This is a genomic window from Streptomyces sp. NP-1717 (genome assembly GCF_022695985.1).
Classification (GTDB): Bacteria; Actinomycetota; Actinomycetes; order Streptomycetales; family Streptomycetaceae; genus Streptomyces.
Genome location: NZ_JAAPBF010000021.1, coordinates 1 through 57,671, shown reverse-complemented (window position 1 = coordinate 57,671; position 57,671 = coordinate 1). Strand labels below are relative to the sequence as shown.

47 protein-coding genes (1 of these 47 running past the window's edge) are annotated in these 57,671 nt (G+C 69.5%); 23 read left to right on the top strand and 24 right to left on the bottom strand.

The genetic code is table 11. The annotated features are described in order from the left end of the window. The 8 genes from GXP76_RS07290 to GXP76_RS07255 all read right to left on the bottom strand — a co-directional run. Positions 1 to 15, bottom strand: the 5' portion of a protein-coding gene (locus GXP76_RS07290) for an ABC transporter substrate-binding protein (protein WP_242570599.1). Its footprint begins 1,617 nt before the window's first position; only the first 15 of its 1,632 coding nucleotides appear in the window; the start codon lies at positions 13 to 15; its stop codon lies off the left edge, out of view. A 147-nt stretch (positions 16 to 162) separates the two neighbouring features. Beyond that, on the bottom strand, positions 163 to 1,311 hold the full coding sequence (locus tag GXP76_RS07285; protein ID WP_242570598.1) for an ABC transporter ATP-binding protein: 1,149 nt from the start codon (positions 1,309 to 1,311) through the stop codon (positions 163 to 165). Further along, complete coding sequence (locus GXP76_RS07280; RefSeq protein ID WP_242570597.1) at positions 1,304 to 2,362, bottom strand: ABC transporter ATP-binding protein; 1,059 nt, start codon at positions 2,360 to 2,362, stop codon at positions 1,304 to 1,306. The genes GXP76_RS07285 and GXP76_RS07280 overlap by 8 nt, the downstream gene beginning before the upstream one ends. Before the next feature lie 11 nt (positions 2,363 to 2,373). Next, positions 2,374 to 3,291: an ABC transporter permease gene (locus tag GXP76_RS07275; protein WP_242570606.1), complete on the bottom strand. Its 918-nt coding sequence runs from the start codon at positions 3,289 to 3,291 to the stop codon at positions 2,374 to 2,376. 31 nt (positions 3,292 to 3,322) lie between these two features. Beyond that, on the bottom strand, positions 3,323 to 4,252 hold the full coding sequence (locus GXP76_RS07270; RefSeq protein ID WP_147874023.1) for an ABC transporter permease: 930 nt from the start codon (positions 4,250 to 4,252) through the stop codon (positions 3,323 to 3,325). A gap of 123 nt (positions 4,253 to 4,375) precedes the next feature. Then, positions 4,376 to 6,007, bottom strand: a complete 1,632-nt coding sequence (locus GXP76_RS07265) for an ABC transporter substrate-binding protein (protein WP_242570596.1) — start codon at positions 6,005 to 6,007, stop codon at positions 4,376 to 4,378. Between the two features lie 409 nt (positions 6,008 to 6,416). Beyond that, positions 6,417 to 8,303: a translational GTPase TypA gene (gene typA, locus GXP76_RS07260; protein WP_242570595.1), complete on the bottom strand. Its 1,887-nt coding sequence runs from the start codon at positions 8,301 to 8,303 to the stop codon at positions 6,417 to 6,419. Positions 8,304 to 8,632: 329 nt separating this feature from the next. Next, a complete protein-coding gene (locus GXP76_RS07255) occupies positions 8,633 to 11,386 on the bottom strand; it encodes an ABC transporter substrate-binding protein (protein ID WP_242570594.1) in 2,754 nt (917 codons plus the stop codon). Between the two features lie 321 nt (positions 11,387 to 11,707). On the opposite strand from GXP76_RS07255, the gene GXP76_RS07250 reads away from it, so the two are divergent. From GXP76_RS07250 to GXP76_RS07235, 4 genes are all read left to right on the top strand, one after another. Further along, on the top strand, positions 11,708 to 11,947 hold the full coding sequence (locus GXP76_RS07250) for a hypothetical protein (RefSeq protein WP_242570593.1): 240 nt from the start codon (positions 11,708 to 11,710) through the stop codon (positions 11,945 to 11,947). Positions 11,948 to 12,089: 142 nt separating this feature from the next. Then, on the top strand, positions 12,090 to 12,911 hold the full coding sequence (locus GXP76_RS07245; RefSeq protein WP_242570592.1) for a hypothetical protein: 822 nt from the start codon (positions 12,090 to 12,092) through the stop codon (positions 12,909 to 12,911). Positions 12,912 to 12,932: 21 nt separating this feature from the next. After that, positions 12,933 to 14,855 carry a fumarate reductase/succinate dehydrogenase flavoprotein subunit gene (locus tag GXP76_RS07240; RefSeq protein ID WP_242570591.1) on the top strand — a complete coding sequence of 641 codons (1,923 nt, stop codon included), beginning with the start codon at positions 12,933 to 12,935 and terminating at the stop codon, positions 14,853 to 14,855. Next, entirely contained in the window at positions 14,852 to 15,736 is an 885-nt protein-coding gene (locus tag GXP76_RS07235) for a succinate dehydrogenase/fumarate reductase iron-sulfur subunit (RefSeq protein WP_308354101.1), read from the top strand. Before GXP76_RS07240 ends, GXP76_RS07235 begins: the two co-directional genes overlap by 4 nt. Before the next feature lie 53 nt (positions 15,737 to 15,789). Here GXP76_RS07235 and GXP76_RS07230 read toward each other — a convergent pair whose 3' ends face one another. After that, positions 15,790 to 16,722, bottom strand: a complete 933-nt coding sequence (locus tag GXP76_RS07230; protein ID WP_242570590.1) for a TetR/AcrR family transcriptional regulator C-terminal domain-containing protein — start codon at positions 16,720 to 16,722, stop codon at positions 15,790 to 15,792. A gap of 116 nt (positions 16,723 to 16,838) precedes the next feature. Between GXP76_RS07230 and GXP76_RS07225 the strand changes: the two genes are divergently transcribed. Together GXP76_RS07225 and GXP76_RS07220 are read left to right on the top strand one after the other, a co-directional pair. Continuing rightward, a complete protein-coding gene (locus GXP76_RS07225; RefSeq protein WP_242570589.1) occupies positions 16,839 to 18,491 on the top strand; it encodes an MFS transporter in 1,653 nt (550 codons plus the stop codon). A 177-nt stretch (positions 18,492 to 18,668) separates the two neighbouring features. After that, on the top strand, positions 18,669 to 19,739 hold the full coding sequence (locus GXP76_RS07220; RefSeq protein ID WP_242570588.1) for a LacI family DNA-binding transcriptional regulator: 1,071 nt from the start codon (positions 18,669 to 18,671) through the stop codon (positions 19,737 to 19,739). 143 nt (positions 19,740 to 19,882) lie between these two features. Here GXP76_RS07220 and GXP76_RS07215 read toward each other — a convergent pair whose 3' ends face one another. After that, positions 19,883 to 20,857 (bottom strand): acetylxylan esterase, encoded by a 975-nt coding sequence (locus GXP76_RS07215; RefSeq protein ID WP_242570587.1) that lies wholly within the window; start codon positions 20,855 to 20,857, stop codon positions 19,883 to 19,885. 230 nt (positions 20,858 to 21,087) lie between these two features. Between GXP76_RS07215 and GXP76_RS07210 the strand changes: the two genes are divergently transcribed. From GXP76_RS07210 to GXP76_RS07185, 6 genes are all read left to right on the top strand, one after another. After that, positions 21,088 to 22,329: a sugar ABC transporter substrate-binding protein gene (locus tag GXP76_RS07210; protein ID WP_242570586.1), complete on the top strand. Its 1,242-nt coding sequence runs from the start codon at positions 21,088 to 21,090 to the stop codon at positions 22,327 to 22,329. Positions 22,330 to 22,334: 5 nt separating this feature from the next. Continuing rightward, on the top strand, positions 22,335 to 23,315 hold the full coding sequence (locus GXP76_RS07205; RefSeq protein WP_242570585.1) for a carbohydrate ABC transporter permease: 981 nt from the start codon (positions 22,335 to 22,337) through the stop codon (positions 23,313 to 23,315). After that, positions 23,312 to 24,250: a carbohydrate ABC transporter permease gene (locus GXP76_RS07200; RefSeq protein WP_242570584.1), complete on the top strand. Its 939-nt coding sequence runs from the start codon at positions 23,312 to 23,314 to the stop codon at positions 24,248 to 24,250. The genes GXP76_RS07205 and GXP76_RS07200 overlap by 4 nt, the downstream gene beginning before the upstream one ends. A gap of 90 nt (positions 24,251 to 24,340) precedes the next feature. Continuing rightward, positions 24,341 to 26,188 carry a glycoside hydrolase gene (locus tag GXP76_RS07195; protein ID WP_242570583.1) on the top strand — a complete coding sequence of 616 codons (1,848 nt, stop codon included), beginning with the start codon at positions 24,341 to 24,343 and terminating at the stop codon, positions 26,186 to 26,188. A 174-nt stretch (positions 26,189 to 26,362) separates the two neighbouring features. Continuing rightward, positions 26,363 to 27,856, top strand: coding sequence for a glucoamylase family protein (locus tag GXP76_RS07190; protein WP_242570582.1), 1,494 nt, complete (start codon positions 26,363 to 26,365; stop codon positions 27,854 to 27,856). Between the two features lie 224 nt (positions 27,857 to 28,080). Continuing rightward, entirely contained in the window at positions 28,081 to 29,880 is a 1,800-nt protein-coding gene (locus GXP76_RS07185; RefSeq protein ID WP_242570604.1) for a TPM domain-containing protein, read from the top strand. 193 nt (positions 29,881 to 30,073) lie between these two features. Here the strand turns inward: GXP76_RS07185 and GXP76_RS07180 are convergent, their stop codons facing one another. The 8 genes from GXP76_RS07180 to ychF all read right to left on the bottom strand — a co-directional run bounded on the left by GXP76_RS07180 (position 30,074) and on the right by ychF (position 37,270). After that, positions 30,074 to 32,632, bottom strand: a complete 2,559-nt coding sequence (locus GXP76_RS07180) for a SpoIIE family protein phosphatase (protein ID WP_242570581.1) — start codon at positions 32,630 to 32,632, stop codon at positions 30,074 to 30,076. Positions 32,633 to 32,778: 146 nt separating this feature from the next. After that, positions 32,779 to 33,204 (bottom strand): ATP-binding protein, encoded by a 426-nt coding sequence (locus GXP76_RS07175; RefSeq protein WP_242570580.1) that lies wholly within the window; start codon positions 33,202 to 33,204, stop codon positions 32,779 to 32,781. An 89-nt stretch (positions 33,205 to 33,293) separates the two neighbouring features. Beyond that, the gene (locus GXP76_RS07170; RefSeq protein WP_242570579.1) at positions 33,294 to 33,713 is read right to left on the bottom strand and encodes an NUDIX domain-containing protein; all 420 of its coding nucleotides are present in this window, start codon (positions 33,711 to 33,713) and stop codon (positions 33,294 to 33,296) included. A 66-nt stretch (positions 33,714 to 33,779) separates the two neighbouring features. Further along, positions 33,780 to 33,959 (bottom strand): SPOR domain-containing protein, encoded by a 180-nt coding sequence (locus tag GXP76_RS07165; RefSeq protein WP_242570578.1) that lies wholly within the window; start codon positions 33,957 to 33,959, stop codon positions 33,780 to 33,782. A gap of 267 nt (positions 33,960 to 34,226) precedes the next feature. Beyond that, positions 34,227 to 34,979: a GntR family transcriptional regulator gene (locus GXP76_RS07160; protein WP_242570577.1), complete on the bottom strand. Its 753-nt coding sequence runs from the start codon at positions 34,977 to 34,979 to the stop codon at positions 34,227 to 34,229. A gap of 169 nt (positions 34,980 to 35,148) precedes the next feature. Then, positions 35,149 to 35,631, bottom strand: a complete 483-nt coding sequence (locus tag GXP76_RS07155) for a cupin domain-containing protein (RefSeq protein ID WP_242570576.1) — start codon at positions 35,629 to 35,631, stop codon at positions 35,149 to 35,151. Positions 35,632 to 35,712: 81 nt separating this feature from the next. Further along, positions 35,713 to 36,048, bottom strand: a complete 336-nt coding sequence (locus GXP76_RS07150) for a hypothetical protein (protein ID WP_242570575.1) — start codon at positions 36,046 to 36,048, stop codon at positions 35,713 to 35,715. 133 nt (positions 36,049 to 36,181) lie between these two features. Beyond that, positions 36,182 to 37,270 carry a redox-regulated ATPase YchF gene (ychF, locus tag GXP76_RS07145; RefSeq protein WP_242570574.1) on the bottom strand — a complete coding sequence of 363 codons (1,089 nt, stop codon included), beginning with the start codon at positions 37,268 to 37,270 and terminating at the stop codon, positions 36,182 to 36,184. A 345-nt stretch (positions 37,271 to 37,615) separates the two neighbouring features. Here ychF and GXP76_RS07140 point away from each other — a divergent pair, with 345 nt between their 5' ends. Next, the gene (locus tag GXP76_RS07140; RefSeq protein ID WP_374360061.1) at positions 37,616 to 38,158 is read left to right on the top strand and encodes a DUF6542 domain-containing protein; all 543 of its coding nucleotides are present in this window, start codon (positions 37,616 to 37,618) and stop codon (positions 38,156 to 38,158) included. 58 nt (positions 38,159 to 38,216) lie between these two features. Here the strand turns inward: GXP76_RS07140 and ppgK are convergent, their stop codons facing one another. Further along, complete coding sequence (gene ppgK / locus GXP76_RS07135) at positions 38,217 to 38,954, bottom strand: polyphosphate--glucose phosphotransferase (RefSeq protein WP_242570572.1); 738 nt, start codon at positions 38,952 to 38,954, stop codon at positions 38,217 to 38,219. A gap of 34 nt (positions 38,955 to 38,988) precedes the next feature. After that, the gene (locus tag GXP76_RS07130) at positions 38,989 to 40,017 is read right to left on the bottom strand and encodes a 4-hydroxy-3-methylbut-2-enyl diphosphate reductase (RefSeq protein ID WP_242570571.1); all 1,029 of its coding nucleotides are present in this window, start codon (positions 40,015 to 40,017) and stop codon (positions 38,989 to 38,991) included. Between the two features lie 85 nt (positions 40,018 to 40,102). On the opposite strand from GXP76_RS07130, the gene GXP76_RS07125 reads away from it, so the two are divergent. From GXP76_RS07125 to GXP76_RS07110, 4 genes are all read left to right on the top strand, one after another. After that, positions 40,103 to 41,599 carry an APC family permease gene (locus GXP76_RS07125; protein ID WP_242570570.1) on the top strand — a complete coding sequence of 499 codons (1,497 nt, stop codon included), beginning with the start codon at positions 40,103 to 40,105 and terminating at the stop codon, positions 41,597 to 41,599. A 135-nt stretch (positions 41,600 to 41,734) separates the two neighbouring features. Beyond that, positions 41,735 to 42,943, top strand: a complete 1,209-nt coding sequence (xseA, locus tag GXP76_RS07120; protein ID WP_242570569.1) for an exodeoxyribonuclease VII large subunit — start codon at positions 41,735 to 41,737, stop codon at positions 42,941 to 42,943. 69 nt (positions 42,944 to 43,012) lie between these two features. Next, positions 43,013 to 43,270, top strand: a complete 258-nt coding sequence (locus tag GXP76_RS07115) for an exodeoxyribonuclease VII small subunit (RefSeq protein ID WP_242570568.1) — start codon at positions 43,013 to 43,015, stop codon at positions 43,268 to 43,270. A 477-nt stretch (positions 43,271 to 43,747) separates the two neighbouring features. Continuing rightward, positions 43,748 to 44,338 (top strand): malonic semialdehyde reductase, encoded by a 591-nt coding sequence (locus GXP76_RS07110; protein ID WP_242570567.1) that lies wholly within the window; start codon positions 43,748 to 43,750, stop codon positions 44,336 to 44,338. Positions 44,339 to 44,419: 81 nt separating this feature from the next. On the opposite strand, the gene GXP76_RS07105 is transcribed toward GXP76_RS07110, so the two are convergent. After that, entirely contained in the window at positions 44,420 to 45,022 is a 603-nt protein-coding gene (locus GXP76_RS07105; RefSeq protein WP_308354100.1) for a DUF4245 domain-containing protein, read from the bottom strand. Between the two features lie 122 nt (positions 45,023 to 45,144). Here GXP76_RS07105 and glpX point away from each other — a divergent pair, with 122 nt between their 5' ends. Continuing rightward, on the top strand, positions 45,145 to 46,176 hold the full coding sequence (gene glpX / locus GXP76_RS07100; protein ID WP_242570566.1) for a class II fructose-bisphosphatase: 1,032 nt from the start codon (positions 45,145 to 45,147) through the stop codon (positions 46,174 to 46,176). Positions 46,177 to 46,337: 161 nt separating this feature from the next. On the opposite strand, the gene GXP76_RS07095 is transcribed toward glpX, so the two are convergent. Both GXP76_RS07095 and GXP76_RS07090 read right to left on the bottom strand, forming a co-directional pair. Beyond that, positions 46,338 to 46,712: a WhiB family transcriptional regulator gene (locus GXP76_RS07095; protein ID WP_147874052.1), complete on the bottom strand. Its 375-nt coding sequence runs from the start codon at positions 46,710 to 46,712 to the stop codon at positions 46,338 to 46,340. A 284-nt stretch (positions 46,713 to 46,996) separates the two neighbouring features. Next, positions 46,997 to 47,662: a DUF1707 domain-containing protein gene (locus GXP76_RS07090; RefSeq protein ID WP_242570565.1), complete on the bottom strand. Its 666-nt coding sequence runs from the start codon at positions 47,660 to 47,662 to the stop codon at positions 46,997 to 46,999. A gap of 206 nt (positions 47,663 to 47,868) precedes the next feature. On the opposite strand from GXP76_RS07090, the gene GXP76_RS07085 reads away from it, so the two are divergent. Then, positions 47,869 to 49,551: a fumarate hydratase gene (locus tag GXP76_RS07085; RefSeq protein WP_277993078.1), complete on the top strand. Its 1,683-nt coding sequence runs from the start codon at positions 47,869 to 47,871 to the stop codon at positions 49,549 to 49,551. Positions 49,552 to 49,597: 46 nt separating this feature from the next. Here the strand turns inward: GXP76_RS07085 and GXP76_RS07080 are convergent, their stop codons facing one another. Beyond that, positions 49,598 to 51,148: a ricin-type beta-trefoil lectin domain protein gene (locus GXP76_RS07080; protein WP_242570563.1), complete on the bottom strand. Its 1,551-nt coding sequence runs from the start codon at positions 51,146 to 51,148 to the stop codon at positions 49,598 to 49,600. Between the two features lie 105 nt (positions 51,149 to 51,253). On the opposite strand from GXP76_RS07080, the gene GXP76_RS07075 reads away from it, so the two are divergent. The 4 genes from GXP76_RS07075 (at position 51,254) to GXP76_RS07060 (ending at position 57,473) form a co-directional block, all read left to right on the top strand. Further along, a complete protein-coding gene (locus GXP76_RS07075) occupies positions 51,254 to 52,639 on the top strand; it encodes an aspartate ammonia-lyase (RefSeq protein ID WP_242570562.1) in 1,386 nt (461 codons plus the stop codon). Positions 52,640 to 52,733: 94 nt separating this feature from the next. Next, the gene (locus GXP76_RS07070) at positions 52,734 to 53,408 is read left to right on the top strand and encodes a DUF402 domain-containing protein (protein ID WP_242570561.1); all 675 of its coding nucleotides are present in this window, start codon (positions 52,734 to 52,736) and stop codon (positions 53,406 to 53,408) included. A 477-nt stretch (positions 53,409 to 53,885) separates the two neighbouring features. Then, positions 53,886 to 55,841: a SpoIIE family protein phosphatase gene (locus GXP76_RS07065; RefSeq protein ID WP_242570560.1), complete on the top strand. Its 1,956-nt coding sequence runs from the start codon at positions 53,886 to 53,888 to the stop codon at positions 55,839 to 55,841. A gap of 168 nt (positions 55,842 to 56,009) precedes the next feature. Next, entirely contained in the window at positions 56,010 to 57,473 is a 1,464-nt protein-coding gene (locus GXP76_RS07060; RefSeq protein ID WP_242570559.1) for a catalase, read from the top strand. The last annotated feature ends 198 nt before the right edge of the window (positions 57,474 to 57,671 follow it).

Below are 57,671 nucleotides of genomic sequence, written 5' to 3'. Positions count from 1 at the left end.
TGTGGCTCGGCGCATGGAGTTCCTCCTGAGTCCCGAATATCACTTAGGCCCAAATATCACTCCCTTTCAGATCCCGCGCATTTATTGGGCGCCCGTGCGTGGACATGACGGAGGCCCGGACCGCGTACGGTCCGGGCCTCTCGTCGTTCGTTCGACGGCGTCTCACACGGCGTGGACGACGTCCTTCTCCTCGGCGAAGTGACAGGCCGATTCGTGCGCCGCCGGAGTGGTCGAGGCGACGAAACGCTCGGGGATCGCCAGCAGCGGGACCTCCGTGGCGCACTTCTCCTCGGCCTTCCAGCACCGGGTACGGAACCGGCAGCCGGACGGCGGGTTCGCCGGGGACGGCACGTCGCCACTGAGGATGATCCGCTCGCGGCCGCTACGGGCCTCCGGGTCGGGGACCGGGACCGCCGACAGCAGCGCCTGGGTGTAGGGGTGCGTCGGGTGGTCGTATATCTGGGTGTCCGTTCCGATCTCGGCCATCTTGCCGAGGTACATGACCCCGACCCGGTCCGAGATGTGCCGGACGATCGACAGGTCGTGCGCGATGAAGATGTAGGAGAGGTTGAACTCGTCCTGGAGCTTCTCCATCAGGTTGATGACCTGCGCCTGCACGGACACGTCGAGCGCGGAGACCGGCTCGTCGCAGATGATGACCTCGGGGTTGAGCGCGAGACCGCGTGCGATGCCGATGCGCTGGCGCTGGCCGCCGGAGAACTGGTGCGGGTACCTGTTGATGTACTCCGGGTTCAGTCCCACGACGTCGAGCAGGTCCTGGACCTTGCGCCGCCGTTCGCCCTTCGGCGCCACCTCGGGGTGGATGTCGAAGGGCTCGCCGATGATGTCACCGACGGTCATGCGCGGGTTCAGCGAGGTGTACGGGTCCTGGAAGACCATCTGGATGTTGCGGCGGACCGCCTTGAGCGCGCGCCCCGACAGCCGGGTGATGTCCTGGCCCTTGAAGAAGACCTCGCCGGCCGTCGCCGTCTCCAGCGTCATCAGCAGCCGGGCGACCGTGGACTTGCCACAGCCCGACTCGCCGACGATGCCCAGCGTCTCGCCCTGGTAGAGGTCGAACGAGATGCCGTCGACGGCCTTGACCGCGCCGATCTGCTTCTTGAACAGGATGCCCTGGGTCAGCGGGAAGTGCTTGACCAGGTTGCGCACCTGGAGGATCGGCTCCCCGCGCTCGGCCGGCGCCTCGATGGCGGCGACGGACTCCTCGACCGTGGCGGCGTCGGCCGTCTCGACCTCGGTGACGTTCGGGGTCGCGTCCATGGAGTCGTCATTACGGGTCGACTCAGCCATGGATCGTCTCCTTCCAGAAGTGGCACGCGCTGCCGCGGCCCGGCAGCTCGCCGCCGTCCCGCTCGGTGACGGGAAGCAGCGGCGGGATGTCCGTACGGCAGATGTCCTGCGCCGACGGGCAGCGCGGGTTGAAGGCACAACCGGACGGAATCCGCGTGAGGTTGGGCGGCAGGCCCTTGATCGCGTAGAGCTCCTGGCCCTTCTGGTCCAGGCGCGGGATCGAGTCCAGCAGACCGCGGGTGTACGGGTGCGCGGGGCGCTTGTACAGCTCGTGCACGGGGGCCGTCTCCACGATCCGGCCCGCGTACATGACCGCGATCTTGTCCGCGACGTCGGCGACCACGCCGAGGTCGTGGGTGATCAGGATCAGACCCATGTTGTACTCGCGCTGCAACTCCGCCAGCAGGTCCATGACCTGTGCCTGGACCGTCACGTCGAGCGCGGTGGTCGGCTCGTCCGCGATGATCAGGTCGGGCTCCAGGGCGAGCGCCATCGCGATCATGATGCGCTGGCGCATACCGCCGGAGAACTGGTGCGGGTAGTCGTTGACCCGCTCCTTCGACGCCGGGATGCGGACGCGGTCCATCAGCTCGACGGACTTCGCCTTGGCCTCCTTCTTGGAGAGGCCCTGGTGCACGCGGAACATCTCGCCGAGCTGGTAGCCGACGGAGAGCACCGGGTTGAGCGAGGACAGCGCGTCCTGGAAGATCATCGCGATCTTCCGGCCACGGATGAGCCGCCGCTCCTCGTCGTTCATCTTGAGCATGTCTTCGCCGCGGAAGAGGATCTCGCCGCGGGGAATCCTCCCCGGCGGCATGTCCAGGATGCCCATGATCGCCTGCGCGGTCACGGACTTTCCGGAGCCGGACTCGCCGAGCACGGCGAGGGTCTCACCGGCGCTGACGCTGTAGTTGACTCCGTTGACCGCCTTGGCCACACCGTCACGGGTGTGGAACTCCACGTGCAGGTCACGGACTTCGAGCAGCGGAGTGCCACTCGTATCCGAACCGCGGGGAGAAGGAACGTCCGCCGTCTTGTCGATGATGGTCATGTACGCCTCCCTCAGCGCAGTTTCGGGTCGAGGGCGTTGCGTACCGCATCGCCGAGCATGATGAACGCCAGGACGGTGATCGACACCATGACCGACGGGATGATCAGGACGAACGCGGCGTTGCGCAGCTGCTCCTGGCCCGACGAGATGTCCACGCCCCACGAGACGGTGGGCTCGGCGAGACCGATACCCAGGAACGACAGCGTGGCCTCGGCCGAGATGTAACCGCCGAGGGCGATGGTCGCCACGACGATCACCGGGGCGATCGCGTTGGGCATGATGTGCCGGAGCAGGATGCGGGTGGTCGAGGCGCCGAGCGCCTTGGCCGCCATCACGTAGTCGGCCTGCTTGATCGTGAGCACCGAGCCGCGGGCGACACGGGCTATCTGGGTCCAGCCGAGGAAGGCCAGCGCCAGGATCACGACCCAGACGTGACGGTCCTCGAACGAGGTCAGGACGACCATCGCGCCCAGGATGAAGGGGACACCGAAGAAGATGTCGGTGACCCGCGACAGCAGGGAGTCGATCCAGCCACCGAAGTAGCCGGCGAGCATGCCGACCACGGTGCCGAGCACCGTGACCAGCAGGGTGACGACCAGCGCGACGGTGATCGAGGCGCGGGCGCCGTAGACGATGCGCGCGTAGATCGACCGGCCCTGGATGTCGTAGCCGAACCAGTCCTCCGCGAAGAAGTTCCCCCACTTGGGCTTCTGCAGATAGTGGTTGGCGAGGTCGGCGTAGCGCGGGTCGGCGCTGGTGAACATCCCCGGGAAGACCGCCATGGTCAGCAGGAAGACGATCAGCAGGCCGGAGACGACGAACAGCGGGTTGCGCCGCAGGTCGTGCCAGGCGTCCGACCAGAGGCTGCGGGGCTTGCCCACCTTGCCGTCGGCGGGTTCTGTCGCCGGGGCGTCGATCGGCTCGCCCATGCCGGGCTCGGTGACGGTGTCCTTGAGTGCCTCAGGCATAACGGATCCTCGGGTCCAGGACCGCGTAGAGCAGGTCGACGAGCAGACTGGCGACGAGATAGACGACCACGATGAGGGTCACGATGCCCACGACCGTGGCGCCCTCGCGGTGCTTCAGCGCGTCGAAGACGTTCCAGCCGACACCCTTGACGTTGAAGATGCCTTCGGTGACGACCGCGCCGCCCAGCAGGGCGCCGAGGTCGGTGCCGAGGAACGTCACCACCGGGATCATCGAGTTGCGCATCAGGTGCACGCCGATGATGCGGCGGCGGGGCAGGCCCTTGGCCACGGCGGTACGCATGTAGTCGGCGCGCAGGTTCTCGGCGACCGAGGTACGGGTGAGCCGGGCCACGTAGGCCAGCGACAGCGAACCGAGCACGACAGCGGGCAGGAACAACTCGTCCCAGTTCGCTTCCGCGCTCACGTTCGGGTCCACCCAGCCGAGCTGGAAGGCGAAGAAGTACTGGCCGAGGAAGCCGAGCACGAAGGAAGGTACGGAGATCAGCAGGAGCGTCAGGATGAGCAGCCCCCGGTCACGGAGCTGGTCGGCCTTGAGACCGGCGAAGACGCCCATGGAGATACCGACGAGCACGGTGAAGGTGAAGGCGAACAGGGTCAGTCTGACCGTGATCGGGAACGCCTCCGAGATGATGTCGGCGACGGGTCTGCCGCTGGCGATCTGGGTGCCGAAGTCACCCTGGAACAGGCCGATGAGGTAGTTCCAGTACTGGTGCCAGAGCGGCAGATCGAGACCGAGATTCTTCTTCATGGCCGCGATCTGGGCGGGATCGACCGTCTGCTCTCCGGCGAGCGCGCGCACGGGGTCACCGGGCAGGGCGTACATCATGGAGAAGACCAGCAAGGTTGACCCGAGGAAGACCGGGATCATCTGGAGCAGTCGCCGCGCGACATAACGCCCCATGTTTGCCTCCGAATGGATAACGACAGCCCCGGGGGCCGCTCCCGATTTCTCGGAGAGCGGCCCCGGGGACTCACCGCCTGTTGGCGGCTGATGGCCGAGTGGGGGGGTTGGCCCTCGGGCTGGTTACTTGGCGACCGTGACTTCGGTGATGTTGTAGTCACCGTGGAAGTCGACCGTCACGTTGTCCACAGCCTTGGAGAAGCCACCGTTGGTCTTGTACTCCCACAGCGGGATCGCCGGCATCTTCGTCAGAAGCTGCTTCTCGGCCTCCTGGTAAGCCGCGATCGACTCCTCCAGGGTGGCGGCGTTGTCGCCCTTCTTGAACGCGGCGTCGACCTCCTTGTCGGAGAACCGGCCGTTGTTCGCCTCGGCGGTGGTGCCGTACAGCTCCCGCATGAAGTTGACGTTCAGCGGGTAGTCGGCCACCCAGCCACCGCGGTACATCGACTTGACCTGGTCGTTGTCACGCGCTTCCAGGTCGGTCTGGAAGTCGGGCTTGGCGTCCGGGACGCAGTCCACACCGGTGGAGTTGCGGATGGACTCGCAGACCGCGGTCACCCACTCCTTGTGGCCACCGTCGGCGTTGTACTGGATCCAGATCTTGTTGCCCGGAACGCCGCCGCCCTCGGTCACCAGGGACTTGGCCTTGGCCGCGTCGAACGAGAAGACGTCCGTGCCCAGGTCCTGGTTGCCGACCACGCCGGGGGGCGTGAAGCTGGTGGCGGGCTTGCGGGTGCCGTTGAGGACGGTCTTGGTGATCGTCTCGCGGTCGATACCCATGGACAGACCCTGGAGGACCTTCGGGTCGATGTCCTTGAACGTCTTCGAGTAGAACGTCGGCACGAGGCTCTGGATGGCCGCGTACGGCTGGTCGATCGCGCGGTCGCCGAGGTCCTGCTTGTACTTCGGCAGGTCCTTCGGGCCGACCTGGCGGATCATGTCCAGGTTGCCGGAGAGGAGGTCCTGGTACGCGGCCTCGACGGTCGCGTAGTTCTTGAAGAGGACACCCTTGTTCTTGGCCTTGTTCGGACCCTGGTAGTCAGGGTTGGCCTTGACCTGGATGAGCTTCTTGTGGTCCCACTTCTCGAAGATGTAGGGACCGTTGCCGACCGGGGCCTGGCCGAACGCCTTGGTGTCCTTGTAGAACACCTCCGGCAGCGGCGCGAAGGTCGCGTAGCCGAGCTTGTACTCGAAGTACGGCACCGGGTTGGTGAGCTCGATGGTGAAGGTGGTCTCGTCGACGACCTTCAGACCCTTCATCTCCTCGGACTTCGGGTCGCCCTTCTCCGGGTGGACGTCGGCGTAGCCGTCGATGTCCTCGAACCAGAAGGCGTTCTGCTGGTTGTTCTTGATGTTGGCGTACCAGTTCCACGCCTTGACGTACGACTCAGCGGTGACGGGGGTGCCGTCGTGGAACTTCCAGCCCTGCTTGAGCTTGACCGTCCAGGTCTTGGAGTCGGTCGTCTTCACCGACTCGGCGTTCGTGTAGACGATCTTGCCCTGCGCGTCGAAGTCCAGCAGCTGGGTGAAGACCGACTGGATTACGTAGCTGCCGAGCGACTCGTTGGTGTCGGCCGGGATCAGCGGCTTCTGCGGCTCGCCGACGTCGATGGAGACATAGCCCGCGGGCTTGCCCTTCTCCTTCGATGCCGCTTCGCCGTTGCCGTCGTCGTCTCCGCCGCCACCACAGGCCGTCGCCGCCAGGGCCACGACTATCGCGCCGACTACCCACTTGGCGCTCTTGGCACCGCGCATGGGTTCCTCCTCATGAGTCCGTTAGTCACAAACAAGAGGGGCTTGTCTACGCGCGCTGACACCCCTGGCAGCGGGCTCGACAGATACCCCGAGTGCGCTCGTGAGTCGGCGCTCCCCATCGCGCATGACCCATTGACCCGAGCTCAATGGAGCCAACTATTAAGTACCGCTCGGCTGTAAACCACACTTAGCGCGTCTCGGTTTGACAACATCGAAGCACCCCGACAGCCCGAAATCCGGACAAACTGAGCACAGACAGACACCCCCGAAACGGACCGTTAACCCATGTTCCGGAGAGCGGATGCCGATATCCGGACACTCGACCAGGAAAAACGGTTTGACGAACGGCCCGGCCCGCCGCATCTTTCACGGTGGGCCGGGCCGTCGGACGACTCCCGCCGTCGGCGGGTCAGCGCTTGGCGCGCGAGGCCGCGCGGCCACGCTCCTTCTGGTCCAGGACGACCTTACGGATACGGACCGTCTCCGGGGTCACCTCGATGCACTCGTCGTCGCGGCAGAACTCCAGCGACTGCTCCAGCGACAGCCTGCGCGGCGGCACCACGTTCTCCGTCGTGTCGGCGGAGGCCGCGCGCATGTTGGTGAGCTTCTTCTCCTTGGTGATGTTCACGTCCATGTCGTCGGCACGCGAGTTCTCACCGATGATCATGCCCTCGTACACCTCGGTACCCGGCTCGGTGAAGATGACACCGCGCTCCTGGAGGTTGACCATCGCGAACGGCGTCACCGAACCGGACCGGTCGGCGACGAGCGAGCCGTTGTTACGGGTCCGCAGCTCGCCGAACCACGGCTCGTGGCCCTCGAAGATCGAGTGCGCGATACCGGTGCCGCGGGTCTGGGTGAGGAACTCCGTACGGAAGCCGATGAGCCCGCGGGACGGCACGATCCACTCCATCCGGATCCAGCCGGACCCGTGGTTGGTCATGGTCTCCATACGGCCCTTGCGGGTCGCCATCAGCTGGGTGATCGCGCCCAGGTGCTCCTCGGGGCAGTCGATCGTCATGCGCTCGATCGGCTCGTGCACCTTGCCGTCGACGTCCTTGGTGACGACCTCGGGCTTGCCGACGGTCAGCTCGAAGCCCTCGCGGCGCATCTGCTCGACCAGGATGGCCAGCGCCAGCTCGCCGCGGCCCTGCACCTCCCAGGCGTCGGGGCGCTCGGTGTCCAGGACGCGCAGCGAGACGTTACCGATCAGCTCACGGTCCAGGCGGTCCTTCACCTGACGGGCGGTGACCTTGTGGCCCTTGCCGCCCTTGCCGACGAGCGGCGAGGTGTTCGTACCGATGGTCATCGAGATGGCCGGCTCGTCCACCGTGATCAGCGGCAGCGCGATCGGGTTCTCCAGATCGGCCAGCGTCTCGCCGATCATGATGTCCGGAATACCGGCGATGGCGCAGATGTCACCGGGGCCCGCCTTCTCGGCCGGCTTGCGGGTCAGCGCCTCGGTCATCAGCAGCTCGGTGATGCGGACGTTGGACATCGTGCCGTCACGCTTGATCCACGTGACGGTCTGGCCCTTCTTCAGCTCGCCCTGCTCGACGCGGCACAGCGCGATACGGCCGAGGAAGTTGTCGGCGTCCAGGTTGGTGACATGGGCCTGGAGCGGCGCGTCCTCGTCGTACACCGGCGCCGGGACGGAGCCCAGGATCGTGCTGAAGAACGGCTCCAGGTTGGTGCTGTCCGCCGGGACCGTGCCGTCCTCCGGCTTGGTCAGCGAGGCGACGCCGTCACGCGCGCAGGCGTAGACGATCGGGAACTCGATCTGGTCCTCGTCCGCGTCCAGGTCGAGGAAGAGGTCGTACGTCTCGTCGACGACCTCGGCGATACGGGCGTCGGGCCGGTCCGTCTTGTTGATGCACAGGATCACCGGCAGCTTGGCCTGCAGGGCCTTGCGCAGCACGAAACGGGTCTGCGGCAGCGGGCCCTCGGAGGCGTCGACGAGCAGGACGACCGCGTCCACCATCGACAGGCCCCGCTCGACCTCACCGCCGAAGTCGGCGTGGCCGGGGGTGTCGATGATGTTGATGGTGACCACGTTCGGGATGTCACCCGTACCGCCCTCCTTGGGGTGGTACTTCACCGCCGTGTTCTTGGCGAGGATCGTGATGCCCTTCTCACGCTCCAGGTCGTTCGAGTCCATCATCCGGTCGTCGAGCTGCTCGGCGGCGTGCGCGGCGAAAGCGCCGGCCTGCTTCAGCATGGCGTCGACCAGAGTGGTCTTGCCATGGTCGACGTGGGCGACGATGGCGACGTTACGGATGTCGTGGCGCGTGGGCATGCTGGCTGGCGCTTCTCTCGATCGTGGGATGCGGCGTTTCTTCCTCGTACGCCTGCCGGGCGGACACGCCACGGCCGTACCCATCGTACGGGGCTGGCGCGTCCGGGGCTTCCGGGGCCGATCCGACGAGAGGCGCAGCGCCCGCGAGCGCGGGCGGAGAGTGCTGGTGGGGAGGTCGGCGGCAGGTACTGCGGGGTGTGGATCGCCCGGGTCAGGGGGTACACACGATCTTGCCCGCCGGGAAGCCCGGCGGGCAAGTGAATCATTGGACTCTCGGGGTCTGACCTGCTGTTTCTCTCCGTTTCTTCTTCTGCGCCACCCCTGTCCTTCTACTCCTCGTCGCTTTCGGACCCGGCCGACTCGGACTGCTCCGCTTCGGGCTCCCCCGACTCCGAGTCCGTCGCCTCGGGCTCCGCCGATTCGGAGTGCGTCGCCTCGGAGTGGGTCGCCTCGGGCTCCGCCGACTCGGACCGCTCCGCTTCGGGCTCCCCCGACTCCGAGTCCGTCGCCTCGGACTCGGCCGATTCGGAGTGCGTCGCCTCGGGCTCGGCCGACTCGGAGTGCGTCGCCTCGGACTCGGCCGATTCGGGCATCACCGTCTTCTCCGGGCCGCTCTTGCCGGTGTTCTTGAAGCCGATGTCCTCGTAGCGCGGGGAGGCGAAGGCGAAGGCACCGGCGTTGGCCACGGACGGCTTGGCCGCCACGAGCTGCGGGCGCTGGTAGAGGGGGATGGACCCGGCCGCCGCCCAGATGCGGGCGTCGGCCTGCCTGAGGAGATCACCGGCCTCCTTCTCGTCCAGCTCGGAGGCGGCCTGGTCGAAGAGCTGGTTGATGTGGTCCGTACCGACGCGGGTGTAGTTCTGCTCCACCAGCAGTGTGCCGTCGGAGGCGGGGACGGGCTTGGCGTAGATCGGCCGGCCGTCGGTCGCCGGGTAGGCGGTCGCGGGCCACGAGTACAGGGCGAGGTCGTAGTCGCCGGACGCGATGTGGTCCTTGAAGTAGTTGGCGTCTGCGACCTTGGTGATCTCCGTACGGATGCCGATGCGGTCGAGCATGCGCGCGATCTTCTCACCGACGGTACGCAGCTGCTCGGAGCCGGAGCCGGAGGGCAGGACGAAGCGGAGGGTGAGGGGCTTGCCGTCCTTGGCGAGCGAGCCGGGCAGGGCGGATGCCGAGGACGTCGCGGAGGCGGATGCCGAGGTGGAGGCGGATCCCGAGGACGACGGGGATGCGGACGCCGAGGTGGAGGACGGGGAGGGGGCCTCCGTACCGCTCGGGGCGTACGCGCCGGCCATGCCGCCGCCACCCGGCTGCCTGTCCTGGGCTTTGACGCCCGAACCGTCCACCGACTCGGTCCGCCAGGTCAGGACCGCGCGCTGGAAGGCGGTGCCGAAGGTCGGCGCAATGACGCGCGTACCGGTCCCGGAGGCGGGGGCGTCGTGTCCGGGCTTGTCGTCACCGACGATGTACGCGCCGTCGTCGGAGGCACTGTCGGAATCGCTCCCGGACGCGCTCTCCGAAGCACTGCCGGAGGCGCTGCCGGAGGGACTGTCCGAGGAGCTGTCGGACTCCGGACCGGAACCGGATTGCGGCGCGCCGGATTCCGTGTCCGTGTTCGTCGCTTCCTCGTCCTCGTTCTTGTCCTTCTTCTTGTCGGCGTCGGCCTCACTCCCGGCCTTCGTCCCGTCCTCCTTCTTCAGCGCGCCGCCGGGCGTCCAGCCCGCGTCGGCGAGCAGCCCCTGCGCCTCCTGCGTGTCCTGCTCCCCGAGCGCGTCGCTGCTGTCGGCGTACGCGTGCTGTCCGGCCAGTGCCAGATGGCTGCCGGGCGGGTTCGCCGGCAGGCCGAGCGGCTTCAGCACGGCCTCGGCCAGCTTCTGCCGGTCGAGCGCGCGGGCCACGGCGCGCCGCACCCGCTCGTCGGCGAGCGGTCCGGTCTCCCCGTTGAGTGCGAGCTGGGTGAAGGCGGGTTCCAGGGACTTCCGTACGACATAGGCCCGCAGGCCCTTCTGCTCCTTCGTGTACTTGGCGATCGCCTCGTTCGCCTTCTTGCGCGAGGCCTGCGCGGCCTCGGCCGCCTTCTCTGCCGCCTTCTCGTCGTCGGAGTCGTTCGCGGCGGACTGCGACGGCGACGGCTGCGCCGACTGCGGCCCGGTGCCGGACTGCGGTCCCGCTCCGCCGCCCTTCTCGCCCTTGGCGGCCTGTTTGATCCGCTGTGCCACGGGGCTGTCGATCTCGGCGAGGTCGAGGGTGCCGTCGGCGAGGGCGGCGGCGCGTTTGTCACGCGGCACGGCGCTCAGGACGATCGAGTCGAGCTTCGGCCGCGCGCCCCACCAGCGGGGATTGCGGACCAGCGTCACCTCGCGGTCCTCCCGGTCCAGTTCCTTGAGCTGGAAGGGCCCCGCCGTGGACTTGAGCTTGGTGCGCGCGCCGTCGTTGAACGTGTTCGGCGCGCCCATCACGTCCTTCGGATAGAGAGGACTGAACAGGCCCCTCCAGTCGGCGTACGGCTTGTTGAACGTGACCCTGACCTCAAGGTCGTTCGCGCCGCGCTCGATCTTCTGGATCCGCTCGTACCCGGCGTTGCGCGCGGTCCAGTACGCGGAGTCCTTGCCGCTCAGGGCGCGCCACTGGGCCACGAAGTCCGGGGCGCCGAGCTCGCGTCCGTCGCTCCACACCGCCTGCTGGTTGAGCTTGTAGAGCACGACCTGCTTGGGCTCGCGCTCGATGATCTTCGCCGACTCCAGATAGTCCGGGTTGCGCTGCGGACGGCCGGTCTTGTCGAGGGTGAAGAGGGAGGGCAGTACGGCTCCGGCGACGCGCGACGTCGTGGCGTCGGCGTCCGCCTGGAAGGCGTTGAGGGTCGTGGGCACCGTGTCGACCGCCCAGCGCAGCGTGCCCCCGTCGGCGATCCGGTCGCGCGCCGCCGGCGCCACGTCCTGGGCGGCGGCCGGGACTTCGCTCCGCTCGTCGTCCGAGCTGCACGAGGCGAGCAGGGGCAGGGCGAGCACACCGGTGGTGAGCAGTGCGACGGAGCGGATGGTCCGGGAGCATGTCCTCCCGCGTGGGACACCGACCTGGGACATCGCTTCTCCCTCTTCGTCCTGTTTGTGGAATTTAGAGATGATCACACCTATTGCCCACCCACTGAAGAGGACCGATTGCCCGCGATCCGGGCGACACGGCGGCCCGAGGCGCGAAACCCACCCGTACGGCGCAACGGGAAGCAGGACACAGAGCCGCCGAAAGGGCGAAAATGGAGGGGCGCGACATCAACGACGCGGAGCGCACGGCTGAGGTATGCGCCGGGAATCCCTGCACGTCCCTTCACAAGCGGGGATGTGACAAGCGACACTCGCAGGCGCGTTACCGATGGCATCGCTCCCCTGCGGAAGTGAGGGCAAGTCATGTCCCAGCCGGAAGATCTGACAGCAGTCCACCGTCGTATCGATGAACTCGTCCAACGCGTCGCGGACCTGGAGCGGATGGTCGGCCGGCTGAACGAAGCCGTACCGGCCGCGCCTTCGAGGCCCACGCCCAAGGATCGTCCGGAAGTGGTCACGATCCCCGACGCGCCCTACAACGCGGCGCTTTGGACGGACTCGGACGACGAGGGTCTGGGGCTGCGGAACCGGCGCGCGCCCTAGCCGGGCGCCCTGCCCCGACCGCGCCCGGCCACCGGCGCGCACCGCACGGAATCACCTGTCATCGCTCCGCACCGTCCGCACCATCCGCCCCGGCCCTTCGACCCCCCACCCGATCCCACTCCATCTCCATACGGAGTTTTCGTTGGCTACAGGCACGGAAGAACCCCAACTGAATACGGGCGTGCACGACAAGTCGCGCGCCGCCATCGCCGCCCGCCACCTGCGGACCGACCGCTGGTGGCTGGCGCCCGCCGCCACGGCGGCCGGACTGCTCGCCTTCGTCGTCTACTCGACCTGGCGGGCGTTCGGCAACGCCCACTACTACGCGGCGCCTTACGTCTCACCGTTCTACTCGCCCTGCCTCGCGCAGAATTGCGAGCCCATGAAGGCCGGTCCCAACTGGGAGATCTTCGGCAGCTGGTGGGGCCTGTCCCCCGCGCTGATCATCCTGGTCTTCCCGCTGGGCTTCCGTATGACCTGCTACTACTACCGCAAGGCGTACTACCGGAGTTTCTGGGCCTCGCCGCCCGCCTGCGCCGTGGCGGAACCGCACAAGAAGTACTCCGGCGAGACCCGCTTCCCGCTGCTCCTGCAGAACCTCCACCGGTACTTCTTCTACGCGGCCGTCCTGGTGGCGGTCATCCTCACGTGGGACACGGTGCTCGCCTTCCGCAACTCGGACTACGAGTGGGGCCACATGGGCCTCGGCACGATCATCATGGTCGTCAACATCGTGCTGATCTGGCTGTACACCCTCTCCTGCCACTCCTGCCGCCATGTCATCGGCGGCAAGCTGAAGCACTTCTCCAAGCATCCGGTGCGCTACCGGCTGTGGGGCTGGGTAGGCACGCTGAATCACCGTCACATGCAGCTTGCCTGGGCCTCTTTGATCAGCGTCGCCCTCGCCGACTTCTACGTGTATCTGCTCGCGAGCGGGGTCTTCGACGATCCGCGCCTCTTTTAGTGCTAGGGAGAGCCTTCAGCAATGACGCAACTCGAACGCGAGCAGTGGGACGTCGTGGTGGTGGGCGCGGGCGGAGCGGGTCTGCGGGCCGCCATCGAGGCGCGAGAGCGTGGCGCCCGTACCGCTGTCATCTGCAAGTCACTGTTCGGCAAGGCCCATACGGTGATGGCCGAGGGCGGTATCGCGGCCTCCATGGGCAATGTGAACTCCGGGGACAACTGGCAGGTCCACTTCCGCGACACCATGCGCGGCGGGAAGTTCCTCAACCAGTGGCGGATGGCGGAGCTGCACGCACAGGAAGCGCCGGACCGGGTCTGGGAGTTGGAGACCTGGGGAGCGCTGTTCGACCGCACGGCGGACGGGAAGATCTCCCAGCGCAACTTCGGCGGGCACGAGTATCCCCGTCTCGCGCACGTCGGCGACCGGACCGGCCTGGAGCTGATCCGTACGCTCCAGCAGAAGATCGTCGCCCTCCAGCAGGAGGACTTCCGTGAATTCGGTGACTACGAAGCCCGGTTGAAGGTCTTCCAGGAGTGCACCGTCACCTCCGTACTGAAGGAGGGCGACCGGGTCTCGGGCACGTTCTGCTACGAGCGCGAGTCCGGCCGCTTCTTCGTACTGGAGGCGCCCGCCGTCGTCCTCGCGACCGGCGGTATCGGCAAGTCCTTCAAGGTGACGTCGAACTCCTGGGAGTACACGGGCGACGGGCACGCGCTGGCGCTGCTCGCCGGTGCCCCGCTGCTGAACATGGAGTTCGTGCAGTTCCACCCGACGGGCATGGTCTGGCCGCCCTCGGTGAAGGGGATCCTCGTCACCGAGTCGGTGCGCGGCGACGGCGGAGTGCTGCGCAACTCCGACGGCAAGCGGTTCATGTTCGACTACATCCCGGACGTCTTCAAGGAGAAGTACGCGGAGTCCGAGGCGGAGGGCGACCGCTGGTACGAGGACCCGGACAACAACCGGCGCCCGCCCGAGCTGCTGCCCCGTGACGAGGTGGCCCGTGCCATCAACTCCGAGGTGAAGGCGGGCCGGGGCTCGCCGCACGGCGGTGTGTTCCTGGACGTGTCGACCCGTATGACGCCCGACGTCATCCAGCGCCGGCTGCCGTCGATGTACCACCAGTTCAAGGAGCTGGCGGACGTCGACATCACGGCGGAGGCCATGGAGGTCGGCCCCACCTGTCACTACGTGATGGGCGGCATCGCCGTCGACTCCGACAGCGCCGCCACCGTGGGTGTCCCCGGTCTCTACGCGGCCGGCGAGGTCGCCGGCGGTATGCACGGCTCCAACCGGCTGGGCGGCAACTCGCTCTCCGACCTGCTGGTCTTCGGCCGGCGGGCGGGACTGCACGCGGCCGAGTACGCGGCGGCGCTCACGACCCGGCCGGTCCTCGACGAGGACCAGATCGACGCGGCGGCCACCGAGGCGCTGCGGCCGTTCGGCGCCGAGGCACCGGAGGGCGGCGCGCCGGAGAACCCGTACAGCGTCCATCAGGAGCTCCAGCAGACGATGAACGACCTCGTCGGCATCATCCGGCGAGAGGGCGAGATGGCGCAGGCGCTGGAGAAGCTGGGCACGCTGCGCGCGCGTGCGGTCCGGGCCGGGGTGGAGGGCCACCGGCAGTTCAACCCCGGCTGGCACCTCGCGATCGACCTGCGGAACATGCTGCTGGTCAGCGAGTGCATCGCCCTGTCGGCGCTGGAGCGCACGGAGAGCCGTGGCGGCCACACCCGCGAGGACTGGCCCGGTATGGCTCTCGACTGGCGCCGGGTCAATCTGCACTGCCAACTCAGCGATTCGGCGCGCGATCCGTCGGTGGATCCCGCGCTCGGCCGGATCAGCCTCTCCCGGAAGACGACCGAGCCCATCCGTCCCGACCTGCTCGCCCTCTTCGAGAAGGAAGAGCTGGTCAAGTACCTCGCCGAAGAGGAGCTTCACGAGTGAGTGCCAGCACGACTCCGACTCCGAGCACATCCGACTCGTCCGCCAAGGTCCCGTCACCGAGCCCGTCGCCCGCCGCCTCACCGGCTCCGTCGGCCGGGGCGACCGCGTCGACCTCCTACGAGGCGAAGTTCAGGGTCTGGCGGGGCGACGCGGAGGGCGGCGATCTGAAGGACTTCGCCGTCGAGGTGAACGAGGGCGAGGTCGTCCTCGACATCATCCACCGCCTCCAGGCAACGCAGGCGTCGGACCTGGCGGTGCGCTGGAACTGCAAGGCGGGCAAGTGCGGTTCGTGCAGCGCGGAGATCAACGGCCGTCCGCGGCTGCTCTGCATGACGCGGATGTCCACGTTCAGCCGCGAGGAGACGATCACCGTCACCCCGCTGCGGGCCTTCCCCGTCGTCAGGGACCTGGTGACGGACGTGTCCTTCAACTACCAGAAGGCACGGGAGGTACCGGCGTTCGTACCGCCACCGGGCGTCGCGGCGGGCGAGTACCGGATGCAGCAGGTGGACGTGGAGCGCTCGCAGGAGTTCCGCAAGTGCATCGAGTGCTTCCTGTGCCAGGACACCTGTCACGTGGTCCGGGACCACGAGGAGAACAAGACCTCGTTCGCCGGGCCGCGCTTCCTGATGCGGGTCGCGGAGCTGGACATGCACCCGCTGGACGGGGCCGATGAGACCGGTCTCGACCGCAAGCGGACCGCGCAGGACGAGCACGGGCTCGGCTACTGCAACATCACCAAGTGCTGCACGGAGGTCTGTCCCGAGAACATCAAGATCACGGACAACGCGCTGATCCCGCTGAAGGAACGGGTGGCGGACAAGAAGTACGACCCGCTGGTCTGGCTCGGCGACAAGATCCGCCGCCGCACGAGCAGTTGAGCGACGGGCGCCGGACGGACACCGCGCTCCGTCCGGCGCCCCCGCCCTTCTCCCTACCGTTCGCGCGACCGCTCGATCAGCGACTCGATGCCGTCCAGCATCCGTTCGAGCCCGAACTCGAAGAGCGCGCCGAGTTCGAGGTCGAACTCGCCGTCCCCGAAGATCGTCGTCAGCACCGGATACTCACCGGTGAGCTGGATCGAATCCACGCGGGTCTCGTTGGCGGCCATCCACTCGTCGGCCGTCATCCCCGTGTCCTGCCGCGCCTGCGACTCCAACTCGACCGCCATCGCGACGCCCTGGGCGTAGCCGAGCAGGGCGAGATGGGTGTGGATCATTCCGTACGGAGTGAGACCGAGCCCGCGCAGCGTGCCCAGCGTCCGCTCCGTGTAACTCATCGCGTGCGGTGAGGCCAGCGGCCGGGTCAGTCCGGCCATGGCGCGGGCCAGCCAGGGATGGCGCTCGTACTGGCTCCACAGCCACCGCACCTCCCGTGTCAGCCGTGGGCGCCAGCCGGCCGGCTCGGGCCCCGTGGGCCCGCCGCTGAACACCGCCTCGGACATCAGGCGCACCAGCTCACCCTTGCTGGGGACATGGCGGTACAGCGCCATCGTGGATGTACCGAACTCCGTCGCCACGCGCCGCATCGACAGCGCGCCCAGCCCCTCGGCGTCCGCGAGCGCGATGGCCGCGCGCACGACGCGATCGCGGCTGAGGCCCTGGAGGGGAGACGTGCCGCGCCCGGCGGAGCGGTCGGGCTCCGCGACCACCGTGCCGACGCCGGGCACCGCCCGTACCAGACCCTCCTGGTTGAGAGCGGCGAGCGCCTTGCTGGCGGTCGCCATCGCGACACCCCACTCCTGGGTGATGCGGCGGGTGGACGGCACGCGGTCGCCGGGGGCGAGTTCCCCGGAGGCGATACGGCGGCGGAGTTCGGCCGCGATACGGAGATAGGGCGGGTCGAGGTAGGGCGGATCGACTGTCACGGCCCCTACCGTACTAGTGCACTCAGGACGCCAAGTCCCGTTGTGAGCAGGGCTTCGAGGGAAGTGCACTAGGGAGCTGTTTGCCGCGTACGCGCGGAGCCGATTACGTACCGGGCATGGAGAACTCACACACACCCGGCCTCGCGGGCCGCAAGGAATGGATCGCCCTCGGCGTCCTGATGCTGCCGCTGCTTCTCGTCTCGATGGACATCTCGATCCTGTACTTCGCGATCCCGTTCGTCAGTCAGGATCTGGAGCCCAGCGCCACCCAGCAGTTGTGGATCCTGGACATGTACGGCTTCGTACTCGCCGGGCTGCTCATCACCATGGGCGCGCTCGGCGACAGCATCGGCCGGCGCAAACTGGTGCTCGCGGGCGCGGCGGTCTTCGGCGCCGCCTCGGTCGCCGCCGCGTACGCGCACTCGGCCGACGCGCTGATCGGCGTCCGCGCGCTGCTCGGGCTCGGCGGCGCCGCCCTCATGCCGTCGACACTCGCGCTGATCCGCAACCTCTTCCACGACGCGAAGCAGCGGGGCCGGGCCGTGACGATCTGGACGGGCGTCATGACCACCGGCATCTCGCTCGGGCCGGTGGTCAGCGGGCTGCTGCTCGAACACTTCTGGTGGGGTTCGGTCTTCCTGATCAACCTGCCCGCGATGGTGCTGCTGCTGGTGCTGGTGCCGTTCCTGGTACCGGAGTCCCGGACGGAATCCGACAGCCAGGGGGGAACCGAGGGGGCGCGTGCGGGGGCACGTGAAGGGGAGCGTGAACCGTTCGACCTGGTGAGCGCCGCACTCTCGCTCGCCGCTCTGCTCACCGTCATCTACGGCATCAAGGAGTGGGCCCGGCACGGATTCGCTCCGGTCCCCGCCCTCGCCGTCGTCGTGGGGCTGGCGCTCGGGTATGTCTTCGTACGCCGCCAGAAGCGCCTCGCCCACCCGATGATCGACCTCGAACTGCTGGGACGGCGGGCTTTCGGCGGGCCGGTGTTCGCGAACGTGCTCGCGATGTTCGCGACGGTGGGCATGGCGGTCTTCCTCACCCAGTACCTCCAGTCCGTGCAAGGGCTGAGCCCCTTCGAGGCCGCGCTGTGGAGCCTCGTGCCGGCGTCGGGCGTGATCGTGGCGGCGCCGGCGGCGGCGATGCTCGCGCAGCGAGTCGACCGCGCGTACGTCATGGGCGGCGGCTTCGTCGTCGCGGCGGCCGGCTTCTCCTGGCTGACCCAGATCCGTACGGACTCGGCGCTCTGGTTCTGCCTCTCGGCGGGCGCCCTCTATGTGGGCGGTCTGGTCGCCGCCATGACCCTCGCCAACGAACTCGCCATCGGCGCCGCCCCGCCGGAGCGCGCGGGCTCGGCCGCGGCCGTACTCGAATCGGGCCAGGAACTGGGCGGGGCGCTGGGGATGGCCGTCCTCGGCTCGGTCGGGGCCGCGGTCTACAGCCGGGAGATGGCCGACGCCCTGCCGGCCGATGTCACCGCCGCGCTGCCGGGCGGCGAGGCGGACGCGGTACGGGAGACGCTGGGCGGCGCCGCCGCCGCGGCGGCACGGCTCCCGGCCGAGGCGGGCGACAGTGTGCTGGCGGCGGCGCGGGACGCGTTCTCGCACGGGATGGGACTGGCGTCGGTCGGCGCCGCGGTCGTCATGGCGGCGGCCGCGCTCTTCTCGTCCGTGGTGCTGCGGGGCACGGCGGGGAGGGCCACGAGCAAGGCCGGGGGCGGCCCCGAGGGGGGCGACCTTGCTCCTGCACAGACCGGCGTCCTAGAGTGAATGCGCTTACACAGCGGGCGTGGACGGGGAGAATGTGGCCAGGAGGAGCGGGGCGACTTCGAACGGGGTGGCTCCGGACGGAGCGACGCCGAGCGGGGTGGCTCCTGACCGGCTGACTTCGAACGCGGTGCATGACCAGTCAGAAGTCACAGCGGCGAGAGCGGATGGTCGGATCGGGTGAGTGCCCCCACGGTGTACGACGTCGCCGAGCGCTCCGGCGTCTCCATTGCGACGGTTTCGCGCGTCTACCGCAATCCGGACTCCGTACGCGCCCAGACCCGGGACCGCGTGCTGAAGGCGGCCCGCGCCCTCGGCTACGTACCGAGCGGGAACGCCCGCGGGCTGGCCAGCCGGACCACGGGCATCCTCGGACTCTGTTTCCCGGACTACGCGGACCCGGACGCCGAGACCGACGCGGAGGCCGGGGCGGACGCCGAGGCCGACGACTCCGCCGTGATGCTCTACTCCGACCAGATCATCCGCGGTATGGAACGGGCGGCACGGCGGCACGGCTACGCGCTGCTGATCGCCGCCTCGCTGGTGGGCGGGCCGGAGAGCCTGGTCGCCAAGGTCGCGGGACGGGTGGACGGGTTCGCCGTACTGGCGAGGACCGTGCCCACCGAGGACCTCGAGGTCATCTCGCGGCGGCTGCCGGTGGTGATGCTCGCCGGGCCGCGCGAGATCGACCACCTCGACCACATCGAGGTGGCGAACTCCGACGGGGAGCGGGAGCTGGCCCGTCATCTCATCCGCGACCATGGGCTGCGCCGGCTGGCCTTCGTGGGCGGTCTGCGGGAATCACCGGACGCGCAGGCGCGGTTCCGGGGCTACCAGGAGGCCTGCCGTGAGGCGGGCCTCCCGGTGGCCGACGAGCCGGACCTGCGCGCCGAGATGATGACGCAGGCCGAGGGCGAACGGACGACCGACGCGCTCATGGACCGCGCCACCGGGCACGAGCGGCCGCAGGCCATCCTCTTCGCCAACGACCAGATGGCGATCGGCGCGCTGCACGCGCTGGAACGGCGCGGGGTGCGGGTGCCCGACGACATCGCGGTGACCGGCTTCGACGGCATCCCGATGAGCCGGATCGTGCGGCCCTCCCTGACGACGGTCCGCCAGCCGATGCGCCGCCTGGGCGAGGAGGCGGTGGAACTGCTGATCCAGCGCCTCGCCGACCCGGCCCGCGACCCGGTCTCCCTGATGCTCCCGGTCTCGGTGGCCCACCGCGCCAGCTGCGGCTGCCCCTGACACCTCCGCCCCGGACGAGGCGGACACCTCAGACGCGTCCGGCGCGCCCCTCAGTAACGGACCGGGCCGACACCTCAAGCCCGTCCGGCGATTGAGGACAACCGGCAACCGGACGGACCCCGGCACCACCCAAGGCCCCCCGCTCAACCCAGCCGCGCCGCGAAGAAGTCACGGCGAGCCGAGGCCAGCGCCGCCACCCCCTCCCGCTCCCCCTCATACGCGAAGTGCCCCGCCCGCAGTACATGCAGCTCCCGCACCTCCGGGAGGGCGTTGTACACGGCGAACTGCCCCGGCGGCGGCACCGACGGGTCGAACAGCGCGGGCGCGACCATCATCGGCACCCCGATCCCGCTCGCCGCCGTCGCCGCGTCGAAGTACGCGAGGACGTCCATGACCTCGGGGTGGTCCTCGCGGTACGCGCGTACCGCTTCACCGCTCCCCACGCACGGCAGCGTCACCCGCAACGGATGGTTCCCGAACGTCGGCACCGTCAACTGCCCGCAGGCGAACCGGTCGTCCCACGGCAGCGCCAACGCCCCGAGCCCACCCCCGAAGCTCTCGCCCAGATACCCCAGCCCCGTCGTCCTCAGCTCCGGCACCAGTTCCAGCAGCGCCGACGTCGCGCACCACAGATCGGCCACGCAGTCACCGATCACATACGTCTCGCGCGACTCGATGCCGTGCAGCACGTGCCCATCGGCCTCACCGGGGATCCCGGGGCGCCGGCTGCGGGAGCCCATCCCCCGCACACACGGCAGGATGGCGGCGCTACGGGCCAGCGGCAACGGCACATCCGCCCCCGGCTCCTGGCGCCCGCCGTACCCGTGCCCGATCACGAAACCGTGCTCAGCGGCCCCCTCGACCGGCAGCGCCAGCCAGCCGCCGAGACGCAGCCCGCCCACCGACGTGTAGGACACCCCGAAGATCCGGCAGCCGTCCCGCTCGTCCTCCTGCGGCCCGACGGCCGGCGCGGTCGCCACCTCCGCCGCCGCCGCGAAACGGTCCCGCCAGTACGCGTCGAATCCCTCCGGCGGGGCAGGCGCCGGGATGTCGAGCAGCTCGTCGAGGTTCCGGCCGTAGCCCGGGTCGAAGGGATAGTCGTGCTCGAACTCAGACATGAGCGCGACACTAACCCCGCCTCCACCGATGCGAGTGCAACCGGAATCGACACAGCCACTTCCGCTGCGCAAACAGCCCACCTAGCCTGCGGAAGAAGAGATTCCGGATGTCCCACATGTTGCACGAGTGTGACCAAAGCCCCTCTTGCGGTTCCCGGAAGCCCTGCACCAGAGTGATGTATGCGCTTACAGGCAGCGCATACATCGGTGAGCTCAAGGAGGAGCCGTCCATGCATCGCACCGCCAGAACCGCCTCTGCCGCCATCGCCCTCACGATGGCCGCAGGAATCACCGCATGCGGCAGCTCAGGGGGCGAAGGTGTCGCCGCCGACAAGAAGCAGACCCTCACCGTGTGGGCCATGGGCGTCGAGGGCGAGAAGCTCGCCGAAGTGGCCAAGGTGTACGAGGACGCGAACCCGCACATCACCGTCAAGGTCACCCCCATCGGCTGGGACGTCGCCCACCAGAAGCTGGTCTCCGCCGCCGCCGCCGGCACTCTGCCCGACATAACGCAGATGGGCAGCAGCTTCATGGGTGAGTTCGTCGAACTCGGCGTCCTGGAGCCGGTCGACACCAAGACCTTCAAGAAGGACGCGTTCTTCCCCGCCGCCTGGGAACAGGGCGTCGCGGACGGCGAGACCTACGGCGTCCCCTGGTACGTCGAGACCCGCGTCCTCTACTACCGCACCGACCTGGCGAAGAAGGCCGGCATCACCAAGGCCCCCACCACCTGGCCCGAACTCCAGCAGGCCGCCTCCGACTTCCAGGACAAGGCCGGTACGAAGTGGGGCATCTCGCTCCAGCCCGCCGGCCTGGACGCCGTCCACAGCTGGTACCCCTTCCTGTACTCGGCCGGCGGATCGATCGTCTCCGACGGCAAGGCCGCCATGGACAGCCCGGAGACCGTCCGCGCCCTCAAGGAGTACGGCACGTACTTCGACAAGGGCCTCGCCAAGAAGAGCTTCCAGCCCGGCTACGAAGTGCTGACGGACTTCAACAGCGGCGACGTCCCGATGTTCTACTCCGGCCCCTGGACCATGACGGGCATCAACGACAACTACCCGGACCTCAAGGGCAAGTGGGCCATCGCGAAGGTCCCCGCCGACAAGAGTTCCTCCTCCATGGCCGGTGGCTCCAGCCTCGTCATCTCCAAGGACAGCGAGCACAAGGAAGCCGCCACGGAGTTCCTCAGCTACCTCACCGACACCAAGGGCCAGGAGGACTGGTTCAAGCGCACGGGCGATCTGCCGGCCAACACCAGCGCCTGGGACTCGGGCGAACTCGCCGACGACGCCAACTTCAAGATCTTCCGTGAGCAGATGGAGACCGCCCAGTCCTGGCCGGTCCTGCCGCAGTGGACCGAGATCTCCTCGAAGGCCGATGACGCCATCTCGCAGGTGACCCAGGGCAAGGCCTCCGCCGAGGACGCCGCGAAGAAGGCCCAGTCCGAGATCGAAGGGCTTGTGGAGTAGTCGTCATGAGCACCACGACCGAACCGGCCGCCGAAGCGGCCCCGGTGAAGACCGGGCCGGGGGCACACCCCCCGCCCGGCGGACGGAACCGCGGCAAGCGGCAGCCCGTCGCCGTGCAGCACATGGCCGGCTGGTTGTTCTCCACCCCTTTCCTGGTGCTCTTCGCCGTCTTCATGGCCCTGCCGATCGTCGCGACGCTCGTCATGAGCTTCACGGACTTCGGCCTGCGTAATGTCACCGACCCCTTCTCGGCGGAGTTCATCGGCCTCGAGAACTACACGAAGCTTCTCGACGACGAGAAGTTCCTCAAGGCGCTGTTCAACACCGCGTACTTCGTGGTCGTCGGCGTACCGCTGACCGTCGGCCTCGGGCTGTTCGTCGCCGTTCTGCTCAACAACGGCATCGACCGGGCACGCACCTTCTTCCGGGTCGGTTTCTACGCCCCGGTCGTGACCAGCATCGTCGCGATCGCCGTCGTCTGGCGCTTCGTCCTCGACCCGTCCGACGGACTGATCGCGGGCCTCGCCTCTGAAGTCGGCCTGACGTCACCGGACTTCCTCGGCTCCGAGGCGCTCGCCATGCCCTCGCTGATCGTGATGGCCGTGTGGCGCAACCTCGGCACGGTCATGGTGCTCTTCATCGCCGGCCTCCAGGCCATACCACCCGACGTACGGGAGGCGGCGCGGCTGGACGGCGCGAGCACCTGGCAGGAGTTCCGCCGCATCACCGTGCCGCTGCTGCGGCCGACGATGCTCTACACCACGGTCATCACCACCATCGGCTATCTCAACGTCTTCGAGGAGCCCTTCGTGATGACACAGGGCGGGCCCTCGGACAGCACGCTCACCGTGTCGCTGGCCATGTACCGCGAGGGCTTCAACTTCTTCCACATGGGCTACGCGAGCGCCATGGCGTACGTGCTCTTCGTCGTGATCATGGCGATCACGGTGCTCCAGCTCCGTCTGCTGAAGGACAACACGAAATGAGCGCCGCGCGTACGACCACGCCCCCGCCCTCCGCACCCACCGGTCCGCAGGACCCCAAGGGTCCCGGCTGGTCCGGTCCCAGGACCGGCGGCGGTGTCCCGAAGTCGCGCGGCGGCCGGCTGCGAAAGCCCGGCGTCTATGTACTGCTGTCGGTCGGCCTGCTGGTCATGGTGGCGCCTTTCCTGTGGATGGGATTGTCGGCCTTCAAGACGGACCGCGATCTGACGGCCAACCCGCCGGTGTGGATCCCCACCGAGTGGACCCTGGAGCACTTCGGGGAACTGCTCGACCGTCTCGACATCCCGCTCCACTTCTTCAACTCCCTCACCGTGGCCGTCCTGGTGACCGCCTCCAACCTGGTGTTCTGCTCGATGCTGGGCTACGCACTGGCCAAACTGCGGTTCGGCGGCCGGAACAAGGTCTTCGCGCTGGTCCTCGGCGCCCTGATGGTCCCCGGCAACCTGATGCTGCTTCCGCTCTTCGTCCTGATGAGCAAGCTCCAGCTGATCGACTCCTACGCGGGGCTCGTGCTGCCGTTCGCCGCCCAGGCCTTCGGGGTCTTCCTGATGCGGCAGTTCATGCAGTCGATCCCCGACGAACTGCTGGAAGCGGCCCGGATCGACGGTGCCCGCGAGTGGTACATCTTCTGGCGGATCGCGATGCCGCTGGTCAAGCCGGCATTGGCGACGCTGTCGATCCTGATCTTCCTGGGCTCCTGGAACAACTTCGTCTGGCCACTGATCGCGACGAACGACCCCGGGAAATACACCCTCCCGGTCGCCCTCGCCACCTTCGCCACCGACCCCAATCAGTCGGCCGGCTCCAACGGCATGCTGATGGTCGGCTCCCTGCTCATCATCCTGCCGGTGCTGCTGGTCTTCATCGTCCTGCAACGGCACTTCACCCAGGGCCTCGCCACCACCGGAATGAAGTAGCCACCGCCTCCGCCCTTCCCGACGCGTACCGCGGCTCCGACGCCGCCGCTCTACCGCCGTGCACTTATCGACGAAAAGGTTTGTACCGCCATGACCGAGAAGTCCACCGCTCGCGCCGACTGGGAGACCCGTATCGGGAAGCCCAGTGATCAGCGGCTCACCGGTATCGGGGAACTCCCCGCCCCCGGCGGGCTGTCCGCCGAGGACGGCACCGGCCACGTGCTGCTGACCTGGCACCCGGTGGCGGGCGCGCTCGGATATCTCGTACACCGCGCCGATTCCGTCGAGGGGCCGTACGAACCGCTCGACCACCTCGGCGGCGATGTGCTGGCCGTCCCCCACCCCCCGTACGCCGACACCCTCGCCGAGCCGGGCCGCGGCTACTTCTACAAGGTCGCGACCTGGTCCGACAGCGGAGCCGGCGCCCTCTCCGAAGCCGCCGCCGGCTGCGCCAGAGCGGCCGGGTCCAGCCCTGCCCCGGTCACCGTCACGGTGGACGCCGCCGCCCCCACCGCTCCCCTCCCCGGGGTGTGGAACAGGATGATCGGCGCCGAGCACTTCTCCCTGCTCACCTGGGACAAGCCGGGTGCGGGCGGCTCCGATGTCGCCAAGGAGTACGCGCAGGCCCTGGGCATCGTGCGTGACGAGATCGGCGTTCGCTCCGTCAGGGCGCACGGCACCTTCCTCCCGGAGACACTGACCGTCAAGCCCGACGGCTCCTTCGACTTCTCCGGTCTGGACGAGGTCTACGACCGCTTCCTGGCCACCGGCCTCCAGCCCGTCGTCGAACTCTCCTTCATGCCCAAGGAGCTCGCCGCCGATCCGCACTACACGGTCTTCGACTACCAGGCGCTGGTGTCCAAGCCCGCGGTGTGGGAGCACTGGGGCGACCTCTGCCGCGAGGTGACCGTCCACCTCCAGGACCGGTACGGCAGGGACACCGTCGCGGGCTGGGAGTTCGAGGTCTGGAACGAGGCCAATCTGGAGGTCTTCTGGAACGGCACCCAGGACGACTACCACCGGCTCTACGAAGTCGCCGTCCGCGCGGTGAAGGGCGTCGACGACAGGATCAAGGTCGGTGGCCCGTCGTCCGCCGCCGCAGGCTGGGTGGGCGCGCTTCTTGAGTACTGCCAGGAGCGCGACGTACCCGTCGACTTCATCTCCACCCACACGTACGGCAACGCTCCACTGGACTTCCGTCCGATGACCCGTGCGTTCGCCGAGGCGACCGGCAGGCCCGAGCCGGAGATCCTGTGGACCGAGTGGGGTGTCACACCCACCCACTTCCACCGGGTCAGCGACTCCGTGTTCGCCGCTCCGTTCGTCCTGCGTGGCATGAAGAGCGCCATGTCGTCCACCGACGCGCTGGCCTACTGGGTCGCCTCGGACCAGTTCGAGGAACTGGGCTGGCCGCCCCGGCTCTTCCACGGCGGATTCGGTCTCCTGACGGTCGGCAATCTGCGCAAGCCCCGCTTCTGGGCGCTGTACCTCCTCTCCCAACTGACCGGCGGGCGGATCCCCGCCGCGGTCAGCGGCGACGGAGCCGAGGCACTCGTGGAGTCCCTCGCCACCCGCACCGACGACGGCGCCACCATCGACGTACTGCTCTGGAACGGCACGCTCGACCAGTCCAAGATCGACGGCTCCGCGCTGCTGGACCGCACGGCGACCGTGCGGATCGACGGACTGGAGCCTGGCACCACCTACACCGCGCTCTCCCGCCGGGTCGACGAGCAGCACTCCAACATCCAGGCCGTCTGGAACGACCTCGGCGGCGGCGACTGGCCCGACGATCTCCAGTGGGCGAAGCTGCGATCCGCCGACGAACTGTCCGTGGAGCCCCTCGCGCCCCTGATCGCCGACGACACGGGCACGGCGACGCTGACCGTCCCGCTGCCCAACCCGGGCATCCGCTTCCTGCGCCTCGCCCGCACCTGATCCACCCCACAGTCCCGGGGGTCGGCGGCACCTGACCGCCGTCGGCCCCCGTGCCAGCACCGCCGCCATGGCCGGACCTCCGCACATACTTCCGGCCATGGCGGCGGCCAAAGACCTGGCCCAGGCACCGGCCCTGGCCACAACTCCACACCTGCCAAGGGGAGCTGGACTCTCATGGACCGTCGTACGTTTCTCGCCGCCGCGGGAACAGGGGCCACCGCCCTGACCCTCGGAGCCGTCACCACACCCGCCGTATCCGCGCCGGCCTCGGCCGCGTCGCGCGCTCGTGTTGTTCATGCCTCTGATACACCGCTGCTGCACCGCTGGTTCCGCGATACGTATCACTCGATCGAGGCAATGACGACCGACATCGGTCTCGCCGCCGACAAGATCAACCTCGACGCGCCCGGCGGGCCCGTCCCCTCGCAGAACACCTCGCCGACCAACATCGGCTGCGGGCTGTGGTCCACCGTGGCCGCCGCCGGACTCGGCGTCATCGACCAGGACACGATGCGCCGCCGGCTCGACCTCACGGTCACCGCCATCGAGAAGCTCGAACGCCACCACGGCTTCTGGCTCAACTGGTACGACGCGCACGACGGCTCGGTGCTCACCAACTGGCCCGGTACCGGCGACCCGGTCCGTCCCTTCCTCTCCTCGGTCGACAACGCGTGGCTCGTGACGGGGCTGCTCATCGCCGCCGACGCGGACAGCCGGCTGCGCCGGCGGATCGGCAAGATCCTCGCCACCGCCGACTGGTCGTACTTCTACACGCCCTACGACGCCGCGGACCCGGTGGCCAACCCCGGCCAGCTCCGGGGCGGCTTCTGGACCGACACCGGCGAGCCGACGGCGCACCACTACGGGGCGCTCAACACCGAGCCCCGGATGGCCAGTTACCTGGGAATCGCCGATGGCAGCCTGCCCTCGGACCACTACTGGCACATGCTCCGCACGATGCTCCCCGAGCACGGCCAGGAGCAGCCGCCCGGCGGCGCGTACGACACGATCGACGGTGTCCGTCTCTGGCAGGGGCACTACACGTACCGGGGCCGCAAGCTGGTCCCGACCTGGGGCGGCTCGATGTTCGAGGCCCTGATGGTCCCGCTGTTCGTGCCCGAGCCCGAGTGGTCCCCCCGCTCCTGGGGCACCACGCACCGCCGGTTCGTCCGTTCCCAGATCGAGCACGGCCTGGAGGAGGCGGAGTACGGCTACTGGGGATTCTCCCCCTCCGAGGTGCCCGAAGGCGGTTACCAGGAGTACGGCGTAGACGCGATCGGTATGAACATCGACGGATACGCCTCCAACACCGACCGCACGTATGTCACGCACGGTGAACCGCTGCCGGCGCCCTCCGCGTACACCAACGGGGTCGTGACCCCGCACGCCTCGTTCCTCGCCCTGCCCTACGCACGGTCGGAGGCCCTCACCAACCTCAAGGCGATCGCCAGTGACTTCGGCGCGTACGACGACGGCTACGGGTTCCGGGACTCGGTCAATGTAGGGACGGGCCACGTCAGCAGCTCGGCTCTCGCCCTGGATCAGGGCATGATCGCCGCCGCTCTGGCCCAGGAGCTGCGGCCCGGTCTGCTGCAGCGCCCCTTCCGCAGCGGCGGTTTCGCCTCGCGCATCCGCCCGATGCTCGCCAAGGAACGCTTCTCCATCTGATCCCCGCAGTCCCAGGGTCCGACCGGCACCGCCCCGTCCGCGGCGCCGGTCGGACCGGCGCCGACCAGGCACTTCGCCCGCCTCCGCGGGCCTCACCCGTCCGGTCGCGGACAGCAGGAGCCGGACATAGCCTCCCAAATGTGAGACGGACAGCAAGCCGCGACCGGACTCGTACGGCCGGCCGGAGCCTCCTGGCCCTGCTGGTGACGGCCGGGTGGCTGCTGATGCCCGCCGCGTCGCCGGGCGCCCGCGCCGAAGGTCCCGTCACTCTCTCGCGCCAGGAACAGACCACCGGCAAGGCCGGTGCCCTTGCCGACCTCGAGAGGGCGGGCACCGCGTCCTTCGACCGGCAGTACACACGCTTCGCCGCCGACGGTCCCCTCGCGGAGGACCGGGTGGCCGCGGCCCGCGCACCCGTCTCCACGCCCACCGCCACCCCCGGCACGGTGGATCCCGACGACGACGTCTCCTCGAACAGGTCGGGCAGCGCGCTCGTCCTGCCTGTCGTCCTGGTGGGCTGCGCGGCGGTCCTCGCCGCGTACACCTCCATCAAACGCAGACGCCGAGCCTCGACCCGTACGACGCCGCAGGGCGGGCGGGATGGCTGGGGAGAGCCGGGGCGGCCCACGCGGACCTCACTGCCGGAACTCGACCGGCGTGCGGCGCTGGCCCTCGTGGACACGGACGACGCCGTCCACACCAGCCAGGAGGAACTCGGCTTCGTGACGGCCCGGTTCGGCGAGGACACCACTCGGCCGTTCCAGGACGCCGTGACATACGCGAAAGGCGAGCTGGCGGCCGCCTTCCGACTGCGTCAGCAGCTCGACGACGCGTCTGCGGAGGACGACGTGACCCGGCGTCGCATGCTGGACGAGATCATCGCTCGGTGCACCGACGCGAACAGCCGGCTGGACGCGGAGTCGGCGGACTTCGACCGGCTGCGCGCCATGGAGCACAGCGCCCCGGAAGCGCTGACCGCCGCCGAGAGCGCGTTCCGCGAGCTTTCGGGCAGGACCGTGACTGCCGCCGCCACACTCGCCGCGATGCGTGAGCGGTACGCGGACCCGGCTTCGGCCCCGGTCGGGAGTGCCGTCGAACAGGCCGAGGACCGGGTGATGTTCGCGACGAGGAATCTGGGCGACGCGCGACGCGCCATCGAGTCGGGCGACAACCGGCTCGCCGGTGTGTACGTACGGGCGGCCGAGAGCGCGGTCGTGCAGGCGACAGCCCTGGTCGACGCGGTGGAGCGGCGCTCGCTCGAACTCGCCGAGGCCGCCGGCCGTGTCCCCGGCTCGCTCATCGAGACGGAGACGGACCTCGCGGACGGGCGCCGGGTGCTCGAAGCCACGGCGGAGGAGAAGTCCACGGCCGATCTCGAGGGGCGGATCGCACATGCCGAGACGGTGGTCGCCGACGTACGGCGGGAGCAGGCCGCCGGGCGGTACGACCCGATCGGCGCCCTGCGCCGGGTCGAGGAGGCGAACGCGGCGCTGGACGATGCCCTCGCGGGCGCGCGCGCCCGCGAAGAGGGGGAAAGCCGGGCGTGGGCGCTGCTCGACCTGGCGATGCTCGGCGCCCGCTCGGCCGTCGGCGCCGCCACCGACTACATCGCGACACATCGGGGCGGGGTGGGCGGCGAGGCTCGCACCCGGCTGGCGGAGGCCCGGCGGCAGCTCGAACAGGCCGGAACGCTGACGGGGCTGGGCGATGCGCCGGCTGCGCTGGGCGAGGCGCAGCACGCGGACGCCCTGGCCAGGCGGGCGCAGAGCCTCGCGGAGCACGATGTGCGGTCGTTCGGGAACCGGTCCGGCCCCGGCGGTGTATCAGAGGCAGAAAGCGGGCTCGGTGGTGCCGTGCTCGGCGGGATCATCTTCGGCGGCCCGTTCGGCGGCGGAGGTGGAATGAGCGGGGGTGAGGGCTTTGGCGGGGATTTCGGCGGAGGCCGTGAGGGCGGCGGCGGTGCTGGTCCTGGCAGTTTCGGCGGCGTCGGCACTCGCGGCCGGATGGGCGGCGGCCGTTTCTGAGGATGCTCGACCAGCTCATTCGCGACTTGATGAGCGGCATGACGGAGACGGAGAAGCCGAGGACCGTGGAGAGGCAAGAGCCGGCGGACTCGTCGCCGGACGCCCTGGTCGAGCACTGCCTCGGCCTGCGGATACGGCGCATCCGATCCGGCCGACCCGTTCTCGTGGGCCGGCCGAGGGGCAGGGTCCGGGGTCAGAACATGCTGAGGAGTTGTTCGACGGTGGGCTCAGCGGTCGAGTCCCCGTCGGGCAGGGCGAGTTCGAACCAGACCGTTTTGCCGCGCGGGGTCCGGCGCGATCCCCAGGCCGCGCTGAGCAGCCCGACCAGTTGGAGTCCGCGACCGCCTTCGTCGGTGTCGCGCGCGCGTCGCCTGCGCGGCTGTACGAGGCCCGCGTCCCAGACCTCGCAGACGAGGGTGCGGTCGCGCAGAAGCCGCAGCCTGATCTCACCCTCGCCGTAGCGCATGGCGTTGGTGACGAGTTCGCTGACGAGCAGTTCGACGGTGTCCACCAGCGGTTCCAGACCCCAGGAGAGGAGCTGGGCGCGGGCGACCTCGCGGGCGCGGCCGACGGAGCGTGGCTCGCGCGGCAGTTGCCAGTCGCCGACGGCGTCGGCGGGCAGGCCCTGTATGCGGGCCATCAGCAGCGCGATGTCGTCCTCACCGTGCCGGGTGTCGAGCGTGTTGAGTACGTGGTCGCAGACGTCTTCCAGAGGCCGTACGGGACTGGTGAGCGCCCGGCGGAAGGCGGTCAGCCCCTCGTCGATCGGATGGTCACGGGACTCCACGAGACCGTCCGTGTAGAGAGCGAGCAGTGCGTCTTCGGGAAGTTCGACCTCGACCTGCTCGAACGGCTCGCCGCCGACGCCGAGAGGCATCCCAGGCGGTACGTCGAGGAGCAGCGCCTCCTCACCGGGTTCGACGAGGACGGGAGGGGGGTGTCCGGCGTTGGCGAAGGTGCAGCGGCGGGTGACCGGGTCGTAGACGGCGTAGACACAGGTCGCGAGATACACCTCGGAGAGCTCGGCGTCCCGCGACTTGTGGGCGACGCGCGAGGCCTGCTGGGCGCCGCTCGGGGTGCCGAGACCGCGGGCGATCTCATCGAGCGCGGAGAGGACCTCGGCGGGCTCCAGGTCGAGCAGTGCCAGGGTGCGTACGGCGGTGCGCAACTCGCCCATGGCGACGGCGGCGCGCAGTCCGCGTCCCATGACGTCGCCGACGACGAGCGCGGTCCGGTGGCCCGGCAGTTCGATGACGTCGAACCAGTCGCCGCCGACCTCGGTGGCGGTGTTCCCCGGCAGATAGCGGCAGGCTATGTCCAGCCCGGCGGCCTCGGGGTCACCGGGCGGGAGCAGACTGCGCTGCAGTATCAGCGCGCGTTCGTGCTCCCTCCGGTAGAGGCGGGCGTTGTCGATGCAGACGGCGGCGCGCGCCGCGAGTTCCACCGCGAGGGCGCGGTCCCGTTCCCCGAAGGGCTCGCTGCCCTTGGTCCGGGAGAACTGGGCGAGGCCGACGACGGTGTCGTGCGCGACCATCGGCACGGCGAAGGTGGACTGGATGAGGCTGCCGGCCCCGCCGGGCACCGTCTGGACCCGGGCGGTACGCAGAGCGTTCGCGCAGGGCGAGTTGAAGGGATACCGGTGGACGGAGCCCACCGAAGGCGGCTCGACCGCTCCCTCACCCGTCAGATCGGCTCCGAGCAGAGGCGCGTCGGCGACGGCGCTGGCGAAGGCGACGCGCCGCAGGGTGGCACTGCCGCCGCCGGATTCGGAGCCGGTGGAGCCGCCGCGTCCGGGCGGAGCCTCGTCGCCGGTCAGCAGCCCCTGATAGAGGTCGACGGACGCGAGGTCGCAGAAGCCGGGGACGGCGACGTCGAGGAGTTCCTTGGCGGTGGTCTCCAGGTCGAGGGAGTTGCCTATGCGGGCGCTCGCCTCGTTGAGGATCGCGAGGTTGCGACGGGCACTCGCGGCTTCGCGTGCGGCGATCTGACGGCGTGTGACGTCGCTGCCGAGTCCGGCGACCCCGATGGTGCGGCCGGCTCCGCTGAGCACGCGGTACAGGTTGACCGACCAGTGCCTGCGTTCCTTGCCGCCGGGGACGACGCCGACTATCTGGATGTCGGTGGCGGGGTCTCCGGTCTCCAGGACCCTCTTGAGGGAAGCACTCAGCCGTTCCGCCTCGGGGCGGGAGAGATAGTCGTGGACGGTACGCCCTCGGTGGTCGTCCGCCGCGCCGCCGAAGACCGCGGCGAACCGCTGATTGGCCCGCTGGACGGTGAGGTCTGTGCCGAACAGCACGAAGCCGAAGGGAGATTGGCCGAAAATAGCCTGCGAGGAGGCGAGTTCCATCTCGATCTGACGGAGGGCGCGGACGTCCACGACGATGCAGAGCGCGGCCCGTTCACCGTTCTCCGTCTCGCTGGGCATCACATAGATCTCGGCGAGGCCGTGAAGCCCGAGTTCGCCCGGCACCTGGAACGGGACCAGTCCGGTCCATTCCTTGCCGTCGAGGATCTCGGCGATCTTGCTGTGCCCCCGCGAACGCAGGTCGGAAGGCACGAACACCTCGACCGGGTCCTTGCCCCTGACCTCTTCGGGGGCGATCCCGAACAGCTCAGCGGCTCGCAGACTCCACTGGTCGACCAGCCCGTCGGGACCGATCGAGAAGGAAGCGACCCTTATGTAGTCATAGATCGAGCCGGGTGGACTGCTCTGCCACACGACGTCGCCCGCCGTTCCAGATATCTCGCTCACGCGACCGTCCCCTCCAGCTCACGCACCGGACCGGCCATCCCCGCAGTATTCAGCACTACGGCCCGGACAGGCACGGCGTTCACGATCACAGCACTGTCTCGTTCTTTTTGAGCCGAGAACCATGTGATCGTTGTCCCTCCTCACTCCTAACCAGGGAGCGGTAGCTCGAACCACACCGTCTTACCCGTCTTCCCCCGGCGTGTACCCCAACGGCGCGCGGAGCAAGCGACGAGCTGGATACCGCGGCCACCCTCGTCATCAGGGCCGGGAGACCTCACGGTCGGCGGATCGGGGAGCGGATCGGACACCTCCACCAGCAGTGCGGCACCGGGGAGGCCCGCGGCGCAGACGGAAACAACAGCCAGCCTGACACCGATCGGGCCCGACGTGTACTGCAAGGAGTTGGTAACCAGCTCACTGACCAGCAGAACGGCAGAGTCGCGAACGTGGTGGTCGAGACGCCAGACGCCGAGGGCGTCGCGTACCGCGTGGCGTGCGGTACGTACGGCATCCGGCTCGGCAGGGAAGGTCCACTCGGCGTAGGTACTCTCCGCCTCGATCAAGCCGACCACTTCCCCAGACCGACAACAGACCCATGCCCTTTATAGGGGGGTTGGTCAGCACATACCCGGAATCCGGGAGGACGTATCTTGACGGAGGCTCATGTCAGCTCCCCCGAGTCCCTGAGGTCGTCGAAGAGAAGCTGGTCGACGGGGGCCACCAGGCCACGGTCGCCGTAGGCGAGCCAGCGGATCTCCTCGATCTCGTTGCTGGCGGCCGGCGTACCCCGGTAATCACCGGAGTAGCAGCTCATCCGGACGACGACACCGTCCGGCTGGCCGTGGGCCTGGGCCTCGTACGTACCCAGATGGGCCGTCGTGGCCGGAAGGACAGCCACGGCCAGCTCTTCCTCGACCTCGCGGAGCAGGGTCTCCAGATCGGTCTCCGTGCCTTCGCGCTTGCCGCCGGGGATGTAGAACACATCTTTCCCACGGGAACGCGCGCAGAGGATCCTGCCCTGCTCCACCCGGACCCACGCGACTGTGTCGATCAAGACCGTTGCAGCTCCGCCCTCACTCATGTGCCGGAGCGTAACGCGAGGGACGGTGCGCGTCCGACGAGGGGGCCCGGTCCGGAGTCCGCGAGGTCAGCGGCCGTTCTGTCCCAGGCGCTCGACCCAGTAGAGCTGCTTGTGACCGTTGCCGCCGAGGCCGTCGGCCATCTTCTGCGCCTCGTCCTTCGTGGCGTACCTGCCCACGCGGTACCGGTTTCCGTTGTCGTCCTGACGTATCACCAGCCAGGGAAGTACAGCGCCGCCGTCGGTCATCGCGCCCCTCCCGCCGTCGGCCCGTACCACTCGGACGATCTCCTGGTAACTCCGATCCGCATATGCCCGACCCTACGCCTGACCTTCACTCAGAGGATGCGTGTTTATACAAAGAGGTACACATCTGGCCAAGAAGATTCGGACCCCCGAGGGCGCACCCGTAAACGCGCTCGGCATCTCCCCTTGCCCGAGGCCCTGTTGAGGCGGCACATCGTGGTCGCGGAAAGCTGAGGAGATCACTGCGGCCGGCCGGGACTCAGCGGAACGTCATCTGACCGGAAGGTGGTAGGCGATGCGGTACCGGTCCGCCGGCACGACCATGTCCGCCGTTTCGACCGCGCGGCCGGAGGCGTAGTAGGTCCGCTCCAGGACCATCACCACATGGCCGGGCACACCGCCGAGCGACAGAAGCTCCTCCGCCAGCCCGGGGCGCGCGCCGACCTCCTCGACCACGTTGTCCACCACGATGCCGATGGCGGCCATCCGCTCCACGACCCCGCTGCCCCCGAGCGGGCCCTCTTCGGGAAGCATCACCGGCGTGCGTCCCGTGACCTCCAGGGGCTCCCAGGAGGTGGAGAGCATCATCGGCTCCCCCGCGTCCCTGAAGACATAGCGCGTGCGCATCGCCGGGTCGCCGGGTTCTATACCCAGGCGTGTGGCGATCTCCGGCGGCACCGCGTCCCGGTCGCTGCTCGACTCCCACGTACCGTGCACCCCGTCGTCGGCCTGCTCCTGCCGGAAGGGGTTGGCGCCGGAGGGCGGGCGGTTGCCGGAGCGGGCGATACGGCGCGGCACGGGCCGCTCGCGCACATAGGTCCCCGACCCGGAGCGGCCCTCGACGAGCCCTTCCGCCATCAGCACCTTGCGGGCTTCCAGGGCGACCGTGTCCGAGACGCCGTACTCCTCGCGGATACGCGCCTGGGACGGCAGCCGGGTGTGCGGCGGCAGAGCACCGTCAACGATCTTCCGCCGAAGATCACTCGCGACGCGCAGATAGGCCGGCTGCTCACCGAATGCCACGGGCCACTCCCAACAGGTTGACAGACAGCAACACCCTGGCAACCGTTTGTTGTTGACCGCAAGCATGGGCCATGGATTCACCCGGAGTGAGGGCAGGTGGTCTGCGCAGGGTCTTTGCCACCGGATCCGGCTCCGCGAAGTGGGCGAGGGGTCCGCGCCGCCGCCGTCGTCAGTCCACCCAGTACGTGTCGTGCTTGAGGAAGAAGGCGGTGCGCTCCTCGTCCGTCATCCGGCCGACCGTGGAGACCTTCTCGAAGTACTCCTCACGAGGTGCGCCGGGAGCGAAGAGGATGAGCGTGGAGGCGGGCTCGTCCGAGTCGTTGCGGAAGCCGTGCAGCCCGCCCGGCGGCACATAGAGGAAGTCCCCCTTCTCCCCGTCGATCCAGCGCTCACCGTCGTACAGCCGGACCGTCCCGTCCAGGATGTAGAACGACTCCGAGATCGTCTTGTGGAAATGGGTGCTGGGGCCGCCGCCCCTGGGCACCATGTCCATCCGGTAGAGGCCGAACTCACCGCCCGTGGACACACTGGAGGCCACGAAGTGCGTCTCGGTCCCGGACGGGGACCGCACGTCGGCAGGGGTGTTCGCGGGGCGGAAGACCGCGTTGACCTCGCCCTTGTCCCCGAGGTGACGGGGTTCCGGGTACGACATGTGCCACTCCTTCAGCGCGACGCGACGACGCGACGCCGGCCGGTCGCGCCGACAGCCATCATGCCCACGGCGAGTTCCGCCTCACCAGGAGTCACCACGAGTGAACCGGTCCGTACGCATCTCCAGCCACTCCCCGCACCCCCAGGCGACGGCGGCCAGCACGATCAGCACGGCCACGGCCGCCACCCGGTCCCGGGCCCGCAGCACACCACCCACCAGGGCCCAGACCCCCAGCGCGAGTGCGGGCGTGCCGAAGATGATCACCGGACCGTCGAGATAGAGCAGGCTCAGGTCGCGCTCGCCCTCGAACGCTCCACGCAGACCCGGCGCCGCACCGACCCCCCACGCGACGACCCCCGTGACAAACCCGGCGACGACGGCCAGACACCCGGCCCAGCCGTGCGTCTGCCGCGTCACCTCTGTACGCGCTGTCCCCGATCGTGTGGTCACACCGACCACGGACGCGATCCACCGCCCCACCGGTTCCGGAGGTGCCCACGCACAACTGCCTGCCAGGCGATGAAGCGGTGAATCCGCGCGACGTCGCTCGTCAGACGTTGAAGCGGAACTCCACCACGTCGCCGTCCTGCATCACGTAGTCCTTGCCCTCCATGCGGGCCTTGCCCTTGGCGCGGGATTCGGTGACCGAGCCCGCCTCCACCAGGTCGGCGAAGGAAATGACCTCCGCCTTGATGAAGCCCTTCTGGAAGTCGGTGTGGATCACGCCGGCCGCCTCGGGAGCCGTCGCGCCCTTCTTGATCGTCCAGGCGCGGGTCTCCTTCGGGCCTGCCGTGAGGTACGTCTGGAGGCCCAGGGTCGCGAAGCCGACGCGGCCCAGGGTGGCCAGGCCGGGCTCCTCCTGGCCCATGGACTGGAGCAGTTCCAGGGCCTCGTCGTCGTCCAGTTCGATCAGTTCGGACTCGATCTTGGCGTTCAGGAAGATCGCCTCGGCCGGGGCGACGAGGGCGCGCTGTTCGTTCTTGAAGTCCTCGTCGACCAGTTCGTCCTCGTCGACGTTGAAGACGTACAGGAAGGGCTTGGTGGTGAGCAGGTGCAGCTCGTGGAGGAGCCGGCCCTTCTCCGTGCCCGCCGAGATGCCCGCGGCGAAGAGCGTCGTGCCGGCTTCGAGGATCTTCTGGGCCTCCTCGACCGCCGCCAGGACGGCGACCTTCTCCTTCTGGAGGCGGGACTCCTTCGTCAGCCGCGGGACGGCCTTCTCGACCGACTGGAGGTCGGCGAGGATCAGCTCGGTGTTGATCGTCTCGATGTCGTCCTTCGGCGAGACCTTGCCGTCGACGTGTACGACGTTCTCGTCCTTGAAGGCCCTGATGACCTGGCAGATGGCGTCGGACTCGCGGATGTTCGCGAGGAACTTGTTGCCGAGGCCCTCGCCCTCGGAGGCGCCGCGCACGATGCCCGCGATGTCGACGAAGTCGACCGTCGCCGGGAGGATCTTCTGCGAGTCGAAGATCTTGGCGAGGACCGCCAGCCGGGGGTCGGGGACACCGACGACGCCGACGTTGGGCTCGATCGTGGCGAACGGGTAGTTGGCCGCCAGCACGTCGTTCTTGGTCAGGGCGTTGAAAAGGGTCGACTTGCCGACATTCGGCAGACCGACGATTCCGATCGTGAGCGACACGTTGGCGACTTCCTGGAGTGAGGACTGGCGGAGCCTGTACGGCCGGACGGCCGGTACGGCCCGGATGCGGACCGATCCCCCAGTTTACGGGCGGGCCGTCGCGGCGGCCGACGGCAGTCGGTACGGCAGATGGCGGCACCCGCCGGCGCGACACGCCCAGCGTCCGTCGAACGCAACGCCAAGGTCGCCCCAAGGGCGTGTCCATCGCCTGAATCCGACACCCATGCGACCTAGGTTGTTCCGGTGGACCAGCACAGGACACGTCCCCCCCAGCGCCGGCCGAGGCCGCCGCAGAGCCCTCTCCGTCCGCGGGGCACCGTCGCCGGGGCCGCCGCCGTCTACCGGGTGCCCGCACCGACCGGGCGCCGGGTGCCGCCTGTCGTGCTCACCCTGCGCAGATTCCCCAATCCCCGGCTGACCGGGCTGGGCGCCGGGCTCTTCGCCGCCGCCACGATGTTCGTGATCGGGTGCCTGGACCAGCTGCTGTTCGACGGTGAGCCCCTGGTGTACGGGGTGCTGTTCCTCCCGGTCAGCGCTCTGACCGCGCTCTGGGTGCGGACCGCCGACCTGGTGACCGCCCCGATCAGTGTGCCGATCGCCTTCGCCGTCGGCACCTTCCCGATCTCGGGCGGGACGAGCGGCATCGGCGGGCAGACGATGGCCGTCGTCACCGCGCTGGCCGTGCAGGCGGGCTGGCTGTACGGCGGCACGCTCGTCGCCGGGGTCATCGCCTCCGTACGGAAGGTCCGCCAGATGGGCCGCCGGCAGCGCGCACGCGACGCTGCCGCCGCCCGCGGCGTGAGTGCGGGCGCGGGGGCCAAAGCGGGTGCGAGGACCGGGGCGAAGGCGGGCACCGGCGGCGCGAGCGCCGTCGCGCGCCGGGGCTGAGCCGTGTCCGACACATAGCGCCGCCGGACAGGCCGCGGCGGCCCGTCCGGCGGTGGGGTCAGCGTTCCGCGGCCGTCATCGCGGCTCCGACGATTCCCGCGTTGTTCTGGAGCTGCGCCGGGACGATCTCCGCCTTGATGTCCTCGATCAGCGGAATGAACTTGTCCGCCTTGCGGCTCACCCCGCCGCCGATGATGAACAGTTCCGGCGAGAACAGCATCTCCAGGTGCGCCAGATACTTCTGCACCCGGTGCGCCCAGTGGTGCCAGCTCAGGTCGTGGTCGTCCTTGGCCTTCGTCGACGCGTGCTTCTCCGCGTCGTGGCCGTTCAGCTCCAGATGACCCAGCTCGGTGTTCGGGACGAGATGGCCGTCGATGAAGAGCGCGCTGCCGATTCCCGTACCGAAGGTCAGCAGGAAGACCGTGCCGTGCCGGCCCTTGCCCGCGCCGAAGGTCATCTCGGCCACGCCCGCCGCGTCCCCGTCGTTGAGGATCGTGACAGGCAGCTTCAGCCGGTCGCCGAGCAGCTTGCCGGCGTCCGTGTCGATCCAGCGCTTGTCGACGTTCGCGGCCGTACGGACGACCGAGTCCGTGACCACTCCCGGGAAGGTGATGCCGACCGGGCCGGACCAGCTGAAGTGCTCGACCACCTCGGCGACGCAGCCGGCCACCTCGTCAGGTGTGGCCGGCTGCGGTGTGAGCACTTTGTGGCGCGGCTCTGCCAGTTCGCCGCGCTCCAGGTCCACGGGCGCGCCCTTGATGCCCGAGCCGCCGATGTCCACTCCGAAGACGTTCATGGACGCAACGTTACGGGGAGATGACCACGCTGCCCTACTTCTCGGACAGGGCGGCCGCCTCCGCGCGCAGGTCACGGCGGAGTTCCTTCGGAAGCGAGAAGACGATCGACTCCTCGGCGGCCTTGACGATCTCGACGTCCTCGAAGCCATGGCCCGTGAGCCATTCCAGGACGCCCTCGACAAGGATCTCGGGGACGGAGGCACCGGAGGTGACGCCGACCGTCGTGACGCCTTCCAGCCACGCCTCGTCGATCTCGTCGGCGGAGTCCACGAGATGGGCGTCGCGGGAGCCCGCGCCGAGGGCGACCTCGACCAGCCGCACCGAGTTGGACGAGTTCTTCGACCCGACGACGATGACCAGGTCCGCGTCGGCGCCCATCTGCTTGACGGCGATCTGCCGGTTCTGTGTGGCATAGCAGATGTCGTCGCTCGGCGGCGAGATCAGGAGCGGGAACTTCTCCTTGAGCTTGTCGACCGTCTCCATGGTCTCGTCCACGGAGAGGGTCGTCTGGGAGAGCCAGACGACCTTGGACTCGTCGCGCACCTCGACGTTGGCGACATCGCCGGGGCCGTCGACCAAGGTGATGTGGTCGGGGGCCTCGCCGGAGGTGCCGATGACCTCTTCGTGGCCGTCGTGGCCGATCAGCAGGATGTCGTAGTCGTCGTTGGCGAAGCGGACGGCTTCCTTGTGGACCTTGGTGACCAGGGGACAGGTCGCGTCGATCGTCGCGAGTTTGCGGTCGGCGGCCTCGTCGTGGACGACGGGGGCCACACCGTGCGCGGAGAACATGACGATCGATCCCTCGGGGACCTCCGCCGTCTCCTCGACGAAAATCGCGCCCTTCTTCTGAAGGGTCTGCACGACATACTTGTTGTGGACGATTTCGTGGCGGACATAGATCGGTGCCCCGTACTGCTCCAGGGCTTTCTCCACGGCGATCACGGCACGGTCGACGCCGGCGCAGTAACCCCGGGGCGCGGCGAGCAGGACGCGTTTGCCGGCGCGGCGCGCGGCGTCTCCACTAGGGGTGGCGGCGGGCGACGGGCTGGGCGTAGCAGTCATGCCCACCATCGTAAGGCCGTCCAGAAGAGGCGGAAGATCGCCTGCCGGGCCGAGACTGGGCCTACGTGATCGACGGAGGGACGCCATGGCCGACAGCAGCGGTGCGGGCGATGCGGGCGGCACGGGCGGTAGGGGCGGTACGAACCCGCGTACGGGTGACGGCGCCGGCGGCTCCGGCCGCGAACCCGAGCCGGGCGTGAGTCCGGACGGACCCTCGGATACGGGCAGCGGCGGGGGAGCGCACGCCGTGGGCGGACTGCGGCGGACCCTCGGGTTCCGCGATCTCGTCGTGTACGGGCTCCTCTTCATCGCGCCCATGGCGCCCGTCGGTGTGTACGGCACGCTGGACGCCAAGTCGCACGGGGCCGTGGCGCTCGTCTACGTCTTCGCGACCGTCGCCATGGCGTTCACCGCCTTCAGCTACGCGCAGATGATCCGGGTCGCACCGCAGGCGGGTTCGGTCTTCGCGTACGCGCGCAAGGGGCTCGGCGAGGGGCCGGGGTTCGTCGCCGGATGGATGGCGATGCTCGACTACCTCCTGATCCCCGCCGTCGCCTATCTCTTCGCCGGGATCGCGATGGAGGCGCTGGTGCCCTCCGTCGACCGGTGGATCTGGACCGGGCTCGCCGTCGTGATCACCACCCTGCTCAACCTCTGGGGCGTACGAGCGGCCGCGCGTGTCGGCTTCTTCGTGCTCGCGATGGAGATCGTGGTGCTGGTGGTGTTCGTGGTGTCGGCGATCGTGGTGCTCGCGCAGGACGGCGCGACGCGCGGCTGGCTGTCACCGCTCACCGGCGATCTGACGTTCTCACTGACGGCGGTGCTCAGCGGGGTGTCGGTCGCGGTGCTGTCCTATCTGGGCTTCGACGCGATCGCCTCGTTCGCCGAGGAGGTGACGGGCGGTTCGCGGAAGGTGGCGCGGGCGGTGCTGTTCTGTCTGGCGCTCGCCGGTGTGCTGTTCGTGGCGCAGACGTATCTCGTGGCGCTCCTGGAACCGCTGAGCTCGGCGGAACTGGCGGCGGACCCGGCGAAGCAGGGGTCGGCCTTCTACGACGCGGTGGACGCCTCCGTAGGAACGTGGCTGCACGACCTGGTCGCGGTGAGCAAGGCGATCGGTGCCGCGTTCGCCGCGCTGGCGGGACAGGCCGCTGCGGGCCGGCTGCTGTTCGCGATGGGCAGGGAACGGCGGCTGCCGCGGCTGCTGTCCCGTACGGACGCGGGTACGCCCCGTGTGGCGCTGCTGCTCGCGGCGGTGGTGACGCTGATCGCCGCCGTGTGGGCGGCCAGGAACGACAACGGGCTGGACCATCTGGTGTCGGTGGTCGACATCGGGGCCCTGACGGCGTTCATCCTGCTCCACGCGTCGGTGGTCGGGTGGTACGCGGTGCGGCGCATGGAGGGGCCGCCACGGATCCTGGCGCATGTGGTGGCGCCGGTGGTCGGCGCCGGTGTGCTGGTCGCCGTGATCGTGGAGGCGGCGGAGTCGGCGCAGGTGGTGGGCGCGATCTGGCTGGCGGCGGGTCTGGTGGTGCTCGCGATCCAGTCGCGTCGCCGGAGCGCGCTCACACGGAAGGCTCCGTAGGCCCCGTGGCCCTGTCCCGTACGGCGCGTGTCTCACCTCCTCTCGCGACGCCGCGTCCCGTACGTCCCGTAGGGACGGGGCGGGCGCTCCGCGGGATGGACGGCGTTGTCGGAGGCGGCCGATACGCTCGACGACATGGCTCTCAACACGTCCCCGGACGCCCCGCTGCCCGTCGGTGAGGTGTCGCGCCTCATCGGCGGCTGGATCGACCGGCTCGGCGCCGTCTGGGTCGAGGGACAGATCACCCAGCTGTCGCGCAGGCCGGGTGCCGGGGTCGTGTTCCTGACGCTGCGCGACCCGTCGTACGACATCTCGGTGAGCGTCACCTGCTACCGGCAGGTCTTCGACGCGATCGCCGATGTCGTGTCCGAAGGGGCGCGGGTCGTGGTGCACGCGAAGCCGGAGTGGTACGCGCCGAGGGGGCAGCTGTCCCTGCGGGCCACCGAGATAAAGCCCGTCGGCATCGGCGAACTGCTCGTCAGGCTGGAGCAGTTGAAGAAGTCCCTCGGTGCCGAAGGGCTGTTCGCCGCCGATCGCAAGCGGCCGCTGCCCTTTCTGCCGCAGCTGATCGGGCTCGTCTGCGGCCGGGCGTCGGCGGCCGAGCGGGACGTCCTGGAGAACGCGCGGCGGCGCTGGCCCGCCGTCCGCTTCGAGGTGCGCAACACCGCCGTACAGGGCGTCAACGCGGTGAATCAGGTCGTCCAGGCGGTCAAGGAGCTGGACGATCTGCCCGAGGTCGATGTGATCATCGTGGCGCGCGGCGGCGGCAGTGTGGAGGATCTGCTGCCGTTCTCGGACGAGCAGTTGGTACGGGCGGTGGCCGACTGCCGTACGCCCGTCGTGTCGGCGATCGGCCACGAGCCCGACTCCCCGTTGCTCGACCTCGTCGCCGACGTACGGGCGTCGACGCCCACGGACGCGGCGAAGAAGACCGTGCCGGACGTCGGTGAGGAGCTGGACCGCGTGCAGGGGCTGCGGGACCGGGCGCTGCGGACGGTGCAGGGGCTGCTCGACCGGGAGGAGCGCGGGCTCGCCCACGCGCTGGCCCGGCCGGTGATGGAGCGCCCGCAGCGGATGGTGGAGGAGCGCGAGAGCGAGATCGACGCGCTGGCCGACCGCAGCCGGCGGGTGCTGCGGCATCTGCTGGACCGCGCGGACTCCGAGCTGTCGCACACCCGGGCGCGGGTGGTCTCGCTGTCGCCGGCGGCGACGCTGGAGCGCGGGTACGCGGTGCTCCAGCGGCCGGACGGGGCCGTCGTCCGCTCCCCGGCCGAGGTCTCGGCGGACCAGGAGCTGCGGGCCAGGGTGGCGGAGGGCGAGTTCTCGGTGCGGGTCTCCGAATGAGCCGCAGGCGCACGGCGTACGCATGTCCTCGACGATTCGTTGTCGCAGACCGTATTTAGGGTGGATCACATGGCCAAGAAGGACAGCGGGACAGCAACGGCCGCCGGCGCGGACGCGCCCGGCTACGAGCAGGCGAGGGACGAGCTGATCGACGTCGTGCGCCGTCTGGAGACCGGTGGTACGACGCTGGAGGAGTCGCTGGCCCTGTGGGAGCGGGGCGAGGAGCTGGCCAAGGTCTGCCGCCGCTGGCTGGACGGCGCGCGCGCCCGCCTCGACGCCTCACTGGCGGACCCGGCGCCCGCGTCCGGCCCCGACGACCGCGGCTGAGCGACCTCCTGAGGCCGGAGTCCGCCGACTGGGGCGTGGCCGCGGAGTAACGCCGTCCGCTCGGCGGGCCGGTCCCACGGCGGCCGATGCGTCCGGCGCGTCCGGCGCGGGCGATCGCGAGATGGTGGATCGTTCCCGTTCCCGTACGGGGCGTGAGCGGCGTACGTGGACGACTGACGACAACGCGGCGGGCGAGCGGGGCGAGCGGGCGTGCCAGGCGCTTGGGCCCGCACGGGGCGTCCGAAACGCGCCCCCCGCTCCTGTCCCAGATCTCCGTCGGCCCGACTGGCTCTGGAGCCCCCGGCCCCGATCGGGCGCGGGCCCCGGCGGCCGCCGGAAGGTCCCTTTTGTCAACATCATGTGAAACGAGTCACCGCAGCCCCGGTTTTAGTTGAAAGTTAATACATCCAGGCGTACGTTGGCGGCGTCGTTTGATCGATCATTTGGTCGGTCCGCCCGTCCGGAAGGTACGCCCCGATGTCCCTCGTTCTCGACTCCGCCGCACAGGACCTCCTCTTCCGCGAGGCCCGCACCGCCAACACGTTCACCGACGAGCCGGTGACCGAGGAGCAGGTCCAGGCGATCTACGACCTCGTGAAGCTCGGCCCCACCGCCTTCAACCAGACGCCGCTGCGCGTCGTCCTGGTCCGCTCCCCCGAGGCGCGTGAACGGCTCGTCCGGCACATGAGCGACGGCAACAAGCCCAAGACGTCCACCGCCCCGCTGGTCGCGATCTTCGCCGCCGACAACGAGTTCCACGAGGAGCTGCCCGAGCTCTTCCCGGCCTTCCCCGGGGTCAAGGACGCCGTCTTCTCCCAGCGTCCGGTGCGCGAGCAGAACGCCGGTATGAACGCGGCGCTCCAGGCCGCGTACTTCATCGTCGGCATCCGCGCCGCCGGTCTGGCCGCAGGCCCGATGACGGGCTTCGACCACGCCGGTGTCCAGAAGGAGTTCCTGGACGGCGACCACACGCCCCTGATGATCGTGAACATCGGCAAGCCCGGCGACAACGCCTGGGCCCCGCGTTCCCCGCGCCGGTCCTACGACGAGGTCGTCACGACCGTCTGAGGGACCGGATCCCTCCCACGCGGCACGACGAGGCCGCCGCCCCTCCCCGGGACGGCGGCCTCGTCATCGCTCTAGCGGCGCTCAGGCCTCGCCGGACCCCGAGTCCGGCCCGGACCCGGCCCCGTCCCCCGTGTCGGACCCGGACCCCGAGCCGGGAGCCGGCGCCTCGTCCGACTCCAGCGCCTCCACCATCTCGACGAGCCGCTCGTACGGCGCCGTACCCGTCACGACCGTCGTCGCCCCGTCGGCGGCGCGCACCAGGGCGTCGTACTTCGGCCCCTCCCAGCGCTGCCAGGTCTCGCCGCCCACCCGCGCGGTCTTCCCGGTGTTCTCCGCCCGGTGCGTGACATCGGCGATGTACTTCCGCGCCGACGCCGTCGACTGCTCCACGGCCACGTACTCACGGTCCGGGTCGAGGAAGCCGAGATGCCAGGAGTCACCGTCCTGCCGTGCGTACGACACGGATGTCGGCTTCCATGTCTTGGGGAGACCCTTCGGGGCCAGCACCGGGTAGGGGGCGGCTCGCTGCGCCGTCACCAGCTCGACCCGGTAGTCGACCGCCGGGAGGGGATCCGCGTCCTCGTCGTGCGGATTGACCAGGTAGAAAGCCCCCGCGACGGCGACGACGACCGCCATCGACAGGAACATGCTCCGCACCGTCTGATTGCCTCGCTTCGCTGCCACGTTCCTATGGTCCCATCAAGGGTTCATGCTCATACGTGGGCCCCTCTGCTCATTTTATCGACGTACCGATAGAGTCGCAGCACCCTCATTCCGGCCGTCGCCGTACAGAAAGGTGCGTTCCGATGACCGAGCATCAACTCCCGTCCCCGCTGGAGGTCTCTCCCGAGGCCCCCGACCGCAACCTCGCGCTCGAACTCGTACGGGTCACCGAGGCCGCCGCCATGGCGGCCGGACGCTGGGTCGGACGCGGCGACAAGATCGGCGCGGACGGCGCGGCCGTGAACGCCATGCGCACCCTCGTCTCCACCGTCTCGATGAACGGTGTCGTCGTGATCGGCGAGGGCGAGAAGGACGAGGCCCCGATGCTGTTCAACGGGGAGCGCGTCGGTGACGGCACCGGTGCCGAGGTCGACATCGCCGTGGACCCGATCGACGGCACCACCCTCAACGCCAAGGGCATGCCCAACGCCATCGCCGTGCTCGCGGCAGCCGACCGCGGCGCCATGTTCGACCCCTCGGCGGTCTTCTACATGGACAAGCTGGTGACCGGGCCCGAGGCCGCCGACTTCGTCGACATCAACGCCCCCGTCTCGGTCAACATCCGCCGTGTCGCCAGGGCCAAGCAGTCGTCGCCCCAGGACGTCACGGTCGTCATCCTCGACCGCCCCCGCCACGACGACATCGTCAAGGAGATCCGGGAGACGGGCGCGCGGATCAAGTTCATCTCGGACGGCGACGTGGCCGGCTCGATCATGGCCGTACGCGAAGGAACCGGCGTCGACCTGCTGATGGGCATCGGCGGGACCCCCGAGGGCATCATCTCGGCGTGCGCGATCAAGTGCCTCGGCGGGACCATCCAGGGCAAGCTCTGGCCGAAGGACGCCGCCGAGAGGCAGCGGGCGCTCGACGCCGGGCACGATCTGGACCGGGTGCTGTCGACGGACGACCTGGTCAGCGGCGACAACGTGTTCTTCGTCGCGACGGGCATCACGGACGGCGAGTTGCTGCGCGGGGTGCGGTACCGCTCGGAGACCGCGACCACCCAGTCGATGGTGACGCGCTCGAAGTCGGGCACGATCCGGCAGATCGACTCGACGCACCGGCTGTCGAAGCTCCGCGCCTACAGCACGATCGACTTCGACCGCGCGAAGTAGCGGTACGCGGCCGGATCCCGGCGCGCTCGACGGCGAACGGCAGACGGCAGGCGGGATGGCGGCGACCGACGGTACGCCGTGTCCGGTACGCGTGAATCCGGGGCGCTCCTCATGTGCGGCAGGGGCGCCCCGGTCACATCCGAACGGAATCGGGAGTGCGGTCAGCCCGCCGCGGCGATCCGGCCCGCGGCCGACGCCGCGTTCCGCAACTCCACCTCACGGCGCCTGCGGCGCGCCAGGACCACACGGCGCTCGGCGGCGGTCAGGCCGCCCCACACCCCGTACGGCTCGGGCTGAAGCAGGGCGTGCTCCCGGCAGTCGACCATCACCGGACAGCGCGCGCAGACCCGCTTCGCGGCCTCCTCACGCGCCAGCCTCGCGGCCGTCGGCTCCTTGGACGGTGCGAAGAACAATCCGGCTTCGTCCCGGCGGCACACCGCCTCCGAATGCCAGGGTCCGGCCTGATCCTCCCGAGCGGGACTCCGCTGAGGCGGTACGGCGGCGACCTGCAGGGGCTGATGCGGCAATGGCAGCACGGTCCACTCCTGACGACGGCTTCGCGAGCGAGAGGCGATGCAGCAGTCCCTACCCGCTGTGCGCACGCCTAAGCACTGAGTGGCACTGGGATGCGACGTGCGGAACGCCGTACGGAGTGGTGTACGGCGTGGTGAACACGTCGGCCCGGGTGGGCCGACGGCCCCGGTGAGGTCCGCCGCGACCGCAAACGGAACCCGAAGCGGAACGGATCGGCAACCGGAAGACGGATGCCCGGTTGCCGACTGCCCCCGGCACCGGTCACCGGGCCGCCGGCCGCCGGCGGTCAGTGACCCAGGTGCTTGCGCAGCCGCCTGTTGAGATCCGCGATGAACTTGCCGCGCTTGGGCTTGGCCTCGATGCTCCCGAAGACCGAGTAGCCGTTGACGACCACGACCGGGGCTTCCGCGTCGGTGCCCTCCAGCGTGCTCACCTCGAAGTTGCCGAAGACGCCGGTGCCGCCGCCGCGCAGCGAGATGTTCTCCGGGACCCGGACCTCGATCGAGCCGAAGATGGCGGTCGCGTTGATCACGGTCGTCCGCTGCGCGAAGATCGCCTCGGTCAGGTCGATCTCGATGCTCCCGAAGAGCGCGAAGGCGTTCGTACGGCGGCCCACCCGCCAACGGCCCTTGCGGGTCGAGCTGCTGAAGATGGCGACCATCGACTCGGCGGGCCCGGTCTCGTCGTCGGGACCGTAGGTGTGCGCGGCGGCGGGGCGGGCGGTGGTGGACGTCGCGGGCAAGTCCTTGACCAGCGGCTCCAGTTCACCCATCGTTTTGGCGCGGTAGACGGCGTCGATCCGCTCGGAGTGCTCCTCGGCATCCAGGCGACCGAGCGCGAGGGCTTCCCTGAGGATGTCGGCGATCCGGTCCCGATCGGCGTCGGAGGCCCGGATACCGGCGTGGGGCTCCGCCGGCGCGACCGGCTTCTGGGGGTGCTTTTCGAGGTCCACGGCACCACAGTAGCGAAACGCGATAGATCGCGACTAGGGCCTGTCGTGCGGATCAGGCGCGCGGGCGCCGCCGAAAGGTGCGGCGGGGCACCCCGCCGCGTCCGCCTCCTACTGAGTCTCACCTCACCCCGCCCGCCCGCGCGTCACGTCTTACGCTGAGAGGCGCGCTGCCCGACGAAGGTCAGCCGCCGTCTGCCGAGTGAGGAATGGCCGAAATGCCAGAGTTTGCGTACTCCGATCTGCTCCCTCTGGGAGAGGACACCACGCCGTACCGCCTGGTGACCGCCGACGGCGTCTCCACCTTCGAGGCCGACGGCCGTACGTTCCTCAAGGTCGACCCCGAGGCGCTGCGCACGCTCGCCGCCGAGGCGATGCACGACATCTCGCACTACCTGCGCCCGGCCCACCTCACCCAGCTGCGCAGGATCGTCGACGACCCGGACGCGTCGTCGAACGACAAGTTCGTGGCGCTCGACCTCCTCAAGAACGCCAACATCTCCGCCGCCGGCGTGCTGCCCATGTGCCAGGACACCGGCACGGCCATCGTGATGGGCAAGCGCGGACAGAACGTCCTTACGGAGGGCGGCGACGAGGCGGCCCTGTCGCACGGCATCTACGACGCGTACACCAAGCTCAACCTGCGCTACTCGCAGATGGCCCCGCTGACCATGTGGGAGGAGAAGAACACCGGCTCGAACCTGCCCGCGCAGATCGAGCTGTACGCGACCGACGGCGGCGCCTACAAGTTCCTCTTCATGGCCAAGGGCGGCGGCTCGGCCAACAAGTCGTTCCTCTACCAGGAGACGAAGGCCGTCCTGAACGAGGCCTCCATGATGAAGTTCCTGGAGGAGAAGATCCGTTCACTCGGTACGGCCGCCTGCCCGCCGTACCACCTGGCGATCGTCGTCGGCGGCACCTCCGCCGAGTTCGCGCTCAAGACCGCGAAGTACGCCTCCGCGCACTACCTGGACGAGCTGCCCGCCGAAGGCTCCCCCGCCGGTCACGGCTTCCGGGACAAGGAGCTGGAGGAGAAGGTCTTCGAGCTGACGCAGAAGATCGGTATCGGCGCGCAGTTCGGCGGCAAGTACTTCTGTCACGACGTGCGCGTCGTACGGCTCCCCCGGCACGGCGCCTCGCTCCCCGTCGCCATCGCCGTCTCCTGCTCGGCGGACCGCCAGGCGACCGCGAAGATCACCGCCGAGGGCGTCTTCCTGGAGCAGCTGGAGACCGACCCGGCGCGCTTCCTGCCCGACACCACCGACGAGCACCTGGAGCAGGGCGGCGAGAGCGACGTCGTACGGATCGACCTCGGCCGGCCGATGGACGACATCCTGGCCGAGCTGACCCGGCACCCCGTCAAGACCCGGCTGTCGCTGACCGGCACGCTGGTCGTGGCGCGCGACATCGCGCACGCCAAGATCAAGGAGCGGCTGGACGCGGGCGAGGAGATGCCGCAGTACCTGAAGGACCACCCGGTCTACTACGCCGGACCCGCCAAGACGCCCGAGGGGTACGCCTCCGGGTCGTTCGGCCCGACGACGGCGGGGCGCATGGACAGCTACGTCGAGCAGTTCCAGGCGGCGGGCGGCTCGAAGGTCATGCTCGCCAAGGGCAACCGCTCGAAACAGGTCACCGACGCGTGCGGCACGCACGGCGGTTTCTACCTCGGTTCGATCGGCGGCCCGGCGGCGCGGCTGGCGCAGGACTGCATCCGCAAGGTCGAGGTCCTGGAGTACGAGGAGCTCGGTATGGAGGCGGTCTGGAAGATCGAGGTCGAGGACTTCCCCGCGTTCATCGTCGTGGACGACAAGGGCAACGACTTCTTCACCGAGCCCGCGCCGGCGCCGACGTTCACCAGCATCCCGGTGCGGGGTCCCGGCCTCGCCTGAGCGGACGGCGGCGCGCGTGTGCGCCGTTGCGTGGATCAGACGTGGATCAGACGAAGCGCTGGTTCGCCGACCCGTCACAGTTCTGGAGCCGCAGCGGGTCCTGCGCCGAGGCCAGCGTCAGGCAGAGCGAGGCCGCCGACGCGGGGCGGATGGTGCCCGCCTCACGTACGAACTTCTGGTTCTCGCCGCCGTGGCAGTCCCACAGGGTGACCGCCGTGCCCGCGCGGTACGTCCCTGACGGGACGTCGACGCAGCGGTCGTGGCTCAGCTCGCTGTGCAGCGACCGCGCGCCGGCTCCCGCGCCGGTGTCGTACCACCAGCCCTGGTTGCGCCCGTCGTTGCAGCCGTAGCCGGTGATCTTCGATCCGTTGCGGGTCTTCGACGACGTCACGTCGACGCAGGTGCCGGTACCGGCGTTCTTCAATGGCTGAAAAACGTCGTCCCAGGCACCCGGTTGGAGCACGGGCCGCCCCGTGCTCGCCGGATCGGCGCAACTCGCCTCGTCGAGGCCCGAGTCGTAGAGCTGGGTGAGGCACGAGGCGAAGGCGACATGTCCGGCGGCGTTCGGGTGGAAGGACTGGCGGGCCGAATTCGCGTCCGGCGGGAAGGGGTTGCCGATGTCGATGAACAGCCCCCGCGCCCAGTCGTCGTCCGTGCACACCTCATGGCCGTGGAAGAGCCGCGAGTTGTCCAGGTACACCGCGCCCGAGTTGGCGGCGGCCCTGCGCACACCGCTCTGGAAGGCGGGGACGGCACCGTCGCGCGCCCAGGCGGCGTCCTCGTCGTAGCCGGTGCAGCCGCCGGGGATCTTGCCGGGGAAGTGGGGGTTGTCGGCGTAGTCGGGCGTGAGGGGGCCCGGGTAGCCCATCACGACGAGCTTGTAGTCGCCGTCGGCGTAGCCCGCGTCGCGCATGACACCGCGCAGGTCGGCCACGGTCGACTCGACCTTCGGTACGAGTCCGTCGACCCGGGCCTGCCAGCCGGCCCGGTACTTGTTGACGCACGGCCCCTGGAAGGTGAACCAGCGCAGTACGCAGTCGGTGATCACCGGACCGAACTGGAGATCGTCGTTGGCGCCCGCCACCAGCAGCACCATCTTGATCCTGGTGTTGCGCGCCTTGATCGCGAGGCTGTCGCTCTGCACGAGTTCGTCGGCGAACTGCGCCGTGCCGCCCACGCGGATGTTGACGGTCGAGGCGCCGGAGCAGGAGACGTTGTACGTGACGTCCGCCGCTATCCCGGTGCGGTGGATCGCCGAGTCGGGCGACCGGTGGCACCAGTTGTCGGGGCCGTTCGTGCCCGGCTCGTACGTGCCGACGCCCTCGCCGGAGATCTCGCTGTCGCCGAGCGAGATGAGCCCGGTCTTGCGCTGGTCGAGCGGCCGTTCGGCGGGGGCGCCGTAGAGGCGGGTGGCCTCGGCCGCGCGGATCTCCTCCAGGGCGGGCGGCAGCGGGGTGGACGCACGGACGGAGGCGGGCGCGCCGGTGAGGGCGGACGCCTGGGCCGTGGGGGTAAGTGCGACGAGTCCGCCGACGACGGTCGCGAATGCGGCGAGCGTGGCGACGGCACTTCGGAACGTGGGTCTCGTACGTTGCATGGCCTCCCCGATCTCAGTGTTACCAGGGGTTTCTACTGGCCGGTAGGAGGCTTGGGAACACTCCGAACAAGACAATTGCTCAACTTATGCAGGAGGTACGACACGATGACGAGCTACCGCACCGAGCACGACTCCATGGGTGAGATCCAGGTCCCGGCGGATGCCAAATGGCGCGCCCAGACCCAGCGGGCCGTGGAGAACTTCCCCGTCTCGGGCCGGCCCATCGAACGGGCCCACATCGAGGCCCTGGCCCGTATCAAGGCCGCCGCCGCCACCGTCAACGCCGAACTCGGCGTGCTGGACGGGGACATCGCCGAGGCGGTGCGGAGCGCGGCGGCCGAGGTCGCGGAGGGCCGCTGGGACGAGCACTTCCCGGTGGACGTCTTCCAGACCGGCTCGGGCACCTCTTCGAACATGAACGCCAACGAGGTCATCGCCACCCTCGCCACCGAGCGCCTGGGCCGCGACGTGCACCCCAACGACCACGTCAACGCCTCGCAGAGCTCCAACGACGTGTTCCCCTCCAGCATCCACATCGCCGCCACGGCCGCCGTCACCGCCGATCTGATCCCGGCGCTCGGTCATCTCGCCGCCGCGCTGGAGCGCAAGGCCGAGGAGTTCGCGGACGTCGTGAAGTCGGGCCGTACGCATCTGATGGACGCGACGCCCGTCACGCTGGGCCAGGAGTTCGGCGGCTACGCGGCGGCCGTCAGGTACGGGATCGAGCGGCTGGAGTCGGCTCTGCCGCGGCTGGCCGAGCTGCCCCTGGGCGGTACGGCGGTGGGCACCGGCATCAACACCCCGCCCGGCTTCCCGGCCGCCGTCATCGCCGAGGTGGCCCGCACGACCGGGCTGCCGCTGACCGAGGCCCGTAACCACTTCGAGGCGCAGGGCTCGCGCGACGGACTCGTGGAGACCTCGGGCCAGCTCCGTACCGTCGCCGTCTCGCTCACGAAGATCTCCAACGATCTGCGCTGGATGGCGTCGGGGCCGCGGACCGGGCTGGCGGAGATCAATCTGCCCGATCTCCAGCCCGGCTCGTCGATCATGCCGGGCAAGGTCAATCCGGTGATCCCCGAGGCCGTCCTGATGGTGGCCGCCCAGGTCACGGGCAACGACGTCACCGTCGCCACCGCGGGCGCCGCGGGGAACTTCGAGCTGAACGTGATGCTGCCCGTGATCGCCAGGAACCTCCTGGAGTCCGTACGGCTGCTGGCCAACGTCTCCCGGCTCCTCGCGGACCGCACCGTCGACGGCATCACGGCGAACGTGGAGCGGGCCCGGCTGTACGCGGAGTCGTCCCCGTCCGTCGTCACCCCGCTGAACAAGTACATCGGCTACGAGGAGGCGGCCAAGGTCGCCAAGCGGTCGCTGGCGCAGGGGCGCACGATCCGCGAGGTGGTGCTGGACTCCGGCTACGTGGAGCGCGGCGATCTGACGCTGGAGCAGCTGGACGAGGCGCTGGACGTCCTGCGGATGACGCATCCGTGACCGGGGCCGGGTAAACCGGGGCCGGGACCGACAAGATCGAGCCGTCCGGGCGCACCTCACCGCGCCCGCGCCACCTCCGCCCTAAGATCTGCGCATGACAGGAGCGGACGGCATTCGACACTGGGACCGGGGCGAGCGGATCCTCTGGCGCTACCGGGACAACGGCTCCGGCCATGTGCACATCTGCCGCCCGGTGACCGTCGTGCAGGACACCGACGAGCTGCTGGCCGTGTGGATGGCGCCGGGCACCGAGTGCGTGAAGCCGGTGCTCGCCGACGGCACGCCCGTGCACCACGAACCCCTCGCCACCCGGTACACGGCGCCGCGCAGCACGGCTCGCGCCCACTGGGAGGGCACGGGCGTGCTGAAGCTGGCCAGGCCGGGCGAGCCGTGGTCGGTCTGGCTGTTCTGGGAACAGGGCTGGGAGTTCCGGAGCTGGTACGTGAACCTGGAGGAGCCGCGCCTTCGTTGGGCGGACGGCATCGACTCCGAGGACCACTTCCTCGACATCTCGGTCTACCCGGACCGCACCTGGCTGTGGCGCGACGAGGACGAGTTCGCCGAGGCCCAGCGGGTCGGACTGCTGGACGCCGGAAAGGCGCTGCGCGTACGGGAGGCCGGGAGCGCGGCGGTCGAGATGATCGAGGCGTGGGGGGCGCCGTTCTCCGAAGGCTGGGAGAACTGGCGGCCCGATCCGCGGTGGTCGGTGCCGGAGCTGCCGGAGGCCTGGGACCGCGCCCCCGAACCGGCGAAGGTCCGGACCAGATGAGAGAGAACGGCAGGTGGCCCGCACCTACCTGGTGATCACCGGGGCGGGTTCGCCGACGTCGTGAGACCCTTGATGCGCCCCAGGGGTTCAAACGTAGGATCGTCCTCCGCGAGGCCGCGCCCGACCAACGCGCGGGACGGGCAGCGGAACTGACTTAAAGTCATGCCGCTGCACCATCGAGCCTCACGACGTACGACGCACGCGAGAACGACTCGCACGACCAACGAGCCGCAGACAGCCGCAGGACAGCCGCACATCAGCCGCTGGACATCGACGAGGGGGGGGAGCCGTGCAGGACGCCTGCCGCCGTGGCATCCGCGCCCTCGGCGCCCGAGCGGGGAGTTTCCGGCGGAAGGTCCCGGTGACCGGCTGCGACGGCCCCTGCGGGGACAGACCCGGGGCACCCTGGACGAGGGTGGCATCGCCAGTCGAATCGGTTGTCTCGCACCACCGGCCCGGACGGACGGAATCCCACGCGTGACGGAGCATCCCACCTCCCATGAAGGCCGGCAGCCCCTGGCTGCCCGGTCCCAGGAACGCACCCGGCCGCGGCAGGAGGCGTCCGCCACCGCGGTACCGCAGCCGTCGGTGCCGTCGGCGCACACACCCGCGCCCACGCCCGCGTCCGCGCAGGCGTCCGTGCCCTCGGCGTCTCCGCCGCCGGACCCCGTGGGCGCCGCGCGCCGCGAGGGCGACCGGCTGCGCTTCGTCGGGGCCGCCACCCGCCGTATCGCGCGGGGCATCGACCTGGACGAGATCGTGCTCGGTCTGTGCAGGGCGACCGTCCCGACGTTCTCCGACGCGATACTCGTCTATCTCCGCGACCCGCTGCCCGTCGGTGACGAACGCCCGATCTCCCCCTTCGTACTGAGGCTGCGCCGTACGGACCGGCTGCGGCTCACCGACGAGGACGGCGAGAGCACGGGCACGGTCGGTACCGCCGCCGTGGGCATGCAGCTTCCGGAGTCCGAGAGCGGCCGGGTGCCGGTCCTGGATCCGCAGACCGATGTGATGCCCGCCGCGCAGCTCTGCGAGGTGGCGTCCGGCGGCGCGCTCTCCGAGGTCCTGCGCGGTGTCCGGCCGGTCTTCGGCGACTCCGCCGCCGCCCGCGCGGCGCTTCCGGAGCTGCTCGGCGACGAGATGGCCGTTCCGGGCGGCCGGCGCGCGATCCTGGCCCCGCTGCGCGGCAGGCGGCGCGTCATCGGCTCCGCCGTCTTCCTGCGCAGGCCCGACCGCCCGGCGTTCGAGCCCAACGACCTGCTGGTGGCCGCGCAGCTCGCCACGCACACCGCGCTGGGCATCGACAAGGCGGTGCTGTACGGCCGCGAGGCGTACATCGCGGACGAGCTCCAGCGCACGATGCTCCCGGAGGGTCTGCCGCAGCCCACGGGCGTCCGGCTCGCCTCCCGGTATCTCCCCGCCGCCGAGACCGCGCGCGTCGGCGGCGACTGGTACGACGCGATCCCGCTGCCCGGCAGCCGTGTCGCCCTGGTCGTCGGTGATGTCATGGGCCACTCCATGACGTCCGCCGCGATCATGGGCCAGCTGCGGACGACGGCGCAGACCCTCGCCGGTCTCGACCTGCCGCCGCAGGAGGTCCTGCACCACCTCGACGAGCAGGCGCAGCGGCTGGGCACCGACCGGATGGCGACCTGCCTGTACGCGGTGTACGACCCGGTCTCGCACCGCATCACCATCGCCAACGCCGGCCATCCGCCGCCCATACTGCTCCACCTGGGCGGCCGGGCCGAGGTGCTGCGCGTGCCGCCCGGCGCCCCGATCGGCGTCGGCGGCGTGGACTTCGAGGCCGTCGAGCTGGACGCGCCGGCCGGCGCCACGCTGCTCCTCTATACGGACGGTCTCGTGGAGTCCCGGCTGCGTGACGTGTGGACGGGGATCGAGCAGTTGCGGGAGCGTCTCGCCGCGACGGCCCAGCTCACCGGCCCCGACCACTCGCCTCCCTTGGAGGCGCTGTGCGACGACGTGCTGGACGTGCTCGGCCCCGGCGACCGCGACGACGACATCGCGCTGCTGGCCGCCCGGTTCGACGGGATCGCGCCGAGCGATGTCGCGTACTGGTTCCTGGAGCCGGAGGACGCGGCGCCGGGCCGGGCCAGACGGCTCGCGCGGCGGGCGCTCTCGCGGTGGGGTCTGGAGGAGTTGAGCGATTCGGTCGAGCTGCTGATCAGCGAGGTGGTCACCAACGCGGTCCGGTACGCGGAGCGGCCGGTCACCCTGCGGCTGCTGCGGACGGACGTGCTGCGCTGCGAGGTGGGCGACGACTCGCCGCAGCTTCCCCGCCAGCGCCGGGCGCGTGACACCGACGAGGGCGGCCGGGGCCTGTTCCTGGTCAACCGGCTGGCGAGGCGTTGGGGCGCGACGCGGCTGTCCACCGGCAAGGTCGTCTGGTTCGAGATCTCGACGCGTCCGTAGGACGGTGCGGGGCCGGTTCCGGTGTGATTCCGGCCCCCGCACCCACTCCTGACAAATGTTGCCGACGATGTGTCGGCGGGTTTCACTGGGGCAGGCGGCCGGTACGACCGCTGTCGTCCCGTGGCGCGGGAATCCCGCCGCGGGAACCCCTATGACGGGAGAACACTCGTGACCGGGTCGACCCCCAAGGCGCCGTACACGACCAACAACGCAGGTATCCCGGTGGAGAGCGACGAGAACTCGCTCACCGTGGGGCGGGACGGTCCGATCCTGCTCCAGGACCACTACCTCATCGAGAAGATGGCCCAGTTCAACCGGGAACGGGTCCCCGAGCGGGTCGTCCACGCCAAGGGCTCGGGCGCCTACGGCGTGTTCGAAGTGACCCACGACGTCAGCCAGTTCACCAAGGCGGACCTCTTCCAGCCGGGCAAACGCACCGAGATGCTGGCCCGCTTCTCGACGGTCGCCGGTGAGTTCGGCTCCCCCGACACCTGGCGCGACCCCCGTGGCTTCGCCCTGAAGTTCTATACGGAGCAGGGCAATTACGACCTGGTGGGCAACAACACGCCGGTCTTCTTCGTACGCGACACGATCAAGTTCCAGGACTTCATCCGCTCGCAGAAGCGCCACCCGGCCACCGGGCTGCGCAGCAACGACATGCAGTGGGACTTCTGGACGCTGTCACCCGAGTCGGCGCACCAGGTGACGTGGCTGATGGGCGACCGGGGCATCCCGAAGTCCTTCCGCCACATGAACGGCTACGGCTCGCACACCTATATGTGGGTGAACGGGGCCGGTGAGCGGTTCTGGGTCAAGTACCACTTCAAGACCGACCAGGGCATCGACTACCTCAGCCAGGCGGACGCCGACGAACTGGCGGGCTCGGACGCCGACCACCACCGCCGGGATCTGTACGAGTCGATCGAGTCGGGGAACGCGCCGACCTGGAGCCTGAAGGTCCAGGTCATGCCGTTCGAGGACGCGGCCGACTACCGTTTCAACCCCTTCGACCTGACGAAGGTGTGGCCGCACGGCGACTACCCGCTGATCGACGTCGGCCGGATGACGCTCAACAGGAATCCGGAGAATTTCTTCATCCACATCGAGCAGGCCGCCTTCGAGCCGTCGAACATGGTTCCGGGCATCGGCCCGTCCCCGGACAAGATGCTGCTCGGCCGGCTGTTCTCGTACCCGGACACCCACCGGTACCGGATCGGTCCGAACTACGCGCAGCTGCCGCCCAACCGGCCGCACTCGCCGGTGAACTCGTACGCCAAGGACGGCCCGATGCGGTACGTCGCGTCAAACGCGGCCATGCCGTACGCCCCGAACTCCTACGGGGGCCCGGCCGCCGACACCCGGAGCTACGGCGACCCGGCCGGCTGGGCGGCGGCGGGCGACATGGTCCGCGAGGCGTACACCAAACGGCGCGAGGACGACGACTGGGGCCAGGCGGGCACCCAGGTCCGCAACGTGCTCGACGACGCGCAGCGCGACCGGCTCGTGTCGAACGTCTCCGGCCATCTGCTCCAGGGCGTGACCCGCCCGGTCCTGGACCGGGCGCTCCAGTACTGGCGCAACATCGACAAGAACGTCGGTGACCGGATCGCGGGGAAGGTCAACGGCGGCTGACCACCCCCGCCTCGCCCTGCGGGCCCCGGGGCGCGACGCTAAGGCGTCAACGGCGGCCGTTGACCGCCACCACCGCCGGAGCCGTTGCCCCCGCCGCCGGAGCCGCCCGCGGAGCCCGTACCGCCGCTGTCGGTGCCTCCGTCGGTGCCGCCGGTGTCCCCACCGCCGGCGCCGCCGTCGGCACCCGGCTCGGGCGGC

Coding starts and splice junctions, on each gene's coding strand:
- GXP76_RS07285 (WP_242570598.1), bottom strand. CDS start 1,311: ATGGCTGAGTCGACCCGTAATGACGACTCCATGGACGCGACCCCGAAC.
- GXP76_RS07280 (WP_242570597.1), bottom strand. CDS start 2,362: ATGACCATCATCGACAAGACGGCGGACGTTCCTTCTCCCCGCGGTTCG.
- GXP76_RS07275 (WP_242570606.1), bottom strand. CDS start 3,291: ATGGGCGAGCCGATCGACGCCCCGGCGACAGAACCCGCCGACGGCAAG.
- GXP76_RS07270 (WP_147874023.1), bottom strand. CDS start 4,252: ATGGGGCGTTATGTCGCGCGGCGACTGCTCCAGATGATCCCGGTCTTC.
- GXP76_RS07265 (WP_242570596.1), bottom strand. CDS start 6,007: ATGCGCGGTGCCAAGAGCGCCAAGTGGGTAGTCGGCGCGATAGTCGTG.
- typA (WP_242570595.1), bottom strand. CDS start 8,303: ATGCCCACGCGCCACGACATCCGTAACGTCGCCATCGTCGCCCACGTC.
- GXP76_RS07255 (WP_242570594.1), bottom strand. CDS start 11,386: ATGTCCCAGGTCGGTGTCCCACGCGGGAGGACATGCTCCCGGACCATC.
- GXP76_RS07250 (WP_242570593.1), top strand. CDS start 11,708: ATGTCCCAGCCGGAAGATCTGACAGCAGTCCACCGTCGTATCGATGAA.
- GXP76_RS07240 (WP_242570591.1), top strand. CDS start 12,933: ATGACGCAACTCGAACGCGAGCAGTGGGACGTCGTGGTGGTGGGCGCG.
- GXP76_RS07225 (WP_242570589.1), top strand. CDS start 16,839: ATGGAGAACTCACACACACCCGGCCTCGCGGGCCGCAAGGAATGGATC.
- GXP76_RS07215 (WP_242570587.1), bottom strand. CDS start 20,857: ATGTCTGAGTTCGAGCACGACTATCCCTTCGACCCGGGCTACGGCCGG.
- GXP76_RS07210 (WP_242570586.1), top strand. CDS start 21,088: ATGCATCGCACCGCCAGAACCGCCTCTGCCGCCATCGCCCTCACGATG.
- GXP76_RS07205 (WP_242570585.1), top strand. CDS start 22,335: ATGAGCACCACGACCGAACCGGCCGCCGAAGCGGCCCCGGTGAAGACC.
- GXP76_RS07200 (WP_242570584.1), top strand. CDS start 23,312: ATGAGCGCCGCGCGTACGACCACGCCCCCGCCCTCCGCACCCACCGGT.
- GXP76_RS07195 (WP_242570583.1), top strand. CDS start 24,341: ATGACCGAGAAGTCCACCGCTCGCGCCGACTGGGAGACCCGTATCGGG.
- GXP76_RS07190 (WP_242570582.1), top strand. CDS start 26,363: ATGGACCGTCGTACGTTTCTCGCCGCCGCGGGAACAGGGGCCACCGCC.
- GXP76_RS07185 (WP_242570604.1), top strand. CDS start 28,081: ATGCCCGCCGCGTCGCCGGGCGCCCGCGCCGAAGGTCCCGTCACTCTC.
- GXP76_RS07170 (WP_242570579.1), bottom strand. CDS start 33,713: ATGAGTGAGGGCGGAGCTGCAACGGTCTTGATCGACACAGTCGCGTGG.
- GXP76_RS07165 (WP_242570578.1), bottom strand. CDS start 33,959: ATGACCGACGGCGGCGCTGTACTTCCCTGGCTGGTGATACGTCAGGAC.
- GXP76_RS07155 (WP_242570576.1), bottom strand. CDS start 35,631: ATGTCGTACCCGGAACCCCGTCACCTCGGGGACAAGGGCGAGGTCAAC.
- ppgK (WP_242570572.1), bottom strand. CDS start 38,954: ATGAACGTCTTCGGAGTGGACATCGGCGGCTCGGGCATCAAGGGCGCG.
- GXP76_RS07130 (WP_242570571.1), bottom strand. CDS start 40,017: ATGACTGCTACGCCCAGCCCGTCGCCCGCCGCCACCCCTAGTGGAGAC.
- GXP76_RS07125 (WP_242570570.1), top strand. CDS start 40,103: ATGGCCGACAGCAGCGGTGCGGGCGATGCGGGCGGCACGGGCGGTAGG.
- xseA (WP_242570569.1), top strand. CDS start 41,735: ATGGCTCTCAACACGTCCCCGGACGCCCCGCTGCCCGTCGGTGAGGTG.
- GXP76_RS07115 (WP_242570568.1), top strand. CDS start 43,013: ATGGCCAAGAAGGACAGCGGGACAGCAACGGCCGCCGGCGCGGACGCG.
- GXP76_RS07110 (WP_242570567.1), top strand. CDS start 43,748: ATGTCCCTCGTTCTCGACTCCGCCGCACAGGACCTCCTCTTCCGCGAG.
- glpX (WP_242570566.1), top strand. CDS start 45,145: ATGACCGAGCATCAACTCCCGTCCCCGCTGGAGGTCTCTCCCGAGGCC.
- GXP76_RS07085 (WP_277993078.1), top strand. CDS start 47,869: ATGGCCGAAATGCCAGAGTTTGCGTACTCCGATCTGCTCCCTCTGGGA.
- GXP76_RS07080 (WP_242570563.1), bottom strand. CDS start 51,148: ATGCAACGTACGAGACCCACGTTCCGAAGTGCCGTCGCCACGCTCGCC.
- GXP76_RS07075 (WP_242570562.1), top strand. CDS start 51,254: ATGACGAGCTACCGCACCGAGCACGACTCCATGGGTGAGATCCAGGTC.
- GXP76_RS07070 (WP_242570561.1), top strand. CDS start 52,734: ATGACAGGAGCGGACGGCATTCGACACTGGGACCGGGGCGAGCGGATC.